Annotated in this window: 56 protein-coding genes (1 of these 56 running past the window's edge); 32 read left to right on the top strand and 24 right to left on the bottom strand. The window is 67.7% G+C overall.

Features of this window, described 5'->3' with window-relative positions; genetic code table 11:
• From M529_RS40605 to ribH, 9 genes are all read left to right on the top strand, one after another.
• A protein-coding gene (locus M529_RS40605) for an efflux RND transporter periplasmic adaptor subunit (protein ID WP_031295171.1) crosses the window boundary here: on the top strand, positions 1-159 show its 3' portion. The gene continues 1,014 nt to the left of window position 1, outside the view; only the last 159 of its 1,173 coding nucleotides appear in the window; the start codon falls outside the window, past its left edge; the stop codon is at positions 157-159.
• A 72-nt stretch (positions 160-231) separates the two neighbouring features.
• Positions 232-3,396: an efflux RND transporter permease subunit gene (locus M529_RS40600; protein WP_021318952.1), complete on the top strand. Its 3,165-nt coding sequence runs from the start codon at positions 232-234 to the stop codon at positions 3,394-3,396.
• Positions 3,397-3,488: 92 nt separating this feature from the next.
• Positions 3,489-4,754, top strand: a complete 1,266-nt coding sequence (locus tag M529_RS40595) for a DUF445 domain-containing protein (protein WP_021318951.1) — start codon at positions 3,489-3,491, stop codon at positions 4,752-4,754.
• Positions 4,755-4,933: 179 nt separating this feature from the next.
• Positions 4,934-5,623, top strand: coding sequence for an energy transducer TonB (locus M529_RS40590; RefSeq protein ID WP_040601046.1), 690 nt, complete (start codon positions 4,934-4,936; stop codon positions 5,621-5,623).
• Positions 5,624-5,697: 74 nt separating this feature from the next.
• Positions 5,698-6,228, top strand: coding sequence for a hypothetical protein (locus M529_RS40585; protein WP_021318949.1), 531 nt, complete (start codon positions 5,698-5,700; stop codon positions 6,226-6,228).
• Between the two features lie 11 nt (positions 6,229-6,239).
• A complete protein-coding gene (gene ribD / locus M529_RS40580) occupies positions 6,240-7,217 on the top strand; it encodes a bifunctional diaminohydroxyphosphoribosylaminopyrimidine deaminase/5-amino-6-(5-phosphoribosylamino)uracil reductase RibD (RefSeq protein ID WP_021318948.1) in 978 nt (325 codons plus the stop codon).
• Between the two features lie 132 nt (positions 7,218-7,349).
• Positions 7,350-7,961: a riboflavin synthase gene (locus M529_RS40575; protein ID WP_021318947.1), complete on the top strand. Its 612-nt coding sequence runs from the start codon at positions 7,350-7,352 to the stop codon at positions 7,959-7,961.
• Positions 7,962-8,029: 68 nt separating this feature from the next.
• The gene (ribB, locus tag M529_RS40570; RefSeq protein ID WP_021318946.1) at positions 8,030-9,319 is read left to right on the top strand and encodes a 3,4-dihydroxy-2-butanone-4-phosphate synthase; all 1,290 of its coding nucleotides are present in this window, start codon (positions 8,030-8,032) and stop codon (positions 9,317-9,319) included.
• Positions 9,320-9,434: 115 nt separating this feature from the next.
• Complete coding sequence (ribH, locus tag M529_RS40565) at positions 9,435-9,857, top strand: 6,7-dimethyl-8-ribityllumazine synthase (protein ID WP_021318945.1); 423 nt, start codon at positions 9,435-9,437, stop codon at positions 9,855-9,857.
• A 28-nt stretch (positions 9,858-9,885) separates the two neighbouring features.
• On the opposite strand, the gene M529_RS40560 is transcribed toward ribH, so the two are convergent.
• On the bottom strand, positions 9,886-10,815 hold the full coding sequence (locus tag M529_RS40560) for a LysR family transcriptional regulator (RefSeq protein ID WP_021318944.1): 930 nt from the start codon (positions 10,813-10,815) through the stop codon (positions 9,886-9,888).
• 114 nt (positions 10,816-10,929) lie between these two features.
• Between M529_RS40560 and M529_RS40555 the strand changes: the two genes are divergently transcribed.
• The 4 genes from M529_RS40555 to M529_RS40540 all read left to right on the top strand — a co-directional run bounded on the left by M529_RS40555 (position 10,930) and on the right by M529_RS40540 (position 13,322).
• Positions 10,930-11,628: a pirin family protein gene (locus M529_RS40555; RefSeq protein WP_021318943.1), complete on the top strand. Its 699-nt coding sequence runs from the start codon at positions 10,930-10,932 to the stop codon at positions 11,626-11,628.
• A 128-nt stretch (positions 11,629-11,756) separates the two neighbouring features.
• Positions 11,757-12,008 carry a hypothetical protein gene (locus tag M529_RS40550; protein ID WP_021318942.1) on the top strand — a complete coding sequence of 84 codons (252 nt, stop codon included), beginning with the start codon at positions 11,757-11,759 and terminating at the stop codon, positions 12,006-12,008.
• Between the two features lie 24 nt (positions 12,009-12,032).
• The gene (locus M529_RS40545; RefSeq protein ID WP_021318941.1) at positions 12,033-12,929 is read left to right on the top strand and encodes a pirin family protein; all 897 of its coding nucleotides are present in this window, start codon (positions 12,033-12,035) and stop codon (positions 12,927-12,929) included.
• A gap of 12 nt (positions 12,930-12,941) precedes the next feature.
• Positions 12,942-13,322, top strand: a complete 381-nt coding sequence (locus M529_RS40540) for an OsmC family protein (protein WP_021318940.1) — start codon at positions 12,942-12,944, stop codon at positions 13,320-13,322.
• A 114-nt stretch (positions 13,323-13,436) separates the two neighbouring features.
• Here the strand turns inward: M529_RS40540 and M529_RS40535 are convergent, their stop codons facing one another.
• The 3 genes from M529_RS40535 to M529_RS0124900 all read right to left on the bottom strand — a co-directional run bounded on the left by M529_RS40535 (position 13,437) and on the right by M529_RS0124900 (position 15,890).
• Positions 13,437-13,904 (bottom strand): low molecular weight protein-tyrosine-phosphatase, encoded by a 468-nt coding sequence (locus M529_RS40535; protein WP_021318939.1) that lies wholly within the window; start codon positions 13,902-13,904, stop codon positions 13,437-13,439.
• Positions 13,901-15,349, bottom strand: coding sequence for an ATP-binding protein (locus M529_RS40530; RefSeq protein ID WP_021318938.1), 1,449 nt, complete (start codon positions 15,347-15,349; stop codon positions 13,901-13,903). The genes M529_RS40535 and M529_RS40530 overlap by 4 nt, the downstream gene beginning before the upstream one ends.
• A 250-nt stretch (positions 15,350-15,599) precedes the next feature.
• Entirely contained in the window at positions 15,600-15,890 is a 291-nt protein-coding gene (locus M529_RS0124900; protein WP_051184072.1) for a hypothetical protein, read from the bottom strand.
• Positions 15,891-16,256: 366 nt separating this feature from the next.
• Here M529_RS0124900 and M529_RS49370 point away from each other — a divergent pair, with 366 nt between their 5' ends.
• Positions 16,257-16,640, top strand: a complete 384-nt coding sequence (locus M529_RS49370; RefSeq protein ID WP_152522633.1) for a hypothetical protein — start codon at positions 16,257-16,259, stop codon at positions 16,638-16,640.
• Positions 16,641-16,785: 145 nt separating this feature from the next.
• On the opposite strand, the gene M529_RS49365 is transcribed toward M529_RS49370, so the two are convergent.
• Positions 16,786-17,115: a hypothetical protein gene (locus M529_RS49365; protein WP_152522632.1), complete on the bottom strand. Its 330-nt coding sequence runs from the start codon at positions 17,113-17,115 to the stop codon at positions 16,786-16,788.
• Between the two features lie 992 nt (positions 17,116-18,107).
• Between M529_RS49365 and purH the strand changes: the two genes are divergently transcribed.
• From purH to M529_RS40485, 6 genes are all read left to right on the top strand, one after another.
• Positions 18,108-19,697 (top strand): bifunctional phosphoribosylaminoimidazolecarboxamide formyltransferase/IMP cyclohydrolase, encoded by a 1,590-nt coding sequence (gene purH / locus M529_RS40510; RefSeq protein WP_021318933.1) that lies wholly within the window; start codon positions 18,108-18,110, stop codon positions 19,695-19,697.
• 71 nt (positions 19,698-19,768) lie between these two features.
• A complete protein-coding gene (locus M529_RS40505; RefSeq protein WP_021318932.1) occupies positions 19,769-20,140 on the top strand; it encodes a UrcA family protein in 372 nt (123 codons plus the stop codon).
• Positions 20,141-20,325: 185 nt separating this feature from the next.
• A complete protein-coding gene (locus M529_RS40500) occupies positions 20,326-20,658 on the top strand; it encodes a UrcA family protein (RefSeq protein WP_021318931.1) in 333 nt (110 codons plus the stop codon).
• Between the two features lie 185 nt (positions 20,659-20,843).
• On the top strand, positions 20,844-22,370 hold the full coding sequence (locus tag M529_RS40495) for an NAD(P)/FAD-dependent oxidoreductase (protein WP_021318930.1): 1,527 nt from the start codon (positions 20,844-20,846) through the stop codon (positions 22,368-22,370).
• A gap of 4 nt (positions 22,371-22,374) precedes the next feature.
• Positions 22,375-22,800, top strand: a complete 426-nt coding sequence (locus tag M529_RS40490) for a GtrA family protein (protein WP_031295168.1) — start codon at positions 22,375-22,377, stop codon at positions 22,798-22,800.
• A gap of 28 nt (positions 22,801-22,828) precedes the next feature.
• On the top strand, positions 22,829-24,616 hold the full coding sequence (locus tag M529_RS40485) for a hypothetical protein (RefSeq protein WP_021318928.1): 1,788 nt from the start codon (positions 22,829-22,831) through the stop codon (positions 24,614-24,616).
• Here the strand turns inward: M529_RS40485 and msrB are convergent.
• Genes msrB through M529_RS40470 form a run of 3 tightly spaced genes read right to left on the bottom strand, consistent with a single transcriptional unit; the run spans position 24,574 to position 27,223 of the window.
• Positions 24,574-25,050, bottom strand: a complete 477-nt coding sequence (gene msrB, locus M529_RS40480) for a peptide-methionine (R)-S-oxide reductase MsrB (protein ID WP_021318927.1) — start codon at positions 25,048-25,050, stop codon at positions 24,574-24,576. The two genes, M529_RS40485 and msrB, sit on opposite strands and share 43 nt — an antisense overlap.
• 20 nt (positions 25,051-25,070) lie before the next feature.
• Positions 25,071-26,261 (bottom strand): ABC transporter permease, encoded by a 1,191-nt coding sequence (locus M529_RS40475; protein WP_031295166.1) that lies wholly within the window; start codon positions 26,259-26,261, stop codon positions 25,071-25,073.
• The gene (locus M529_RS40470) at positions 26,258-27,223 is read right to left on the bottom strand and encodes an ABC transporter ATP-binding protein (protein WP_031295165.1); all 966 of its coding nucleotides are present in this window, start codon (positions 27,221-27,223) and stop codon (positions 26,258-26,260) included. The genes M529_RS40475 and M529_RS40470 overlap by 4 nt, the downstream gene beginning before the upstream one ends.
• A gap of 43 nt (positions 27,224-27,266) precedes the next feature.
• On the opposite strand from M529_RS40470, the gene queG reads away from it, so the two are divergent.
• Positions 27,267-28,292 (top strand): tRNA epoxyqueuosine(34) reductase QueG, encoded by a 1,026-nt coding sequence (gene queG / locus M529_RS40465; protein WP_021318924.1) that lies wholly within the window; start codon positions 27,267-27,269, stop codon positions 28,290-28,292.
• 4 nt (positions 28,293-28,296) lie between these two features.
• Here queG and M529_RS40460 read toward each other — a convergent pair whose 3' ends face one another.
• Complete coding sequence (locus M529_RS40460; protein WP_021318923.1) at positions 28,297-28,680, bottom strand: hypothetical protein; 384 nt, start codon at positions 28,678-28,680, stop codon at positions 28,297-28,299.
• Positions 28,677-29,345, bottom strand: a complete 669-nt coding sequence (locus tag M529_RS40455; protein WP_021318922.1) for an EI24 domain-containing protein — start codon at positions 29,343-29,345, stop codon at positions 28,677-28,679. Before M529_RS40455 ends, M529_RS40460 begins: the two co-directional genes overlap by 4 nt.
• A 137-nt stretch (positions 29,346-29,482) precedes the next feature.
• Here M529_RS40455 and M529_RS40450 point away from each other — a divergent pair, with 137 nt between their 5' ends.
• Entirely contained in the window at positions 29,483-30,484 is a 1,002-nt protein-coding gene (locus M529_RS40450) for an adenosine kinase (RefSeq protein ID WP_021318921.1), read from the top strand.
• Between the two features lie 49 nt (positions 30,485-30,533).
• Here the strand turns inward: M529_RS40450 and M529_RS40445 are convergent, their stop codons facing one another.
• From M529_RS40445 to tsaD, 3 genes are read right to left on the bottom strand one after another with little or no spacing between them, the layout of a single operon-like run.
• The gene (locus M529_RS40445) at positions 30,534-32,060 is read right to left on the bottom strand and encodes a lipopolysaccharide biosynthesis protein (RefSeq protein ID WP_152522631.1); all 1,527 of its coding nucleotides are present in this window, start codon (positions 32,058-32,060) and stop codon (positions 30,534-30,536) included.
• A gap of 47 nt (positions 32,061-32,107) precedes the next feature.
• On the bottom strand, positions 32,108-33,079 hold the full coding sequence (locus M529_RS40440) for an NAD(P)H-dependent glycerol-3-phosphate dehydrogenase (RefSeq protein WP_021318919.1): 972 nt from the start codon (positions 33,077-33,079) through the stop codon (positions 32,108-32,110).
• 13 nt (positions 33,080-33,092) lie between these two features.
• Positions 33,093-34,127, bottom strand: a complete 1,035-nt coding sequence (tsaD, locus tag M529_RS40435; RefSeq protein WP_021318918.1) for a tRNA (adenosine(37)-N6)-threonylcarbamoyltransferase complex transferase subunit TsaD — start codon at positions 34,125-34,127, stop codon at positions 33,093-33,095.
• 45 nt (positions 34,128-34,172) lie between these two features.
• Here tsaD and hemC point away from each other — a divergent pair, with 45 nt between their 5' ends.
• The 4 genes from hemC (at position 34,173) to M529_RS40415 (ending at position 37,517) form a co-directional block, all read left to right on the top strand.
• Positions 34,173-35,102, top strand: a complete 930-nt coding sequence (hemC, locus tag M529_RS40430; RefSeq protein ID WP_021318917.1) for a hydroxymethylbilane synthase — start codon at positions 34,173-34,175, stop codon at positions 35,100-35,102.
• Positions 35,099-35,800, top strand: coding sequence for a uroporphyrinogen-III synthase (locus tag M529_RS40425; protein ID WP_021318916.1), 702 nt, complete (start codon positions 35,099-35,101; stop codon positions 35,798-35,800). The genes hemC and M529_RS40425 overlap by 4 nt, the downstream gene beginning before the upstream one ends.
• The gene (locus M529_RS40420) at positions 35,790-36,656 is read left to right on the top strand and encodes a hypothetical protein (protein WP_051184073.1); all 867 of its coding nucleotides are present in this window, start codon (positions 35,790-35,792) and stop codon (positions 36,654-36,656) included. Before M529_RS40425 ends, M529_RS40420 begins: the two co-directional genes overlap by 11 nt.
• Positions 36,657-36,764: 108 nt before the next feature.
• Positions 36,765-37,517, top strand: a complete 753-nt coding sequence (locus M529_RS40415) for an esterase/lipase family protein (RefSeq protein ID WP_021318914.1) — start codon at positions 36,765-36,767, stop codon at positions 37,515-37,517.
• A 37-nt stretch (positions 37,518-37,554) separates the two neighbouring features.
• Here M529_RS40415 and gltX read toward each other — a convergent pair whose 3' ends face one another.
• A complete protein-coding gene (gltX, locus tag M529_RS40410) occupies positions 37,555-38,886 on the bottom strand; it encodes a glutamate--tRNA ligase (protein ID WP_021318913.1) in 1,332 nt (443 codons plus the stop codon).
• On the bottom strand, positions 38,883-40,538 hold the full coding sequence (locus M529_RS40405; protein WP_021318912.1) for an NAD+ synthase: 1,656 nt from the start codon (positions 40,536-40,538) through the stop codon (positions 38,883-38,885). The genes gltX and M529_RS40405 overlap by 4 nt, the downstream gene beginning before the upstream one ends.
• A gap of 121 nt (positions 40,539-40,659) precedes the next feature.
• On the opposite strand from M529_RS40405, the gene M529_RS40400 reads away from it, so the two are divergent.
• A complete protein-coding gene (locus M529_RS40400; protein ID WP_021318911.1) occupies positions 40,660-41,595 on the top strand; it encodes a ribose-phosphate pyrophosphokinase in 936 nt (311 codons plus the stop codon).
• Positions 41,596-41,631: 36 nt separating this feature from the next.
• Here M529_RS40400 and M529_RS40395 read toward each other — a convergent pair whose 3' ends face one another.
• Positions 41,632-41,994, bottom strand: coding sequence for a UBP-type zinc finger domain-containing protein (locus M529_RS40395; RefSeq protein ID WP_021318910.1), 363 nt, complete (start codon positions 41,992-41,994; stop codon positions 41,632-41,634).
• Between the two features lie 100 nt (positions 41,995-42,094).
• Here M529_RS40395 and M529_RS40390 point away from each other — a divergent pair, with 100 nt between their 5' ends.
• Both M529_RS40390 and M529_RS40385 read left to right on the top strand, forming a co-directional pair.
• The gene (locus M529_RS40390; protein ID WP_031295163.1) at positions 42,095-43,471 is read left to right on the top strand and encodes an FAD-containing oxidoreductase; all 1,377 of its coding nucleotides are present in this window, start codon (positions 42,095-42,097) and stop codon (positions 43,469-43,471) included.
• Between the two features lies 1 nt (position 43,472).
• A complete protein-coding gene (locus tag M529_RS40385) occupies positions 43,473-45,137 on the top strand; it encodes an FAD-dependent oxidoreductase (protein WP_031295162.1) in 1,665 nt (554 codons plus the stop codon).
• An 18-nt stretch (positions 45,138-45,155) separates the two neighbouring features.
• Here the strand turns inward: M529_RS40385 and M529_RS40380 are convergent, their stop codons facing one another.
• The 5 genes from M529_RS40380 to M529_RS40360 all read right to left on the bottom strand — a co-directional run bounded on the left by M529_RS40380 (position 45,156) and on the right by M529_RS40360 (position 49,678).
• Positions 45,156-46,922 carry an SLC13 family permease gene (locus M529_RS40380; protein ID WP_021318907.1) on the bottom strand — a complete coding sequence of 589 codons (1,767 nt, stop codon included), beginning with the start codon at positions 46,920-46,922 and terminating at the stop codon, positions 45,156-45,158.
• 22 nt (positions 46,923-46,944) lie between these two features.
• Positions 46,945-47,379 carry a YidH family protein gene (locus M529_RS40375; RefSeq protein ID WP_031295161.1) on the bottom strand — a complete coding sequence of 145 codons (435 nt, stop codon included), beginning with the start codon at positions 47,377-47,379 and terminating at the stop codon, positions 46,945-46,947.
• Positions 47,380-47,471: 92 nt separating this feature from the next.
• Positions 47,472-48,476, bottom strand: coding sequence for an aldo/keto reductase (locus M529_RS40370; protein ID WP_021318905.1), 1,005 nt, complete (start codon positions 48,474-48,476; stop codon positions 47,472-47,474).
• A 30-nt stretch (positions 48,477-48,506) separates the two neighbouring features.
• Positions 48,507-48,803 carry a putative quinol monooxygenase gene (locus tag M529_RS40365; protein WP_021318904.1) on the bottom strand — a complete coding sequence of 99 codons (297 nt, stop codon included), beginning with the start codon at positions 48,801-48,803 and terminating at the stop codon, positions 48,507-48,509.
• Positions 48,804-48,871: 68 nt separating this feature from the next.
• The gene (locus M529_RS40360; protein WP_021318903.1) at positions 48,872-49,678 is read right to left on the bottom strand and encodes a type 1 glutamine amidotransferase domain-containing protein; all 807 of its coding nucleotides are present in this window, start codon (positions 49,676-49,678) and stop codon (positions 48,872-48,874) included.
• Positions 49,679-49,795: 117 nt separating this feature from the next.
• Between M529_RS40360 and M529_RS40355 the strand changes: the two genes are divergently transcribed.
• Positions 49,796-50,695: a LysR family transcriptional regulator gene (locus M529_RS40355; protein ID WP_021318902.1), complete on the top strand. Its 900-nt coding sequence runs from the start codon at positions 49,796-49,798 to the stop codon at positions 50,693-50,695.
• 25 nt (positions 50,696-50,720) lie between these two features.
• Here the strand turns inward: M529_RS40355 and M529_RS40350 are convergent, their stop codons facing one another.
• Together M529_RS40350 and M529_RS40345 are read right to left on the bottom strand one after the other, a co-directional pair.
• The gene (locus M529_RS40350; protein ID WP_021318901.1) at positions 50,721-52,097 is read right to left on the bottom strand and encodes a cytochrome P450; all 1,377 of its coding nucleotides are present in this window, start codon (positions 52,095-52,097) and stop codon (positions 50,721-50,723) included.
• The gene (locus M529_RS40345) at positions 52,094-53,218 is read right to left on the bottom strand and encodes a hypothetical protein (protein ID WP_031295160.1); all 1,125 of its coding nucleotides are present in this window, start codon (positions 53,216-53,218) and stop codon (positions 52,094-52,096) included. The genes M529_RS40350 and M529_RS40345 overlap by 4 nt, the downstream gene beginning before the upstream one ends.
• A 22-nt stretch (positions 53,219-53,240) precedes the next feature.
• Between M529_RS40345 and M529_RS40340 the strand changes: the two genes are divergently transcribed.
• The gene (locus tag M529_RS40340) at positions 53,241-53,534 is read left to right on the top strand and encodes a hypothetical protein (RefSeq protein WP_021318899.1); all 294 of its coding nucleotides are present in this window, start codon (positions 53,241-53,243) and stop codon (positions 53,532-53,534) included.
• On the top strand, positions 53,531-54,355 hold the full coding sequence (kdsA, locus tag M529_RS40335; RefSeq protein ID WP_021318898.1) for a 3-deoxy-8-phosphooctulonate synthase: 825 nt from the start codon (positions 53,531-53,533) through the stop codon (positions 54,353-54,355). Before M529_RS40340 ends, kdsA begins: the two co-directional genes overlap by 4 nt.
• Positions 54,356-54,481: 126 nt before the next feature.
• On the opposite strand, the gene M529_RS40330 is transcribed toward kdsA, so the two are convergent.
• A partial coding sequence (locus M529_RS40330) for a glutamate-5-semialdehyde dehydrogenase (RefSeq protein WP_021318897.1) occupies positions 54,482-55,661 on the bottom strand: 1,180 nt, incomplete at its 5' end.

Here is a 55,661-nt window from a genome sequence, read left to right as displayed (position 1 = left end):
AACCAGGTCGAGCGCCGCGACGTGAAGGTCGGCCAGGTGTCTGATGCCGGTGTGTCGGTGCTGTCCGGCATCACGGGCCAGGAACGCATCGTGGCTTCGGCCGGCGCCTTCCTGACCCCTGGGCAGAAGGTCAAGCCGGAAGTGCAGAAGACGAAATAAGGGGACTGGCGGCGCCTGTCGCGTCGCCGTCCGTCCACAGGCCGGCGGGGAAGGCCGGCAGGGAAGGCCGCCATGAATTTTCGCAACATCTCCGCCTGGGCCATCCGTAACCCGATGTCGCCGATCGTGCTGTTCGCAGCCCTGCTGCTGGCAGGACTGGTCAGCTTCAGCCGGATGGACATCAACCAGAATCCGGACGTCAGCTTCCCGATGGTCAGCGTCACCGTGCTGCAACCGGGCGCCGCGCCCACCGAGCTGGAAACGCAGGTGACGCAGCGGGTCGAGGCGGCGGTGCGCGGCATCAGCGGCGTCGACGAGATCACGTCCTTCGCGTCGGAGGGGCAGTCGCTCACCAACGTCCAGTTCCAGATCGGCCTCCCCGTCGATCGCGCAGTGAACGACGTCAAGAATGCGGTCGACCAGATCCGCAGCGACCTGCCCGAAGGCATATTGGAACCGCAGGTGTCGCGCATCGACGTCGACGGCGGCCCCATCGCCTATTTCAGCGCCGAAGCGACGGACATGACGCTGGAGGAGCTGTCATGGTATGTCGACAACACGGTGGCCAAGCGGCTGCTGGGCGTTCCAGGCATGGCGGCGGTCAAGCGCGACGGCGGCGTCAGCCGAGAGATCCGCGTCATCTTGGACCCTGCCAAGCTGCAGTCCCACGGCATCACCGCGGCCCAGGTCAATGCGCAGCTGAACCAGGTGAACCTGAACGCCGCGGGCGGCCGCACCGAGATCGCCGGCGCCGAGCAGGCGATCCGGGTGCTGGGCAACGCCCGCGACGCCTATACGCTGGGGCAGACGCAGATCGCCATTTCCGGCGGCCGGACGGTCAAGCTGGCCGACATCGCCGACGTGCGCGACATGTATGCCGAGCAGCGCTCACTCGCCCTGATGAACGGGCGGCAGGTGACCAGCTTCAGCCTGGAGAAGGCCAAGGGATCGTCCGACGTCACCGTCTATGACGATGCGATGAAGGTGCTGGACAAGCTGAAGCAGGAGAACCCCAAGGTCCAGTTCAAGCAGCTCTACAGCAGCGTCGACTATACCCGCGACCAGTATCATTCGGCCATGCAGGCGATGATCGAGGGTGCAGTGCTGGCGGTCGTCATCGTCTTCCTGTTCCTGCGCGACTGGCGCGCGACGATGATCTCCGCCCTCGCCATTCCGCTGTCGGCGATCCCCGCCTTCTGGTTCATGGACATGATGGGCTTCACGCTCAACGGCATCTCGCTGCTGGCGCTGAGCCTGGTGGCGGGCGTGCTGGTCGACGACGCGATCGTGGAGATCGAGAACATCGTCCGCCACATGCGCATGGGCAAGACCGCCTATCAGGCGTCGATCGACGCGGCGGACGAGATTGGCCTCGCCGTGCTGGCGACCACCATGGCGATCGTCGCGGTGTTCCTGCCGGTCGCGCTGATGCCGGGCCTTGCCGGCCAGTTCTTCATCCAGTTCGGCATGACCGTGGTCGTGTCCGTGCTGATGAGCCTTGCCGTCGCGCGCCTGATCACGCCGATGGTCGCGGCCTATTTCCTCAAGGCCCATGGCGAGGAAAGCCATGGCGAAGGCTGGCTGATGGACGTCTATATGGCGGTGCTGCACTGGTCGCTCGACCAGCGGCGCGCGATCGCCCGCCGCGCGCGGGGCGGAGCCGCGCGCTTCACCGCATGGCTGTTCGACCATCGGGTCTGGACCCTGGGTTTCGGCTTCCTGGCCTTTGCTGCGACCATCCTGGCCTTCGCGACCCTGCCCATGACCTTCCAGCCGACCATCAACACCGACTTCAGCCAGGTGAAGATCGAGACGGTGCCGGGCAGCACGCTGGAGCAGACCACCGCCATCACCCGTCGCGTCGCCGACATGCTGACGGCCGACAAGGACGTGGTCGACGCCGCCTTTGCGGATATCGAGACGACCGGCGCGAACATCTTCCTGACGCTCAAGAAGGACCGCCCGATCTCTTCGGTCGACTGGGAGCGCAAGGTCGCGCCCGAGTTCCACGACATCGCGGACGCGCGCGTCAACTTCCAGTCGCAGTCGGGCGGCGGCTTCGGGCGTGACATCGTGCTGATGTTCGGCAGCGACGATCCCGCGCTGCTGGAGGAGACCGCGAACAAGATCGTGGCCGAGATGAGCGGCATCCAGCTGATCCGCGCCCCGCGCGTGCAGGGCGACATGCAGCGGCCGGAGATCATCGTGAAGCCGCGCCTTGACCTCGCCGCCAGCATGGGCGTCACCACCGCCGCGCTGAGCCAGGCGATCCGCATCGCGACGATCGGCGACATCGACCAGAACAGCGCCAAATTCTCGCTGTCCGACCGTCAGATCCCGATCCGGGTCGCGGTGCGGGAAGACAGCCGGCGTGACATCGGCCTGATCGAGAACATGCCGGTGCCGACCGTCAACGGCGGGTCGGTCCCGCTGAAGGTCGTCGCCGACATCGAATTCGGCGCCGGCCCGACCCAGATCCGCCGCTACAACCAGATTCGCCGCATCGTCGTGGGGGCGGACCTGGCGCCGGGCATCGTCACCAGCCAGGCGATGCAGGCGATCAATGCGCTGCCGACGATGAAGGCGGTGCTCGACGGCAAGGTCCAGGGCGTGCAGAAGCTGAATATCGGCGACAGCAAGTGGCAGGCGGAAATGCTGCAGAACTTCCTGATCGCCGTCATCTCCGGCATCATGCTGGTGCTGGCGGTGCTGATGCTGCTCTACAAGCGGGTGATGCCGCCCTTCGTCAACCTGGGGTCGCTGCTGCTGGCGCCGCTGGGCGGCGCTCTGGCGCTGCACATCGCGGGGCAGCCGCTGTCGATGCCGGTGTTCATCGGCCTGCTCATGCTGCTCGGCATCGTCGCCAAGAACTCGATCCTGGTCATTGACTTCGCGCTGGAGGAGATGGAGAAGGGCGTGCCGAAGTTCGAGGCGATCGTCGATGCCGGTCACAAGCGCGCCCAGCCGATCGTGATGACCACCGTCGCGATGGTGGCGGGCATGGTGCCCACCGCGCTTTCCCTGTCGGGCGACGGCGCGTGGCGCGCACCGATGGGCATCACCGTGATCGGCGGCCTGATCCTGTCGACCATCCTGACGCTGGTCATCGTGCCCGCAACCTTCAGCCTGGCGCTGGGCCTTGAGCAGGCAATCGGCCCGCGGATCGGCCGGCGCCTGCTGACCTACCGCAAGGGCGACGACGCCGCGCATGCGGGACAGGCGCAGCCGGCGGAGTGACGGTGCCAAAGCCCCTCCCCCTTGCGGGAGGGGTGGGCGCCGTGAAATCGCGCTTTGCCTGAACGAAACGGCCGCGTAACCGTTGGAGCGTCATGACGCTCGCGCCCCTGTCCCCGATCGCCGCCGAACGGCCCGCGCACCCGGCGCGGCGCATGCGGCTGGTGGCGACGGGAATGCTTGTCGCGATGGCCGCGCTGTTCCTCGGGGCGCGGGCGACGGCGCATCTTCATCCCGCCATCGGTTTCGTCCAGGCCTTTGCCGAGGCGGCGATGGTCGGCGGCCTGGCCGACTGGTTCGCGGTCACGGCGCTGTTCCGTCATCCGCTTGGCCTTCCCATCCCGCACACGGCGATCATTCCGCGCAACAAGGACCGGATCGGTGATACGCTCGCCCTGTTCCTGCGCGACAATTTCCTGATTCCGGCGGTCGTGGCGCGGCGGATGCGCGGCGTGGACATGGCGGCGGCGGCCGGGCGCTTCCTCGCCAGCCCGTCGGACGGCGACGGACGGTTGCGCGAGGGCGCGTCGCGCCTTGTCGCCGACCTGCTGGAGGCGCTGGACCAGGAACGGCTGGGTGGCATGGTCAAGGGTGCGATCGGCCAGCGGCTACGCGCCATCGCGGTCGGCCCGCTGATCGGCCAGGCCTTGGAGGCGGCGATGCGCGACGGGCGGCATGCGCCCGTGATGGACGGCATCATCCTGTGGGCGGACCGGACGCTGGAAGCGAACGATCACCTGATCCGCGACATGGTGCACCAGCGCGCGGGCAAAATCCTGCGCTGGACCGGGCTGGACGAGAATCTGGCCAATGCGATCATCGACGGACTGCGCCGGCTGCTGGCTGAAATGGCGGCCGATCCGGGCCACAGCCTGCGCCTGAAGGCCGAGGAGGGCATGGCGAAGCTGGCGAGCGACCTGCAGTTCGACCTGGAGATGCAGGCGAAGGCCGCGAAAGTGCGCGACGAAATCCTCGACAATCCGGCGATGCAGCGCTGGATCGACGGCCTGTGGGAGCAGGCGCGGGGCGGCCTGCTGCGCGCGGTGCGCGACCCCGGCAAGGCGATGGCGGGCCGGCTGGGTGAGGCGCTGCGCCAGCTGGGCGGCACGCTGCAGGAAGATGCGCGGCTGCGCGTGGTGATCAACCGCTTCGTGCGCCGCGCGGCGGTGGGCGCCACCGCCAGCTATGGCGATTCGATCGTCCGGCTGGTCAGCGACACGGTGCGGGGATGGGACGCGGGGACCGTCACCAGCCGCCTGGAACATGCCGTGGGCCGCGACCTGCAATATATCCGGATCAACGGGACGCTGGTCGGCGGACTCGTTGGCCTGGCGCTGCACGCGGTCGACACCCTGCTCTGATCCTGCCGAGAGGCGGCTTGCGACCCGCAACCCGTAGAGCGAGGCGGTCAATAGATTCGATGTCGCAGGACCGCAATGAATGTTGCAACATATCATAAATGTTGTACCATTACATTGCCGGGAAAGAACCCGGCGGGAAGAGGATGATCCAACAAGCTGGGAGTGAACCTATGCGACGGATGGAAATGCTGACGGCGGGCGGCGGGCAGGCTTCGGGCTATGGTGCACGCCGACGCTCGCCAGTCGGACTGGGCGGCGCGATCGCGGTGCATGCGGTGGTGGCCGGGGTATTCCTGCTCACGCCGCGGGAAATGATCACGCCCTATGTGCCGCAGATATTGATCGGGAGGCAAATACCCCTTGATCCTCCGCCGCCGCCGGAGCCCCAGAAGCAGGAGGCGGTGAAGGAGAAACTCCAGCAAAAGGCGGAAGAGCGTCCGACGGCGGCCGATCCGATCGTCCCGATCAAGCCGTTCAACCCGGACGATCTGATGGGATCCACCAAGCCCGGTTTTATCGACGGCGCCGGGGCCGGGACGATCGTCACGCCGCCCCCCGCCGACCCGCCGCGGGAGCCGGTACTGGTAGATGCCAGCATCGCGCCGGGAGCCGTGGCGGGATTCCAGCCGGATTATCCCGGCTCGATGATTCGGCAGGGTCTGGAAGGCAGCGTCACGGTGCGGGTCACCATCGGCACCGACGGACGGGTGACGGACATCGAGAAGGTTTCCGCCACCGACGAGGCCTTCTGGATCGCCACCCAGCGCCATGCGCTGCGCAAATGGCGGTTTCGTCCGGCGACGCGCGACGGGGTGCCGGTGAGCGCGACCAAGGTGCTGACGGTGCGGTTCACGCTGACGGACAAATGATGCGATGCCCGCCCTTCTCCTTTCCCGGAGAGGGGCGGGCATGACGGCGACCAGTCCTTCGCAGGAGGCAAGGCATGTCCGATTTTGCATCCCGGCGCGGCCTGCCCTATATCGGCGGCATGGCGATCTTTCCCCGTCCCGTTTCTCCCAAGAGCGCGCTTGGCGACTTCTGGAGCTATTTCCGGCAGCAGCGGCAGCATAAATGGCCGATTCTGGGCCTGTCCGTCGCGCTGACCTGGGTGATCATCTGGGCTTTCGTGATCGACGCGAACACGAACACCATGCCGACGCGCAACAAGATCATCTATGTCGAAAGCTGGGACGCGAACCGGTCCGACGCGGCGATCATCCTCCAGCAGAAGATCGACTTCGCCAAGCGCGAAGCGGCGCTGATCCAGCAGCAGAAGAAGATGCAGGGTTTCGCCGACGCCTTCGGCATCGAATGGCGCGAAGAGGAAAAGCGCAACACGGCGCAGCGCAAGGAAGCGGTGAAGGCGATCGACGCGATACTTGACCAGCGGCTGGCGAAGGCGGAAGCGGCGGAGAAGGCGTCGCCGCAGGCAAGCGCCGCCGCCACCGCCAAGGCCGGGACTGCGCAGCCCTGAGCCCGCCGCCGATGCTCGCCGACGACCGCCGGTACATGGCGGCCGCCATCGCGCTGTCGGAACGCGGACGCGGCCTTTCCACGCCCAATCCCAATGTCGGTTGCCTGATCGTGAAGGACGGCCGTGTCGTCGGCCGCGGCTGGACGCAGAAGGGCGGGCGGCCCCATGCGGAGGCGCAGGCGCTGGAGCAGGCGTTGGACCGGGCGCGGGGCGCCACCGCCTATGTGACGCTGGAACCCTGTTTCCACCTTTCCCCGCGCGGACCACGCTGCGCCGACCTGATGGCGCGGGCAGGGGTGGAGCGCGTGGTGATCGCGCTGCGCGATCCCGATCCCCGCACCGACGGACAGGGCGCGGCGTGGCTGCGGGAACAGGGAATCGTGGTCGAGATGGGCCTGATGGCGGCCGAGGCGGCGCGGGCCATGCGCGGCTTCGTGCTGCGACAGACGCTGGGCCGGCCGTCCGTGACCCTGAAGCTCGGCCTGTCGATCGACGGGCGGATCGCGCTGGCGGATGGGCGCAGCCGCTGGATCACCGGGCCGCACGCACGGGCGCATGCGCATATGGAACGGGCGCGGCATGACGCGATCCTGGTCGGTGGGGGCACGTCGCGGGCGGATGCGCCGCGACTCGACGTGCGCTTGCCGGGGCTTGAGGACCGTTCGCCCCGCCGGCTGCTGCTGAGCCGGGGCGACGCGCCCCAGGGTTGGGAGCGGATCGGCGCGCCGGAGGAGATCGCGGCGCTCGAACGGGTGGACCATCTGCTGGTCGAAGGCGGCGCGGGCGCGTCGGCGGCTTTCCTGCGCGCGGATCTGGTGGACCGGCTGCTGCTTTATCGGGCGCCGATTTTGATCGGCGACGGGCTGGCCGGGATTGGCGACATCGGGTTAAGCGACCTTGGCCAGGCGCATGGCCGCTGGCGGATAATGGATGCGCGGGCGCTGGGCGTCGATCGGCTGGAGGTTTACGAGCGGGTCCGGAACGCCTAGATCACGCGCCACGCTTGCCCGTTCGGGCTGAGCGAAGTCGAAGCCCAGGACTGAGCGTAGCGAAGTGACCTCCCTTCGGTCGGTCGAGCCCTTCGACTTCGCTCAGGGCGGATGGAGGTAGGAAACAGAACCATGTTCACCGGCATCATCACCGACATCGGCACGATCCGCAGCCATGAGCCGCGGGGCGACCTGCGGCTTGTGATCGGCTGCGGTTACGACATGGGCACAGTGGCGATCGGCGCGTCGATCGCCTGTTCCGGTGCCTGCCTGACCGTGGTGGAGAAGGGCGAGGACTGGTTCGCGGTCGACCTGTCGGCCGAGACGGTTGCGCGAACCGCGCCGGGCCTGTGGGACGAAGGCGGGCGTCTGAACCTGGAACGCGCGCTCAAGGTCGGCGACGAACTGGGGGGCCATATCGTCACCGGCCATGTCGATGGCATCGGCACGGTGGTCGGCGTCTGCCCCGAAGGCGATTCGCACAAGGTGGGCTTCGCGGTGGACGCCGCCCTGGCTCCGATGATCGCGCCGAAGGGCAGCATCACCGTGGACGGCGTATCGCTGACGGTAAACGAGGTACGCGATGTCGAGGGCGGCGCGCATTTTTCCGTCAACCTGATCCCGCACACCTGGGAAGTGACGACGCTGGGGCGGCTGGTCGAGGGCGCGAGCGTAAACCTGGAGATCGACGTGCTGGCCCGCTACCTGGACCGGATGCAGAGCCTTCGCGGCCGCGCGATGTGATTTTATCTTGAATAAATCACACTACAATGTGATATGGCGTTCCTCCCATGGCGGGAAGGAGTCACCCCATGTCGTCCGCGCTTCTCGATACCGTCCGCAGCCTCGTCACTGAAGGCGGGATGTCCCGATCCGGCCTGGCGCGCGCCGCCGGCCTGCACGCCAATTCGCTGCGCCGGCTGGGCGAGGCCGACTGGAACCCGACCGCGGACACGCTGGGCAAGCTGGAAGCCTATCTGCTGAAGCGCGAGGGCGGCACCGCGCTCGCCAGTCCCGAGGAGATCATCAACGAAGCGCGCAACGGCCGCATGTTCATCCTGGTCGATGACGAGGATCGCGAGAATGAGGGCGACCTCGTCATCCCCGCGCAGATGGCGACGCCCGACGCGATCAACTTCATGGCGACCCACGGCCGCGGGCTCATCTGCCTGGCGTTGACGAAGGACCGGGTCGACCATCTGGGCCTGGAACTCATGAGCCGCAACAACGGCACAAGGCACGAAACAGCCTTCACCGTGTCGATCGAGGCGCGCGACGGCGTGACCACCGGCATTTCCGCGGCTGATCGCGCCCGCACCATCTCCGTCGCGATCGACGGATCGAAGGGACGCACCGACATCGTCACGCCGGGCCACGTCTTCCCGCTGGTGGCGAAAGATGGCGGCGTGCTGGTGCGCGCCGGCCATACCGAGGCGGCGGTGGACGTGGCGCGGCTCGCCGGGCTCAACCCGTCCGGCGTCATCTGCGAGGTGATGAAGGATGACGGGACGATGGCGCGGCTGGACGACCTCATCCCCTTCGCGCAGAAGCACCGGATGAAGATCGGCACGATCCGCGACCTCATCGCCTATCGCCGCCGCCACGACCATATGGTCGAGCGGCGCGCGGAGACGGTCTTCGCCAGCAAATGGGGCGGCGAATGGAAGGTGATCAGCTTCTACAACCGCGCGACCCGCACCGAGCAGATGGTGCTGCAAAAGGGCCATGTGGTGCCCGACCAACCGACCCTGGTGCGGATGCACCAGCTGTCGCTGATGGACGATATCTATGGCGCGGAGGGCAAGCGCAGCGACCTTCTGGCGCGCTCGATGGAGATCATCGGACGCGAAGGGTCGGGCCTTATCGTGCTGCTGACCGGGAACGACGATGACAATTTTCTTTCCAAGTCGATCATGCGGTATGCGGCCAAGGGTGCAGTCCCCAGCGACATGGACGAGCTGCGCAACTATGGCGTGGGCGCGCAGCTGCTCGCGGAGTTGGGCGTGCACGACATGATCCTGCTGACCAACAGCCATCACAGCCTGATCGCGCTGGACGGATACGATCTGGCCGTCGTCGGCCAGCGCCCCATCGAAATCTGAGCATGGTTTGATCAGATCGAACAGAAAATGCTCTATTTGTCTTTGTTTTCCGCGATTTCCGACTCGTCAGATGTTCCATCTGACTTGAAATCGCCCTGAAGAGGACCACCGGCCCATGGCGAAATTCCTGATCGTCGAAGCGCGCTTCTACGAGCATCTGAACGACCTGCTGATCGAAGGTGCCGTCGCGGCGCTGGAGGAGGCGGGGCACCGGCACGAGGTGGTGACGGTGCCGGGCGCGCTGGAGATCCCCGGGGCGATCGCGCTGGCGGCGGAGAGCGGGCGCTATGACGGCTTCGTCGCGATCGGCGTGGTGATCCGTGGCGAGACCTATCATTTCGAGGTGGTCTCGAACGAGAGCGCGCGCGGCCTGATGGCGCTCAGCATGGACGGTATCGCGATCGGCAACGGCATATTGACGGTGGAGAACGAGGCGCAGGCGCTGGTCCGTGCCCGCAAGGACCAGAAGGACAAGGGCGGCGAAGCGGCCAAGGCCGCCATCGCCATGCTCGCATTGCGTGACCGGTTCGGGGCATAGGTAGCGAGACCGGCGGGTCGGCGGCGTCTCAGATGTCGCCCATCCCTTCGAACGCGCGGTCCTCTTCCCCCAGCCTGACGAACTGGTCGAGCAGCCAGGAGGCGGCCGGGCCCGGCGGCGTGTCGCGGCGCCAGATGCCGGCGAAGCGGTAGATGCCGCCCGGATGGTCCGGCATGGCCAGCCGTACCAGCGTGCCGGCGACCAGGTCCGGCTCGATCATCGGCAGCGGCATATTGCCCCAGCCGATCCCCTCGCGCAGCAGCGCATGCTTGGCGCCCAGGTCCGCCAGGCGCCAGGTCTTGGGGCTGAGCACCGAATAATCCTGTCCCTCGGTGAAGCGAGACCGGTCCGTCAGGACGAGCTGGATATGCTCGCGTCCGGCGCCCGGCGCGATCCGCTCCATCCGGCCGAGCGGATGGTCGGGCGCGGCGACCGGCACCATCGGCACCATGCCCGCGGCGATGCACTCCACGCCTTCGACCCCGGCCGCCAGCGGGCCGGATATGCCGACGATCGCCTGTCGATCCAGCACCATCGCGGTGATCGCGCCCAGCGCCTCCATGTGCAGCCGCAGCTGCACCGTCGGGAATTCGCGAGCGAAGGCGCGCAGTACCTTGCCCAGTCTCTCGGACGGCAGCATCACGTCGACGGCCAGGTCGACCTCCGCCTCCAGCCCGTCGAGCAGGCCCTTCACCTTGGCGCGCAGATCCTCGATCCCGTGCGAGATGGTCCGCGCTTCCGCCAGGAGCGCGCGGCCCGCGACGGTAAGCTGCGGCCGGCGCGTCCCTTCGCGCTCGAACAGGGAGAGGCCGAGCTGCGCCTCCAGATTGGCGATGCCGTAGCTGATGACGGAGACAGCGCGGCCCAGCCGCCGTCCGGCCGCGGCGAAGCTGCCGGTGTCGACGATCGCGAGGAAGATGCGCAGCTGGTCGAATGTCGGGGTGCCCGGATTGGCCACTATTCCATTTCCTCGAACATAATGATGCAATTTATCCCTCTGATCAGGAAAGTGTGCAAGGCCTAAATGGGTGTCCGACGGAGCGGCAGCGGCCGCACCGACAGGAGACCCAAGATGATCGAACTTCGTCCTTTCGACAGCCTCGGCGGCGCCAACCACGGCTGGCTCGACGCCAAGCATCATTTCTCGTTCGCCGGCTATCATGATCCCGCCCGCATGCACTGGGGCAATCTGCGCGTCTGGAACGACGACACCATCGCCCCGCAGACCGGCTTCCCGCCGCACCCCCATCGCGACATGGAGATCATCACCTATGTCCGCGAAGGCGCGATCACCCACCAGGACAGCCTGGGCAACAAGGGCCGCACCGAGGCGGGCGACGTGCAGGTGATGAGCGCCGGCACTGGCATCCGCCATTCGGAATATAATCTGGAGGACGTGACCACGCGCATCTTCCAGATCTGGATCCTCCCGACCCGCGACGGCGAAGCGCCGAGCTGGGGTGCGCGCCCCTTCCCGAAGGGCGAGCGGTCCGGCCGGTTCGTCACCCTCGCCTCCGGCTACGACAACGACAATGACGCGCTGCCGATCCGCACCGACGCGCGGGTGGTCGGCGCGACGCTGAGGGCCGGGGAAAGCGCCGAATATCCGATCGGAAAGGATCGCAAGGCCTATCTGGTCCCGGCGACCGGGGCGGTGCAGATCGACGATGTCCGGGTCAATGCGCGCGACGGCGCGGCGATCAGCGACATGGACGTGATCCGCATCACGGCCATCGAGGACAGCGAGATCGTATTGGTCGATGCAGCCTGATTCGGGGGGCGGGGATCACCCTCGCCCCCTTTTTCGGAAAAATCGAACACAGTGGACGAGATTATCCGTCTGACCGCAACCCCTGTCCTGGTGTAGGAGCCAGGCACGCTTTTTGAAGGAGCCTTCCCATGCTGAACATCGCAACCCCGCGCCTCAGCCCCGCCGAATGGCAGGACGTGAAGGCGACCCTCAACGCCGTGGCCGATATCCGTTGCGGCACGCGCCCCGCCGAACAGCTGCCCGAACGCTATCGCCCGGTCCGCGCCTTCCTCTGCGAGACCGGCCGGACCCGGCGGATCGCCGAAGCGCATGTGCCGGACCTTGCGGAGCAGGGCTTTTCTCGGGCACAGATCGAGGCGCTGGCGCTGCTGGGCGCCTGATCCCCGATCCGAAGGAGCCGTCCCATGTCCGTCCGTTCGTCCGACATCGAGGGCGTCGACCTCGTCATCCTGCCGGCGGTCCGCGACCTGGGCGAAGGTTTCCAGGTCCGCCGCGCCCTGCCCGTGGCGCAGCGGCGCATGGTCGGCCCCTTCATCTTCTTCGACCAGATGGGCGAGGCGGTGTTCCGCAGCGGCGAGGGGCTGGACGTGCGCCCACACCCGCATATCGGCCTCGCCACCGTCACCTATCTGCTGGAGGGGGAAATCCTGCACCGCGACTCGGTGGGATCGGTGCAGGCGATCCGCCCCGGTGAGGTGAACTGGATGACCGCAGGCAGCGGCATCGTCCATTCCGAGCGCACATCGCCCGAGGTCCGCGCCACGGGCGGCACGCTGTTCGGCCTGCAGACCTGGGTGGCGCTGCCGACCCAGGCGGAGGAGATCGACCCCAGCTTCGCCCATCACAAGGCGCAGGACATCCCCAAGGCGGAGGATGGCGGCGTCAGCATCTCGGTGATCGCGGGCAGCTCCGACGGGCTGGTGTCGCCGGTGAAGACCTTTTCCGACATGGTCTATGCCGACATCGCCATGCGCGACGGCGCGCGCTACCAGCTGAAGGCCGAGCATGTCGAGCGCGCCATCTATGTCGTCGCCGGCGCGGTCGAGGTGATCGGCCAGACCGGGGGCTTTGCGACCAACGAACTGGTGGTGTTCAAGCCCGGCGCGGAGATCGTGCTGCAGGCCAAGGGAGACACCCGGCTGATGCTGCTGGGCGGCGAGCCGATGCCCGAGGCGCGGCATATCTACTGGAACTTCGTCTCCTCCTCGCCCGAGCGGATCGAGCAGGCCAAGGCCGACTGGCAGGCCCAGCGCTTCGCCCGTGTGCCCGAGGAAAGCGAGTTCATCCCCCTTCCGGCCTGAGGAGCGGCGACCATGGCCCGTGGCACCGCCCATATCGGCAAGGACCGCTATCGCACGCAGATCGAGGTGGGCGGCCACGTCCTCGCCGCCGACGAGCCCGCCGCGCTGGGCGGGCAGGGTGCGGGGCCGGCGCCCTATGACCTGCTGCTGGCGAGCCTTGGCGCCTGCACCGCGATCACGCTGCGGATGTACGCGGACCGCAAGGAGTGGCCGCTCGAATCGCTCGACGTCGCGCTGCGCCTGACCGGCAAGGAGGAGCGCCGGATCGAGCGGACGCTGACCATCGTCGGGCTCGACGAGGCGCAGAAGGCGCGGCTGGCCGAGGTCGCCGAGCGCACGCCGGTCACACTGACCCTGAAGCAGGGCCTGCCGATCGACACGAAGCTGGGTTGAGCGATATTGCCGCCCCCATTCGCCCTGAGCCTGTCGAAGGGTTTGTCCTTCTTTTAAGGAATTTGTCCTTCTTTTAAGGAAGAAGAGGGCTTCGACAGGCTCAGCCCGAACGGGTTATTTATCATTCAGCAGCGCCCGCACGATCGCGCGCGCGGCCGTGGTCACATCGTTCCAGGTCACGTCGAAGCCGGTCTCCTCGCCATAATAGGGGTCGGCGACGCTGGTCCCCTCGCGGCCCGGCACGAGGTCCATGAGCAGGGAAAGCTCCGCCGTGCCGTCCGCCGGGCGGAGGCGGCGCAGATGGGCGAGGTTGCGGTCGTCCAGCGCGAAGACATAAGTGAACCGCCGGAAGTCGTCCGCGCGCACCTGCCGGCCGCGATAATGAGCGATGTCGACGCCGTTGCGCAGCGCCACGGCCTGCGCGCGCGGGTCGGGCGGGCAGTCGACATGCCAGTCGCCGGTGCCGGCCGAATCCACGCGGATGTCGAGCCCGGCCCTCGCCGCCTCCGCCCGCAGCGCCGCTTCGGCCAGCGGGGACCGGCAGATATTGCCGAGGCAGACGAAGAGGACCGAGGCGCTCACCCTTCCGCCGCCGCCGTGGAGAGGCCGAGGCCCGGCACGCCGATCGAGCGCTTGCCGGAAAAGTCGGTGCGGGCGACGATCACGCCCTGCCGTTCCATATAGTCGATCAGGCGCCGCACCCGGCCCGGCGAGCTGGTGCCGTAGGCGCGCGCCAGCGCATGGTCGTCGGGACAGGGCAGGCCCTGCATCGCCGCCCGGGCGATCAGCAGGAAGGGGGCGAGCATGTCCTCCGCCAGCCCCTGGCCGACGCGCAGCGCATCGGCCCAGCGCGGATCGTCGGCATCGGCCATGCCGGCGAGCGCCATGGCGAAGCGCTTGCGGAAGGCGGGCAGGTCGAGCGGCGCGGCCTTCAGCCCCTTCATCCGGCAGCGTATGCCGAAATCCTGGTAGAGCGCGGAGGCCGCGGGCAGCGCTTCGCCGAGGTCCGCCACCATGTCCTCCAGCACCGCCACCGTCACCGGCTCGCTCTCGCCGAAGTCGAGCTGGGGCGCCTCGGGCTTGGCCAGCGGGGCGGCGGCGAGCTGCTGCAGCACCGTTTCGGCCGGGACGGGCGCCGGTTCGGGGCGCGGCGGCGGAGGGGGCGTGTCGTCCTGCGCCGGGGCGAAGAGCAGTTCCTGGAACTCCTCGCCCGCCGTCGTCGGGGGCGGCATCAGCTTGTGCGTGCCGCCGCGCGTGCTGGTCTTGACCGCGCCGATCCGCACCGCGACCGGGCGGCGGCAGATGGCGGGGCCGAGCGCCAGGAAGCGGCCGCGTTCCAGGTCGCGGATCTGCTCGGCCTGCCGCCGTTCCATGCCCAGCAGGTCGGCGGCGCGCGCCATGTCGATGTCGAGGAAGGTGCGACCCATGAGGAAGTTCGAGGCTTCGGCCGCGACATTCTTGGCGAGCTTCGCGAGGCGCTGCGTCGCGATGACGCCGGCGAGGCCGCGCTTGCGCCCCCGGCACATGAGGTTGGTCATGGCGGCGAGCGAGAGGCGGCGCGCCTCGTCCGACACGTCGCCGGCCGCGACGGGGGCGAACATCTGCGCTTCGTCCACCACCACCAGCGCGGGATACCAATGGTCGCGGGGCGCATCGAACAGGGTGGAAAGGAAGGTCGCGGCGCATTTCATCTGCGCCTCCAGCTCCAGCGATTCGAGGCTCAGCACCACCGAGGCGCGATGTTCGCGGATGCGCATCGCCATGCGAACGATGTCGCGCTCCGCATAGTCGCCCGCGTCGATCACCACATGGCCATATTCGTCCGCCAGCGTGACGAAGTCGCCCTCCGGGTCGATCACCACCTGCTGTACCAGCGGGGCGCTCTCCTCCAGCAGGCGGCGCAGCAGATGTGACTTGCCCGATCCCGAATTGCCCTGGACGAGCAGGCGGGTGGCGAGCAACTCCTCCACGTCGACCAGCACGGGGTTGCCCGTGCCGTCGGTTCCTATGCTGATGCTGGCGGTCACGGGGGGCTTTTGGCCGAAGGGGCGGGGGGAGCGCAAGGGGCGTGCGGTGGCCGACGACGGGCCACGTCCGGGGGCGGGCCGAAGTTCACACCGTCGTCGGGTGAAAAGGGGTCGATCGGGCCAATAGTACCGCCAAAGCCACGGCGAAGCGACGGCGACGCGACAGTCGGGTCACGGCAAGGCCGCGCCGACGCGACAGCAAGGTCACGCCAGGGTAACGGCGACGCGACAGGGACGCGCCACACCTGCGTCATGCCGGCGGCGGCGCGGGAACGGGATCGCCGCCGAAGGGATCGGCCATGCGGCGAGCATGCAGCGCCAGCGCCCGGTCCCACGCCTGGTCGAAGGGCGTGCCCGCGAGGCGCCGGCGCAGGCGATGCGCGCTGGTGCGCGACATTCCCGCGATGCCGGCGGCGCGGGCGACGCAGCCGGTCTGGACGAGGGCTCTCAGGAATAGGCGTTGCCTGGCGGGGCTCCAGTGCGCGCGGTCGGCGGGGACGGGCGGCAAGGGTGGCGATGCGGGAGTGGGGTGCTGTTCCATCCGACAGGATAGATCAAAGAATGTTCAAGTAGGAAAGAGGGTTTTGGCAGAGCGGTGGAGCAAGCGCGTCAAGCGTCATCGTTACCGCGCCAGTGAGGATTGCGCTCTCAACCTGGTGATGCGGGAGAGGTCAGGAGATGGGTTCCGCCTTCGCTGGGATGACGACGTGGGTGGGAAGCGGACTGGCGGCTCCCGGATAGATATACCGGAAAAGCAGACATTGCAGATTGCCTCCGCGACCGGCATCACCGTGATATGCAATGCCGCTTTGTCCAACTACTCCCCGCTGTTCTACTCGTGGCGCAGGCGTGCGATAAACGGCCTGAGCGCCTAACAGACAATGCTATCCAAGAGTTGCGAGAGGGCATGCCAGGCATCACCGAGCAATGTCTTGAGCAGATCAAATACGGCGGTATCGAAGCCATGCCGTTGGGCACGGACAAATGCTTCGAAATGGGACGAGAACAACGCTGGAAAGGGTTATGGCGGAGAGAGTTCGAGAATTCCCGCTTTTGCCCCTCGCCTGCAACCTTCTGCTCCCACCAAACTGCTGGCGAACGCATTTGGCTTTCGGGCAAAGTGCTAAGTTCGTCGGGTAATGGTGAAGGCATTTTCGCAGTTGAGTTTGTGGGGCGACGCACGGCTCGCAAAGGAAGTTACGGACACTTGGGTGCGTTTGACCACGAGATAATTGCCGACAAGATCATAACCCTACGCCCGGTTGTGGAGACTTCAAATTCAAGCCGATAAGTCGGCTAATGGGTCGCGTCCTGCCGGTCAGCTTTCCCGCCCAGGAGCGGACCGACCGCTAACGGGAAGGTTTGGCGTCGATCGGCCCAGTGAACGGCGATCAAGGGTGCTTAGGAGACTGTCGGCTTTGCGGCGCTCTAAGCGGTTAGCTGCCGCTCTTTCGATAATATTGCCAGCGCTTGAAAGTTTGGAACAGACCACCCGAAATAAGAAGAACCGACAGCATAAAGGTTCCGCTGAAGGCAGATGCAATGCCCATTGCGATGATGTTTTCGATCGACATATCCGATCTGCCGCCAGTCGGCTTTGGCACCCACATCATCGTCATGAAGAGCAACAGCGTCACGCAAAATAGCGCTGCGCCAACACCTAAGCGTCGCTTCGGCTCAGCAATTCGCATACGGTGATCCACTCGAAAAATGACAACGAGCGTTGGAATCAGGAATGCTAGAAAAACATAATCCTTGGGAGTCATACGTCACTCTATCGTGCAAAATCAGCGTCCGCTAGTGAGCCGGGTGCTCCCAAAACTGAAGTCCGCAACTGATCGACACCTCCCCAGCGGTCTAAGTCGGCGCAATCGGAGGGCAACGAGTTAGTATGAAACTTGCCAAGCCCTCCACAGTTAGCTCGGGATCAAAAACGACCTCTTCGCTGCCGGGCTCACCCGCCATAAGCGGACGCCTGCCCACACGGCGAATTGCCTCCAACATAACGTCATCCATATCGTCATCACAGACGCCAAGCTGATAGCAAATCTGGGTAGCAGGCGTGATCGCTCTTCGAACGCCTTGGTCAGTCCGTAGGAGCAAAATTATAATCTCAATGAGATCGCCTAATTCATCCGACAGCATAGCTCTGCATTGCCACAGGAGCGACCAGCCGCAAAGAGGAATGGCAGCTCCTAGATCGAGCCAGAGGATCAAGGAACGGCGAAAAATGGTCGTTATTTGCCATTTCTTGTCCGTCATCCCGGGCTTGACCCGGGATCCCGCTTTCTTTTCGGCCGCGCCGTGGGAAAGGGCAGTGGGTCCCCGGATCAAGCCGGTCCTGAGCCTGGTCGAAGGGTCCGGGGTGACGGTTACCTCCATATCCGCTTTCGGTCGGCTACCATCATCCCTCGCACCCCTTCCAAAATAGGATTTTCTCTGGTTTATCCTGACCGATGAACCAGCGCTCGATCCCCGTCCCCGCAACCCGGACACGCCCTTCCCCTGTCGCGTACCTGTCGCTTCGGTGTCGCGTCGCTGTGCCCCAACTGTCGCGTTCGTGTGACCTACCTGTAGCGTCGCTGTCGCGTCGCAGTGGCTTTTCCGTGACTTTTCGGCCTTATCCGGCCCGTTTTGCCCGACGACATTGTGAACTTCGCCCCTGTCGCGTCGACGTTGCCCGGAAGGACTGTATTTTTCCGCCACCGGGCACTAAGGGACCGGCGCAAAGCCGCCCCGCCATCAGAAAGCCCATCCCATGACCGACCTTCCCATCAAGCGCGCCCTGCTGTCCGTGTCGGACAAGACCGGCCTCGTCGAGCTGGGACAGGCGCTGGGCAGCCATGGCGTGGAGCTGGTGTCGACCGGCGGCACCGCGAAGACGCTGCGCGAGGCGGGGCTTGCCGTGAAGGACATTTCCGACCTCACCGGCTTCCCCGAGATGATGGACGGCCGCGTCAAGACGCTGCACCCCAAGGTCCATGGCGGCCTGCTCGCCGTGCGCAACAATCCCGAGCATGTCGCCTCGATGGAGGAGCATGAAATCGGCGCGATCGACCTTGTCGTCGTCAACCTCTATCCCTTCGCCGCCACGGTGGCCAAAGGCGCAGGGCGCGAGGAGATCATCGAGAATATCGACATCGGCGGCCCCTCCATGGTCCGTTCCGCCGCGAAGAACCATGAAAGCGTCGCGATCGTCACCGATCCGGCCGACTATGCCCGGCTGATCGCCGAGATGGTGGAGAAGGGCGGCGCGACCAGTTACGACTTCCGCCGGATGCTGGCGGCGAAAGCCTATGCGGCGACGGCGGCCTATGATTCGATGATCGCCAGCTGGTTCGCCTTCGCCGATCAGGGCACGATGTTCCCCGAAAGCCTCACCGTCTCCACCCGCCTCGCGACCACGCTACGCTATGGCGAGAACCCGCACCAGTCCGCCGCCCTCTATCTGCCGGCCGGCCCCGCGGCCAACGGCATCGCCCAGGCCCGCCAGGTGCAGGGCAAGGAGCTGAGCTACAACAATTACAACGATGCCGACGCCGCGCTGGAGCTGGTCAGCGAATTCCGCGACGGCCCGCCGACCGTCGTCATCGTCAAGCATGCCAATCCCTGCGGCGTCGCCAGCGCCGACAATCTGATCGACGCCTACAAGGCCGCGCTCGCCTGCGACAGCGTGTCGGCCTTCGGCGGCATCATCGCGGTCAATCGCCCGCTCGACGGCCCGACCGCCGAAGCGATCAGCGGCATCTTCACAGAGGTCGTCGCCGCCCCCGACGCCGACGAGGAGGCAAAGGCGATCTTCGCGAAGAAGAAGAACCTCCGCCTGCTGCTGACCGGCGGCCTGCCCGACCCGGCACGCCCCGGCCTGCAGCTCAAGAGCATCGCCGGCGGCATTCTGGTCCAGGGCCGCGACAATGGCCGCATCGACCTCGACGCCCTCAAGGTCGTGACGAAGCGCGCGCCCAGCGAGCAGGAGCTGAACGACTGCCTGTTCGCCTGGACCGTCGCCAAGCATGTGAAGTCGAACGCCATCGTCTATGCGAAGGGCGGTAGCACGGCGGGGATCGGTGCGGGCCAGATGAACCGCCTCGAATCCGCGCGCATCGCCGCGTGGAAGGCGAAGGACGCGGCGGAAAAGGCCGGCTGGGCCGAGCCGCGCACGCTGGGATCGGCGGTCGCCTCCGATGCCTTCTTCCCCTTCGCCGACGGGCTGCTGGCGGCGGTGGAGGCCGGCGCGACGGCGGTGATCCAGCCGGGCGGATCGATCCGCGACGAGGAAGTGATCGCCGCGGCGGACGAGGCGGGCCTTGCGATGGTTTTCACGGGAATGCGCCATTTCCGGCACTGAGGATCGGACCTTTTTGCGGCCGTGCCCGTTATTGCGGGCAGGAGCGGTCACGCTGGAAAAGGAAAAAGAAGATGCTCAGAAAAACCCTCATCGCAGCCGGCGCCGCCGCGCTGCTCCTGCCCGTCGCCGCGACGGCCCAGACCTCGCGCTATGTCGGCTATGACGAACTGTCGCTGGGCGACCGCGAAGGCCTGATGGTGACCGGCGAGAATGCCGGCGACCTGCGGATCCGGGCCGTGCGCGTCGGCGACCTCGACCTGCGCGCCGACCGCGACGTGCGCGTCGCCGATGCCCGCCTGCGCAACGCCGCGGCGAAGGTGTGCGGCGTCGGCCGGATGAACGGCAGCGTCATTCCCGAACAGGGCAGCCAATGCTTCCGCGACGCCTTCGGCAAGGCGCGCGTCGCGCTCAATACGCTGATCTCGGAACAGCGCATGGGCTGACCGGGGCCGGGGCGCTCCGTCCGGGGCGCCCGCCACCGGGCCAGTTGATACGGACTGGCCGTTTCCTGCGAAAATCCACGCATTTCCCCCTTTTCAAACCTGCCTGAGAAGCCTAAATCGCATGCTGACCCAGGACCCAAGCAGGCCGTGGGCAGAACAAAAGAAGAGTTTGCAGGAGAAGAAGGATGACCCGAAAGACGCTGGTGGCGCTGGCCGCCACGATGGCCCTTGCGCTGCCCACGATGGCGAGCGCCGGCAGCAACAACCTCGATGTGGTGGTGGATGGCCGGACGGGCGCGGAAACGCGTTCGGTCGCGGTGTCGCTGGCGGACCTCAATCTCGCCAGCGCCAACGGCATGCGCCGCGCCGACTACCGCCTGATCCGCGCGTCCAAGCAGGTGTGCGGCTATGTCAGCGGTTCGATCCTGCCGGTCACCAACGACTATCGCGTCTGCTATGACGACGCGATCGGCGGCGCGCGCAGCGACCTCAACGAACTGGCGCAGCGCCAGGGCTGACTCAAGGCTGGCAGGCCACGAGTTCCCCTCCACGAAGGGGACTGCAGGGGGCCGTTCCGCGCAAGCGGGGCGGCCCTTTGTCATGCGGGGCTTCTCCCGGCATCCTTACCGCACGTTAACCACTCCTTAGAGGATTTCCTTCACTCCCGGCACGACGAAGGATCATCCCCGGGGGACACCATATTATGCCGCGTGCCGACCAGAGCGTGGACGTCGCCATCATCGGGGCCGGCCCCGCCGGCCTCACCGCCGCCTATCTGCTGACCAAGAAGGGTTATTCGGTCGCGGTGATCGAGAAGGATCCCGTCTATGTCGGCGGGATCAGCCGCACGGTGGAAATCGACGGCTTCCGCTTCGACATTGGCGGCCACCGCTTCTTCTCGAAGTCGAAGGAGGTGGTCGACCTCTGGAACGAGATCCTGCCCGACGACTTCATCCAGCGGCCGCGGATGAGCCGCATCTATTATGAGGGCAAGTTTTACAGCTACCCGTTGCGCGCCTTCGAAGCGCTACGCAACCTGGGCGTCTGGCGCTCGACCTTGTGCATGGCCAGCTTCGCCAAGGCGAAGGCGTTTCCCAACCGCAACGTCCGGTCCTTCCAGGACTGGACCGTCAACGCCTTCGGCCACAAGCTGTTCTCGATCTTCTTCAAGACCTATACGGAAAAGGTCTGGGGCATGCCCTGCGACGAGATGTCGGCCGACTGGGCGGCGCAGCGGATCAAGGGCCTGTCGCTCTGGGGCGCCGTGGTCGATGGGCTCAAGCGCAGCCTCGGCCTCAACAAGCGTCCCAATGACGGCATGGCGACCAAGACCCTGCTGGAAAGCTTCCGCTATCCCCGCCTCGGCCCCGGCATGATGTGGGAAGCCGCGCGCGACTTCGTCGTCGCCGGCGGCAACCGCGTGCTGATGGCCCACGCCTTCAAGCGGCTGGAGCAGGATCAGGCCACCGGCCGCTGGCGCTTGGTCGCGGAGGGTCCGGAAGGCGACGTGGTGCTCAATGCCGCCCATGTCGTCAGCTCGGCGCCGATGCGCGAGCTTGCCGGGCGCATCCATCCGCTGCCGGCGACGCTGCCGCAGGCGATGGACCTCAAATATCGCGACTTCCTGACCGTCGCGCTGATGGTGAAGGGGGACGACATCTTCCCCGACAACTGGATCTACATCCATGATTCCAAGGTGCAGGTGGGCCGCATCCAGAATTTCCGCAGCTGGTCGCCCGAAATGGTGCCCGATCCCTCGCTTGCCTGCGTTGGCCTCGAATATTTCTGCTTCGAAGGCGACGGGCTGTGGGCGGCGGACGATGCCGAGCTGATCGCGCTGGCGACGAAGGAGATGGCGATCCTGGGCCTGTGCGATCCTGCCGCGGTTGTCGGCGGCGCGGTGGTCCGGCAGGAAAAGGCCTATCCCGTCTATGACGACGATTATGCCGCCAATGTCCTCGCCATGCGCGCCGAACTGGCCGAGCGCTATCCGACCCTGCATCTGGTCGGCCGCAACGGCATGCACCGCTACAACAACCAGGATCATGCGATGATGACGGCGATGCTGACCGTCCGCAACATCGAGGCGGGCGAGCGGCTCTATGACATCTGGGCAGTGAACGAGGACGCCGAATATCACGAGTCAGGCGAGGAAGGGCAGGACAAGGAAGGCGAGCAGGCCGCGCTGGCCAGCATGCGCCTCGTCCCTTCCCGGCTCAAGGCTGCCTGAACCGATGAGCCGTACGATGGCCGGCATCGCTGCCCGTGGCATGGCGCTGGCTGCACGGCTGATGCTGGCCCGCTATCTTGCAGCCAGCCTGGCGGCACTGTGCGTCGACATGGGGCTGTTCCTGGCGCTGGCCCGGGCGGGACTGGCGCCTGGCTGGGCGGCGATGCTGGGTTATGGCGCGGGTATCGGCATGCACTGGCTGCTATCGGTCCGCTTCGTCTTTTCCGCCGCCACGGCCGGCCGTCCGCTGCGCCTCCTCCGCCTCCAGTTTCTGCTGAGCGCGCTGCTGGGCCTCGCCATCACGGGCTGGCTCGTCTCCCTCCTGACCGCGATGGGCATGGCGCCCGCCGGTGCCAAGGGCGCCGCGGTGCTGGCCAGCTTCATCGCCGTCTATCTGGTACGCAAACATGTCGTCTTTGGCTTGCGCTAGCCCTTCCTTCGCGCGATCCCGCCCGGTCATGCTGCCCGGGACGGCCGTGCTGCTGATGTGGCTGGCCTGCTGCGCGGTGATGCTGTGGCTGTTCCGCGCCAATCTTCCCGTCCTGGGCTTTCAGGATCCGGACGATGCGATGCGGCTTCAGCAGGTCCGCGACTGGCTGGCCGGACAGGCATGGTTCGACGTCAGCCAGCACCGCGTCAACCCGCCGATGGGCGGTCCGATGCACTGGTCGCGCATCGTCGACATGCCGGTCGCCGCGCTGACGCTGCTCGCAACGCCGCTGGTCGGCAGGGCGGGCGCCGAGATCATCGCCTGCTCGCTCGTGCCGCTCCTGCTGCTCGGTGGCCTGACCGCGGCTCTCCACGGCGCGGCGCGGCGGATCGGCGGTCAGGGGGTCGCCTTGCTCAGCGTCATGCTGCTGCTGACCGCGCCGTCCATCCTCGTCCAGTTCACGCCGTTGCGCATCGACCATCATGGCTGGCAGATCGCGATGGCCACGCTGGCGCTGCTGGGCATCATGGATTTCGATCCACGCCGGGGGGGCGCGATCGCGGGCGGCGCGCTCGCCGTCTGGCTCCAGATCTCGAGCGAGGGCCTGCCCTATGTCGCGCTCGTCGCCGGCACGCTGTCGCTCTGGCAATGGCTCCGTCCTGCGGAGACCCAGCGCCTGACCGCCTTTGCGCTTACGTTGGGCGGCCTCGCCCTGCCGCTGCTGCTGGCGACGCGCGGATGGTCGGCCGCCTTCCAGACGCATTGCGACGCCCTTTCGGCCGCCTATGTCTGGCCGCTGGCGGCCTTCGCCATCGTGGCGCCGGTCGCTCATGCGGCGCTGGGCGCCGGCACCGCGCGCCGCCGCTTCCTCGTCGCGGCCATCGCCGGCTGTTCCACGCTGGCAGTGCTTGCCTTCACTGGCGGCCCCTGCCTCTCCGGCGATCCGTTCCAGTCGCTCGGTCCCGTCGCCTATCATGACTGGTATCTCCAGATCATGGAGGGCCGCCCGATCTGGGAACAGGACTGGGCGCGCGCGGGCTCGGTCATCCTGCCGCCGGTCGTCGGCCTTGCCGGCACGCTGCTGGCGGCATGGGCTGCACGCAGGGACGATGCGGCTCTCTCTCGCTGGCTGGTGCTCGCGCTACTGCTGCTCGGCGCGACCGCTGTCGCGATCATGGTGCTGCGCGCCCTTTCCGTGGCGCATGTACTGGCCCTGCCGGGCAGCGCCTGGATCATCCTGCGGCTGTTTCACCGCGCGCAGGCTTCGTCGCGAGCCATCGTCCGCGTGCTGGGCTCGACCGCGCTGGTGCTGCTGACCCCCGCAGGCCTTTGCGCCCTGTGGATCGCCGCCACCTCGTCGTCGGAAGCAAGCGAAGGAACCGCGACCGGCGCCTGCAAGGCCGGTGCAGCGCTCACGCCGCTGGTCGGCTTGCCGCGCGGAACGGTGTTCGCCCCCATCGACATCGGCCCCACCATTCTGATCCGCACCGGCGATTCGGTGATCGCGACCGGCCATCATCGTAATGCCGCGGGCATCACCGCGGTCGTTCGCGGCTTCATGGCCTCGCCCGATCAGGCGCGCGGCATCGTTGCGGGCCTGAATGGCGGCAAGGGCGCCGACTATGTCGTGACCTGCACCGAACTCAACGAGATGAAGGGCTATGCCCGCGTCGCCCCGCATGGCCTGGCCGCTGCGCTGAAGCAGGGGAAGGTGCCCGCCTGGCTGCGTCCGCTCCCCGGCGAGGGGCCGCTGCACACCTACCGCGTAACGCTTCAGGCGGGCGTGAAGGCCAGCGCCACGCCGTTCATGCAATAGCGCTTGCCGGTGGGCTTTGGCCCATCATCGAACACATGGCCCAGATGTCCGCCGCACCGTGCGCAATGCACTTCCGTGCGCGGATAGCCCAGATCGAAGTCACGCGAGGTACCGACCGCGCGCGGCAGCGGCGCCCAGAAGCTGGGCCATCCGGTACCGCTGTCGAACTTGGTCTTGGCGTCGAACAGCTTCTGCGCGCATCCCGCGCAGGAAAAGATGCCGGCGCGATGCTCCTTGTTCAGCGGGCTGCTATAGGGATATTCGGTCGCCTGCTGGCGCAGCACCTTATAGGCCCAGGGACTGAGCTTGGCGCGCCATTCGGCATCGCTGAGGGTGAAGGGATAGGCGGCTTCCGCCCGCCCCGAATCGAACTGCCACAGCATCAGCGCCACCGTACCTGCCGCTGCGCCACCGATGAAATGCCGACGGTTCATGGCTGGCAAACCTACCCCGCTCAGCCTGTCGCGCTCCTGAACAATTGCTTCCACCAGCCGCCGCCCGATTTCAGCACGTGACGGCGGAACAGCAGCACGCCGACCCGGATGATCAATGCGACCCACGCCGCCTGCCAGACGATCGCCAGCAGATGCGGCCACAGCCGCGCGTCCTGCGCCGCCCGCGCGAGCATCGCGAAGGGGGAGGAGAAGGGAAAGACCGCCGCTGCCACCTCCGGGGGCGACCCCATATGATCCACGGCATAGGTGGCGAAGAAGAAGATCAGCATCTGCCCGATGGTGACCGGCATGTTGAGCGTCTGCACCTCCCGCACCGTGGAGGCCTGCGCGCCGATGCCCAGGAACAGCGAGCCGAGCAGCGTATAGGCCATGGCGAAATAGAGCGTACCCAGCAGCAGGAAGACGGGCCAGCCGACGGCCGGCACCGGCAGGCTCACGCCAGGTGCCTTCAGCGCGGCGAACACGGCAAAGGCGGTACATCCCCAGAAGAGGATGCCGACGAAGCTCATCGCCAGCATCGCCATCAGCTTGCCGAGGAAGATCGCGTCGATCGGCACGGCCGCCGCCAGTATCTCGATGATCTTGTTGGTCTTCTCTTCGACCAGATTGGACAGGATCATGCCTGCCAGCAGGATCGTGAGGAAGAAGATCACGATCTGCGCGATCCGGCCGATGGCGAGCTGCCCCTGCGCCTGCGCGCCCAGGCTCTTGGCGACCTCCTTCCGCTCGACCCGTACCATATGCAGCGCCTTTTCAGCGAGCGCAGCGCTGGCAATCAGGCTTATATCGCCTTCCAGCTTGTCGATGTCGCCTGGCTTGCCGGTCAGCACCGGATGTTGCGGCGATCCCGAGACGATAGCGGCCACGCCCGATCCTGGGCGGGCCAGCAACATCTCCGGCGCGGGCGACAGCGGCACCCGCTGCAGGCGCGGTAGCGACTGCGCGCCGACCCGCTCGGTCAGGCGCGCGTGGGCGCGCTCCATCCGCGCGGCGTCCGCCGCATTCATCGCCACGCCGACGACGGGCCGCAGGTCGGTCGTCGCGATCCGCTCACCCAGACCGCCCAGCGCCATGCCGATCAGGATCGGCAGCAGCGGTCCCAGCAGGAACAGGATGAAGGTGCGGGACAGCACCACGGCGGTGAAGTCCCGCCGCGCGATGACATAGGCGGCCCGCAGCATCTCCCTCATGCGCCCTGCTCCCCTGCCTGCTGTTCCTCCATCTGCCGCGCCGCCGCCGCACCCGCGATCGCGACGAAGGCGTCGTGCAGGCCCGGCCGCTCGATCGACAGGCTCTCGATTCCCGCCTGCCCGTCGAGCAGGGCGCGCAACAGCGGCTCGATCCCCCCTTCGGGCAGCGCGAAATGCCAGGCGCCCTCCTGCGCGACCGTGTCCTCGGGCAGCGCGCGACGCCAAGCGCCGTCGCTGCTCCGCGTACGCAACCGGACCTGTGGGCGCAGCCGGTCGCGGGCCTCGCTCACCGACCCCTCGAAGCGGATGCGGCCGCCCGCGACGATGGCGATGCGCTCGCACAGCCGCTCGGCATGGGCGATGACATGGGTGGAGAACAGTACCGTCACGCCTTTGCGCGCCTGCTCGCGGATCAGCGCCTCCAACTTCTCCTGGTTAATCGCGTCGAGACCCGAAAAGGGCTCGTCGAGAACGATCAGCCGCGGTTCGTGGACGATGGTGCCGAAGAGCTGGACGGTCTGCGCCATGCCCTTGGAAAGCTGCCGAATGGGTTTCTCGGCCGAGGCGCCCATGCCGTGGCCCTCCAGCATCGTCCTGGCCCGCTCGCGCCCGACCCGGAGCGGCAGCCCGCGCAGCGCACCCATGAAGGCGATCGCCTCGAACGCCTTCATCGAAGGATAGAGCCCGCGTTCCTCGGGCAGATAACCGATGGCGCGCGCTTGCCGCAGCGGCACGGGATCGCCCAGCAGGCTGCGATGCCCTTCGTCCGGGTCGACGATGCCCAGCAGGGTGCGCAGGAGCGTGGTCTTGCCCGCGCCATTGGGGCCGAGCACGCCGTAAATGGCGCCCGCGGGCACGGCGATGTCGATGCCGTCAACCGCGCGAAAGCTGCCGAACGTCTTGACAAGCCCATGCCCCTCGACGGCATAGGCGGGTGCGGGGGCCGGGGTGTCGCCGATCATCCGTCCCTGATAGTCTGGCGCCGTGCCCGTGCAAATCGAAACATTGGAACAGCGCCTGAAGGCGGAAGCGGCGCGGCTGGGCTTCGCCGCCTGCGCCATAGCGCGCGCCGACGCGGCGCCGCTGGCCGAGGCGCGGCTGCGCGACTGGCTGGCGGCGGGCCATCATGGCGACATGCTGTGGATGGAGGAGCGCGCGGCGCAGCGCGGATCGCCGCAAGGGCTGTGGCCCGACGTGCGGAGCGTCGTGATGCTGGGCATGAGCTATGCCCCGTCGCGCGACCCGCTGGCGCTGGCGGGCGCAGGCGACCGGGGCCGCATCTCGGTCTATGCGCAGGGCCGCGACTATCATGACGTGGTGAAGAAGGGGCTGAAGGCGCTCGCCCGCTGGCTGGTGGAGCAGCAGCCGGGCAGCCTCAAGGTCTTCGTCGACACCGCGCCGGTGATGGAAAAACCGCTGGCGCAGGCGGCGGGCCTGGGCTGGCAGGGCAAGCACAGCAACCTCGTCAGCCGCGCGCATGGCAGCTGGCTGTTCCTGGGGGCGATCTACAGCGAAATCGCGCTGGAGCCGGATGCGGCGGAGGAGGATCATTGCGGCAGCTGCACCGCCTGCCAGTCCGCCTGCCCGACCGACGCCTTCCCCAGTCCCTATGTCGTCGATGCACGGCGCTGCATCTCTTATCTCACGATCGAGCATAAGGGACCGATCCCTGAGGCGCTGCGGGCGGGGATCGGCAACCGCATCTATGGCTGCGACGACTGCCTGGCAATATGCCCGTGGAACAAGTTCGCCGATGCGGCGGCCGCCAATCGCGCCTTCCTCGGCCGGGCGGAGCTGGCAGCGCCGGCGCTGGCGGACCTGCTGGACCTCGACGACGCCGCGTTCCGCGAAATCTTCTCCGGCTCGCCGATCAAGCGCATCGGCCGCGACCGCATGGTCCGCAACGCCGCCATCGCAGCGGGCAACAGCGGCGACCCCCGGCTGCTCGATCGGCTGCGGCCGTTGCTGGGCGATATCGATCCCGCGGTAGCGGACGCCGCGCGATGGGCGATCGGGCGGCTCTCGCCCTGAGCCTCTACTTGGCCTGCAATGCGGCGACGCAGCTCGCCGGATCGACATCCGTTCCGTTCGGCTGGCGGGCATCGACATGGGTGACCACCGGTTCCTTGCCGCGCGCCGGGGCATAGAGATAGGCGTCGAGCACGCAGCGCCCATTGGCGAACTGAAGCTTGCGCACCGTGCTTTCGCGAATGTCGAGGCGCGGCGCGCCGAACATCCGGCTGAGCTGCTTCGCGTCCATGCCGTTGATCGGCCCCGGCTTCGTGAAGGCGCTGGGCGGTGGGCCGGGCGGCGCGGGCGCCGGCGCATAACCGGTCGCGGGCGGCACGACGGTCGCGGCGCTACAGGCGGCGAGCGACAACGCAAGCGTGCAGACGGCGGCGAGGCGCAGGGCGTTCATGCGGTGGTCCTTCGGGCGCCGTGCAGCATGTGCACCGCCATAGCCGCGCTCCAGATCGGCGCAAGCAGGTTGACCAACGGGATCAGGAACAGAAGCGCCGAGACGAGGCCCATGAGCCACCGGCTGCCACGCGGGATGGGCGGCAGGGCGGGATGGCGCGGCTCCACCATGTCGGCCATGTCGCGGCCCAGCAGATAGGCGTTGAGCGCCAGGAACAGCGTGATCGTCCCGACGCCCGTCACCAGCAGCAGGACATAGGCGGGCAGCGCCAGCAGGTTCCAGCCGATCGTGCGGCCCACGGAGGCGAGGGCGAAACGCAGGCTGCGCGCCATGCCCATCGGCCGCGCGGCGGCGGCAGCCTCCGGATAGCGGTCCCGCTCGACCGCCATCACGATGTCATCGGCGAAAAGGCTCATGGTCGCCATGGCGGTGGCGCGGAACAGCAGCCAGCCTGCTGCGACGACCGCCAGCACGGCGGCCACCGCCTCCGCAAAACCGCCGCCGCCCCAGCCGAAATGCAGCCGTACCGCGTGAAAAGCCCACCACAAGCCCGTCCCCAACAGGGCGAAGATCAGAAGGGTCAGCGCCAACGTCTTGAGCAGCAGGCGCAGTGCGGCCGAATGGAAGATCGTCGGAAAGGCGCGGAAGGCGGCAGTCAGGACCATGGGCCAGCTATCCAGCCAAAGCCCGATCCGGTCAATCGTCCCAGCCGCCTCCCCATCTCCGGTTGCGCCCGGTCCCGGCCACCGATAGACACAGCGCAATTTGTGCCATTCCTTCCTCCAGAGACCAAGGATCCTGCTTGACCGTTTCCGCACCCACGCTCGATGTCGTCGCGATCGGCAATGCCATCGTCGATGTCCTCGCCCGCAGCGACGACGCCTTCCTCGCCCAGCATGCGCTGACCAAGGGGGGCATGCAGTTGATCGATGCCGAAATGGCCGAAACACTCTATGCCGACATGGCGGCCGCGCGGGAGATCAGCGGCGGGTCGGCCGCCAACACGCTGGCAGGCCTCGCCGCGCTCGGCAAGAGCTGCGGCTTCATAGGCCAAGTGTGCGACGACCAGCTCGGCAAGGTCTTCGCCCATGACATTCAGGCGATGGGCATCCGCTTCGATACGCCGGCCATGACCGGCGAGGTGCCGACAGCGCGCTGCCTGATCCTGGTCACGCCCGACGCGCAGCGAACGATGAACACCTTCCTCGGTGCGTCCCAGTTCCTGCCCGAGGCGGCGCTCGACCTCGACCTGATCCGCTCGGCGGGCATTCTCTATCTGGAAGGCTATCTCTGGGATCCCGAGCAGCCGCGCGCGGCGATGCGCGCGGCGATCGAGGCGGCGCGAGGCGCGGGCCGCAAGGTCGCCTTCACCCTGTCCGACAATTTCGTGATCGACCGGCACCGTGCCGACTTCATCGACCTGATCGACTCAGGCATGATCGACATCCTCTTCTCCAATGAGGGCGAGATCCAGTCGCTCGCGCAGATCGACGACTTCGACCAGGCCGTCGCGTCCATCGCCGCACAGGTTCCGGTGCTGGTGTCGACCCGCAGCGAGAAGGGTGCGATCGCGGTGGTCGATGGTCAGCGCTACGAGGCGCCGGCTGCGCCGGTAGCGCAGATCGTGGACACGACCGGTGCGGGCGACCTGTTCGCGGCCGGCTTCCTGGCGGCGCATATCGACGGCATGGCCGTGGACGATTGTCTGCGCCTGGGCGCGGCAGCGGCTGCCGAGGTCATCTCCCACTGGGGCGCCCGGCCCGAGGAGGATTTGAACCTCATTCGGGCAAAACTGTTCGCCTGAACCGCAAAGGTCGTGCTCCGCTGCCGAAGCGGGGCACACGGCCCGGCCTTCAGGCCGCAGCCTTGTCGCGACGGAACAGCGTTCGATCCTCGGAGCCGAACCCCCAGCGCCAGATGACGATGCCATAGGCGCCCAGGATCGCGGCGACGCCAAAGACCAGCTCCACCCATTCGAAACGCGGCGGCAACGCCACGAAGCCCATGCCCACGACGCTCGCCGCGGCGGCGGCGCTCAGCAGCGGCCAGCGCCAGGCGTTGACCGGCGCGCCCAGCAGCCGCGCCAGCAGCCGCGCCTTCACCAGCGCACCGACGCCCAGCGCAAGGCAGAGAGCCAGCGCGGGCGCCGCGGCCACGGCCATGGCGGGCATGCCGAGGCGCTTCGCCGCCAGGATCAGCAGGAAGCTCAGCACCGCCTGCAGGGCGATCATGAACAGCGAGATCATCAGGTTCCGGTGGCGCGCGATATAGACGAGCGCCGATTCGCTCACCACTGCGGTGGCCGCCACCACCTCGGCCAGCAGCAGGAAGGCGAGAGCGCCGGTTCCACTCACGAAATGCGGGCCGACCAGGCCCATCACCGCCTCGCCGGGAATGCCCAGCGCCAGCGCGATGCCCGCCTGGGCGGCGATGATCCAGAAGCCGACCTGACTGACCTGCCGGGCGATGGCGACCAGATTGCCCTCCGCAAGGTTGCGGGTGATGACGGGGCCCAGGATCGGCTCGAAGCTGGTCTTGAGCTTCTGCGGCAGGGAGGCGACCTGCTGCGCGACATAGTAGATGCCGACCGCCGCCGGGCTGACGAACAGGCCGAGGATGGCGAGATCCAGCCGGCGCGACCCCCATTCCACGCCGTCCGCCGCTGCCAGCGGCAGGTTTCGTCGCGCGAGGCGCCAGAGCCGCCCCGCATCGGGACGCCAGCCATAGGGAATGCCGTAATGACGGGTCATGGGGATGATGGAGGCGACCATCGCCGCGATCATCGAGGCGACATAGGAGAGGATGAGGCCGTCGCGGGTCGAATAGAAGGCGAAGGCGAAGGCGCCGATGCTGATCGCCCATGGCTCGATGATCGACCGCGCGCGTACCGTGGCGCCGATGTCGAAGCGATAGGCGCAGGCCGCCAGCGCCACGTCGGACAGCGCGACCGCAATGGCCGTCAGCGCCAGCAGCCGGTCCAGCCCGTTGATGCCGCTGTTGGGGAACATCGCCTGGGGGAAGGCGACGAGCAGCCCGCTCGCGACCAGCGAAGCGGCGAGCGTGACCACCATCGCGTCCGTCACGACATGGCTGTGCGGCCGCTCGGTCTGGGTCAGTGCGCCGGCCAGCCCGCGCTTGAGGCCCAGTGTCGCGAGCTGCGCGGCGAATTCGACCACCAGCACCGCATAGGCGAAGCGGCCCAGCGCGTCGGCGCCGTACCAGCGCCCCGCGATGAACAGGAAGGGCAGGCGCGCGGCCAGCCGTAGCAGGAAACCGAAGATGTTGGTGCGCCCGCCCCTGGCCAGCGCCGCAATGTCATCCTGCTGATCCGGAGGGGATACCTCGGCCGCCAAAGACTTATGATCCCCCTGTCGCGTCATGGTGTCGAAAGCGCAATGTAAGCAATATCGGCTGCGGGGGCGATGCTTTATTCGGGCCGCAGCGGTCGGGCGAGCAGTGCGTCGATCACCTGTGCCAGCGGCGCAACATCTTCCAGCAGCGCGCAGACCGCTTCCGTCACCGGCATTTCCACGCCCGCGGCCCTTGCCGCCGCCCGCAGCACGGGGGCGGTGAACGCGCCTTCCGCCACGGTGCGTCGGTTGGCGAGAAGCTCGGCCGCCGGACGGCCTTCGCCCAGCCCCTTGCCCAGCGAAAAATTGCGCGAGTTGGTTGAGGAGCAGGTGAGCACCAGGTCGCCCAGGCCCGACAGGCCGGCCAGCGTCTCCACCCGCGCCCCGCGCGCGAGGCCGAAGCGGGTCATCTCCGCAAAGCCCCGGCTGATGAGCGCCGCGCGCGCATTGAGGCCAAGCCCCGCGCCCTCGGTCACGCCGCAGGCGATGGCGAGCACATTCTTGACCGCGCCGCCGATCTCCGCGCCGATCACGTCGTCGGAGAGATAGGGCCGGAAGGCCGGCCGGGCGATGCGCTGTGCGATCCGCGCGGCAAGGTCGCCATCGGCGCAGGCCAGAGTGATCGCAGTGGGCAGGCCGCGCGCCACCTCCGCCGCGAAGGTGGGACCGGACAGGACGGCGATCGGCGAAGTCGGCTGCGCCTGCGCCGCGACTTCGGACATCAGCAGGGAGGTGCCGGCCTCGATGCCCTTGGAACAGAGGACCAGCGGCACGCCCGCCGGCGCCTGCGCGACGACGCTGCGCAGATGCTGGGCGGGGCTGACGACCAGCAGCATCTCGCGGTCGGCCATGTCCGCCATCGCATCGGTGGAGACGATGCTGGCGGACAGCGGGACTCCGGGCAGATAGAGCGGGTTCACATGGTCGCGATTGATCGCATCCACCACGTCGGGCTCGCGCGCCCACAGGCGCACCTCCTGCCCGTCGGCGGCAAGCAATTGCGCCAGCGCCGTGCCCCAGGCCCCCGCGCCGATGACGCCCGCCTTCATGCCCTCACGCCCTTCATGCCTTGACTCCGGCGCCGCGCGCCTTCTCGGCATCGGGATCGAGCGGCCAGCGGGGACGGGCAGGGATGGAAAGATCGTCGACCATGCCGGCAGCATAGCGCTCCGCCCCGGCCCAGGCGATCATCGCCGCATTGTCGGTACACAGCCACAGCGGCGGCGCGACGAACGGCAAATCGCGTTCCGCCGCCAGCGCGGTCAGCGCCCCGCGCACGGCCTGGTTCGCAGCGACACCGCCCGCCACGACCAGCGCGGTCACGCCCGCGCTCGCCCCCAGCGCCCGGCGGGTGCGGTCGACCAGACAGTCGATCACGGCCTGCTGGAAGCTGGCGGCGATATCCTCGGTCGCATATTGGCCGGACTGCGCCGCGCGCATCACCGCGCTCTTGAGGCCGGCGAAGGAGAAATGCGGCTCGTCCGATCCGACAAGCGGGCGCGGCAGCGGCACGGCCTTGGGATCGCCCTTGGCCGCCGCTTTCTCCACGGCAGGACCGCCGGGAAAGCCGAGGCCGAGCAGCTTCGCCGTCTTGTCGAAGGCCTCGCCCGCCGCGTCGTCGATCGTGGTGGCGAGCCGGGCATAGTCGCCCGGACCCCTGACGTGGAGCAGCTGGCAATGGCCACCCGACACCAGCAGCAGCAGATAGGGAAAGCGCAACGACGGGTCGGCGAGCCGGGGGGAAAGCGCATGGCCCTCCAGATGGTTGACCGCCACCAGCGGCTTGCCCGCCGCATGGGCGAGCGCCTTGCCGGTGACGAGGCCGACCATCACGCCGCCGATCAGGCCCGGCCCGGCGGTCGCGGCGATCACGTCGACATCGTCCAGGGTCATGTCCGCATCGGCCAGCGCCGCCTCGATCAACGGGCTCAGCGCCTCGACATGCGCGCGCGCGGCGATCTCCGGCACGACGCCGCCATAGGGGCGGTGCGCTTCCTCCTGCGTCGCGAGCCGATGGGCGAGGATTCTGCCCTCCGCCGTCACCAGCGCCGCCGCGGTCTCGTCGCAGCTCGATTCCAGGCCGAGGATGATGGTCATTGCCGCTTCCATCTAATGCCCCCGGCCATTAGAGCAAGGCCGCATATGACTGCCCTTTCCCGACCGCTTCGCCTCGGTACCCGTGGCTCGCCGCTCGCGCTCGCCCAGGCCCATATGACCGCGCAGGCGCTGCGCGCGCGCCATGGCTGGCCTCTGGAGGCCATCGAGACCGTGATCGTCCAGACCAGCGGCGACCGCATCCAGGATCGTGCCCTCGCCGAGATCGGCGGCAAGGCGCTCTGGACCAAGGAGCTGGACCGGGCGCTGGCAAGCGGGGAGATCGACATCGCCGTGCACTCCATGAAGGATGTGGAGACGCTGCGCCCGGAAACCATCCGTATCGCCGCCATGCTGCCGCGCGCGGACGTGCGCGACCGGCTGGTAGGGGCGGAAAGCCTGGCGGCGCTGCCGCCTGAACCACTGGTCGGAACCAGCTCGCCGCGCCGCGCGGCGATGGTGCGCCGGCAGCGACCGGACGCGACCATCACAGTGTTCCGCGGCAATGTCGCCACGCGCCTCGCCAAGCTGGAGGCGGGAGAGGTGCACGCCACATTGCTGGCGGCTGCGGGGCTGGACCGGCTGGGACAGGAGAACATCGGCACCGCGATGCCGGTGGATATGATGCTGCCCGCCCCTTCGCAGGGGGCGGTCGGCATCGAGACGCTGGCCGCCAATCAGACGGTGCTGTCGCTGCTGCAGGCGATCAACGATGCCGATACGTTCGATTGCGTGACGCTGGAACGTGCGGTGCTCAAAGGGCTTGGCGGCACCTGCCATTCGCCGATCGGCGCGCTGGGCGTGCTCGCGCATGATGACACCGTCCGCCTGCGCGCAGAGATACTGAGCAGCGATGGCCGGGAATGCGTGGCCGACGAGCGGCTGATCGCGCGCGGCGATACATGTGCGGCGGAGGCGATGGGCCGTGCCCTGCTGGATCGCGCGAGCCCGGCACTGCGGGCGCTGTTCGAGGCATGAAGCCGCTCGTGATCCTGCGGCCCGAACCCGGCGCCGGCAGGACCGCGGCGCGCGCTGAAGCTCTCGGGCTTTCCCCGCTGCGCGTCCCCCTGTTCGAAGCCGAACCCCTGCCCTGGCAGGCGCCGCCGGCGGGCCAGTTCGACGCGCTGCTCGTCACCAGCGCGCAGACAGCGCGACTGGCCAACCTTCGCGCCTATCGCGCCCTTCCCGCCTATGCCGTGGGTGAAGCGACGGCCGACGCGCTCCGCCAGGCAGGCTTTCCGCGCGTCACGGCCGGGGATGGCGACGGCAGCGCGATCGCTGCGCGGATCGTCGGCGACGGCCATGACAGGGTGTTGCACCTTGCGGGCGAGAGCGTCGCACCGATCGAGGGCAGACCACTGCGCATCATGCGTATCCCGGTCTATCGGATGCGTCCCACGGGTGCTGCCGCGCTGGAGGAAAGCTTGCCGGACGTCGCCGTGCTGCTGGTCCATTCGCCCCGCGCCGGCGCACGCCTCGCGACCCTGGTGCCCGAAGCGGCGCGCATGGGGAAGCATATCGTTGCCATCAGCCCGGCCGCGCTTGCCGCCTGCGGCGGCGGCTGGGCAAGCGCCGTGAGCGCCGAACGCCCCGCCGACGACAGGATGCTGGCCCTCGCCGCGCGATTGTGCGAAGGACTGTCGCCCTATGGAGGACACGCCACCGATGCGCGATGAGGACGGAGCCGCGACCCCGCCCGCTATAGCCGCTCCTGCGCCGCGCCGCGGCCTTTGGCTGACGCTGCTCCTTCTTCTCGCCGCCTTCGCCGTGGGCGTCCTCATCACCCTCTGGGCCCTGCCGCTGATCGAGCGCCGCTGGGGCGACGCGGCGACACAGCCCGTCGCCGCCGTGCCCGCCGCTGACCTGGGTGCCGCGCCGATGCGCCCGCTCAGCCACGACGCCGCGCAGATGCTGGACGGGCGTGTCGTGCAGCTCGAAGAGCGGCTGAACCGCATCACGGTCGAAGCGCAGGCCGCCTCCGGCAATGCTGCCCGTGCCGAAGGTCTGCTGGTGGCCTTCGCCGCCCGCCGCGCGCTCGATAGCGGCGCCCCGCTCGGCTATATCGAAGGCCAGCTGCGGCTGCGCTTCGGCCAGGCCCAGCCGCGCGCCGTCGCCACCATCATCAACGCCGCGCGGGAACCGATCACGCTCACCGATCTGCGCGGCGGATTGCAGGACATCGCCGATCAGGTGACGACGCCGCCGCCCGATGCGAGCTGGTGGCAGGCGCTGCGGCACGAGGCGCGCGAGCTTGTCACCATCCGCCGCGCCTCCACGCCTTCGCCGCGCCCGCAGATCGCGCTGGATCGTGCGCTGCGCTACATCGACGCGGGCCGCGTCGGATCGGCCCTGGTCGAGGTGGAACAGATGCCCAATCGGGCCGTTGCCGACCGGTGGCTGCAATATGCCCGCCGCTATATGGAGGCGCGCCGCGCGCTCGACCTCATAGAGACCGCGGCGATCCTGGAGCCACGGGCGCTTCGCACGTCCGAAGGCGCACCAGTGGCGCAGACCTCGCCGCTGGCGCCCTGACCCCCAAATCCGCGACGATCCGTTCGCCGCGCAAGATGAAACCGATGGACGCCGGACGCGTTCGTCACGAGAATGTCATCTTTTCCGTTTCGGACAGGATATATTTTCGTGCCTCCCTACGCAGACGCCATCGCCACCCTCTGGAAGACCCGTCTTGCCAGCGGCCCGCGCGCGGCGATCCTGCCCTCCTGGCAGCATCTTCTGGGCAATGCCTCGGTACCGTTCGACCTGGCCCGCACGAAGGCGCAGGCTGCGGCGCTGGCCGGGCAGATCCGGGGCGACGGCCGCCATGTCCTGCTGATCCCCGGCCTGCTCGCGTCCGAACAGCGCATGGAGCCGCTGCGCGGCGTTCTGGGCCTGGCCGGGTTCCAGGCGCATGGCTGGGGCATGGGGCGCAATTTCGGGCCGAAGCCTGATAGCCTGGAGAAGATCGACCAGCGGGTGGACGCCATCCGGCGCGAGACCGGCAAACCGGTCACGCTGGTCGGCTGGAGCCTGGGTGGCCTGTTCGCGCGCGAATATGCGAAGTTCGCGCCGGTCAAGGTGGCCGGCGTCGTGACGATGGGTACGCCCTTCTCCGGCAATCCCCGCGCCAACCACGCCTGGCGCATCTACCAGCTGGTATCGGGCTTCCCCGTCGACGAGCCCCCTTTTCCCTGCACGCGCGAGGAAAAGCCGCCGGTTCCGACAATCGCCCTGTGGTCGCAACGTGACGGGGTGATCCTGCCCGAATGCGCCCGCGGTCGCGCTGGCGAGCGCGACCATGCGATGGAGGTCGACTGCACCCATATGGGCTTCGCCGCTGCGCCAGAGGGTATCCTGGCAGTCGGCCGCGCGCTGGAGATGATACGGGTAAATTGAGGCTGGCGTGCTCCTGCTCTCGCAGGAGCACATGCCGTCAATCCGCAGCCAGGCGCCTCAATGCCTCTTCCCGCCCGATCAGCGGCAGGAGCTGACCCATGTCGGGGCCGTGATCCAATCCGGTGAGCGCCCGACGCAAGGGCAGGAACAGCGCCTTGCCCTTGCGGCCGGTCTGTGCCTTTAGCGCTTCGGTGAGAGAGCGCCACACGCCTTCGTCAAAGGGCAGAGCAGCCAGCCGTTCGCGCGCTGCTGCTAGGAAGTCCTGATCTTCCGCCTCCGGCCCGGATGCATCCACCGGCCCGGTGACGATCCGCCACCAGTCCGCCGCCTGCGCCACCGTCTCCAGATTGGGCCGGATCACGTCCCAGGCAACCGCATCCATCCCCTCGGGCAAGCGATCCGCCACGGCTGCATAGGGTAGGAGATGGACGATCTTCTGGTTGAGGCCTGCCAGTTCGCCCTCGTCGAAGCGCGCAGGCGCGCGGCCGAAATGGGCGAAGTCGAAGCTTTCGACCAGCGGTTGCGGATCGGCAAAGGGCTCGACCGGCAGGCTGCTGCCCAGCCGCGCCAGCAGCGACAGCACCGCCATCGGCTCCAGCCCCAGCTCGCGGAAATGCGCGACGCCCAGCGACCCCAGCCGCTTCGACAGCTTGCCCTCGCTGCCGGTCAGCAGCGCCTCGTGCGCGAAGGCGGGAAGCGGCGCGCCGAGCGCGGCGAACATCTGGATCTGCACCGCCGTGTTGGACACATGGTCCTCGCCGCGCAGGATGTGCGTCACGCCCATGTCGATGTCGTCGATCACGGAGGGCAGCATGTAGAGCCAGGTTCCGTCCGCCCGGCGGATCACCGGATCGGACAGCAGCTTCGGATCGAAACGCTGGTCGCCGCGGATCAGGTCGGTCCAGGCGATGGGGCTGTCATGGTCGAGCCGGAAACGCCAGTGCGGCCGCCGCCCTTCCGCCTCACAGGCCGCGATCTGCTCCGCCGTCAGCGACAGCGCGGCGCGGTCATAGACCGGAGGCAGGCCGCGTCCCAGCAGCACCTTGCGGCGCAGTTCCAGCTCCTGCTGCGTCTCATAGGCGGGATAGACATGCCCCGACGCCCTCAGCGCCTCGAACCGTTCCTCGTAAAGCGCGAACCGTTCCGACTGCCGCGCCTCCCCGTCCCAGTTCAGGCCCAGCCAGCCGAGGTCGGCGCGAATGCCCTCCTCATATTCCGGCCGCGACCGTTCCAGGTCGGTATCGTCCAGCCGCAGCAGGAACCGGCCGCCGCTCTTGCGCGCCCACAGCCAGTTGTGCAGCGCCGCGCGGATGTTGCCGACATGCAGCTGGCCGGTCGGCGACGGCGCGAAGCGGGTGACGACGGTCATAGGCTGCGAAAGGCGCTGGTGATCGGATAGCGCCGGTCGCGCCCGAAATTGCGGGTGCCGAGCTTGACGCCCGGCGGCGACTGGCGGCGCTTGTATTCGGCGACGTAGAGCAGCCGCTCGATCCGCGCGACGGTCTCCCGCTCGAAGCCGCGCGCAACGAGTTGTTCCACCGACAGTTCCTCCTCGACAAGGCCGTAGAGGATGGGGTCCAGCACCTCATAGGGCGGCAGGCTGTCCTCGTCCTTCTGGTTCTCGCGCAGCTCGGCCGTGGGCGGCTTGGTGATGACCCGCTCGGGCATCACGGGGCCGGCTGGGCCGAGGCCCAGCGCGGGCCTGTGCGCATTGCGCCAGCGCGACAGGTCGAACACCGTGGTCTTGTAGGCGTCCTTCAGCACCGAATAGCCGCCCGCCATGTCGCCATAGATGGTGGCATAGCCCACCGACATCTCGCTCTTGTTGCCGGTGGTCAGCAGCATGTGGCCGAACTTGTTGGACAGCGCCATCAGCGTGACGCCGCGGATGCGGGACTGGAGATTCTCTTCGGTCAGGTCGCGGGGATGGCCCGCGAACGTGTCCGCCAGCATCGCATCGAACGCGCCGACCGCCGGCTCGATCGGGATCGTGTCGTATCGCACCCCCAGCAGCCGCGCGCATTCCACCGCATCGTCCAGGCTCTCCTGGCCGGTGAAGCGCGACGGCATCATCACGCACCACACCCGCTCCGGCCCCAGCGCATCGACGGCAACGGCCGCCGACAACGCCGAATCGAGCCCGCCCGACAGGCCCAGCACCACGCCGGGAAACCGGTTGCGGTTCACATAGTCGCGCAGCCCCAGCACCATCGCGTGATAGATGTCGGCGGGCCGCTCGTCCGGCACGTCGCAGGCGCCGGGCAGGCAGGTCCAGCGCCCCTCCCGCTTCTCCCACTGCGTCAGCACCAGCGCCTCCTCCCATTCGGGCAGGCGGTGGGCGAGCGACAGGTCGGCGTTCATCACGAAGGACGCGCCGTCGAACACCAGTTCGTCCTGGCCGCCAACCCGGTTCAGATAGGCGATCGGCAGGCCCGTCTCGCGTACCCGCGTGCCGGCGACGGCATTGATGCGGCGGTCGTCCTTGTCGATCTCATAGGGGCTGCCATTGGGGCTGATCAGGATTTCCGCCCCTTCCGCCTTCAGATGGGCGGTGACGAAGGGAAACCAGATGTCCTCGCAGATCGGCACGCCGATCCTGATGCCGCGGAAGTCGATCGGCGCGGGCAGCGGCCCCGGCGCGAACAGCCGCTTCTCGTCGAAGGTGCCGTAATTGGGGAGTTCGCGCTTCTGCCTGATCTGGGTGACCGCGCCGCCCTCCAGCAGGGCGACGACGTTGAACAGCACGCCCTGCGCCGCGACCACCGTCCCCACCAGCATGGCCGGGCCGCCATCCGCCGTCGCCTGGGCCAGCCTGTCCAGCTCGCGATTGGCGCGATCGACCAGGGCCGGCTTCAGAACCAGGTCCTCGGGCGGGTAGCCGATCAGCTGCAGTTCGGGATAGACGATCAGGTCGGCGCCCCCCGCGCGCGCGCGCCATTCCAGCATGGCATCGGCATTGGCGGCCAGATCGCCCACCGACTGCGTCATCTGGGCAAGGGCGATCGTGATTTTCTCGGTCATGGCGGCGCCCCTAAAGCATTTTATGATGTCGCGCAAAAGCGCCTTTCCACCGGGGGCTTGCACCGCTAAAGGGGCCGCGTCTCCGTCACCGTCATCAATTCGTCACGAGGGGTTTTTGGCCATGAAGCTCATGACCGGCAATTCCAACAAGCCGCTGGCCGCCGCCATCGCCGACTATATCGAAATCCCCCTCACCGACGCCAGCGTCCGCCGCTTCGCCGATGAGGAGGTGTTCGTCGAGATCCACGAGAATGTGCGTGGCGAAGACGTGTTCGTGATCCAGTCGACCAGCTACCCCACCAACGACAACCTGATGGAACTGCTGATCATGATCGATGCGCTGAAGCGCGCGTCGGCCAAGCGGATCACGGCGGTGCTCCCCTATTTCGGCTATGCCCGGCAGGACCGCAAGCCCGGCCCGCGTACCCCGATCAGCGCCAAGCTGGTGGCGAACCTCATCACCACGGCCGGCGCCAACCGCGTCCTCTCGGTCGACCTGCACGCCGGCCAGATCCAGGGCTTCTTCGACATCCCGACGGACAATCTCTTCGGCGCGCCGGTGATGTCGGCCGACATCCAGGCCCGTTTCGGCGACCGCAACCTGATGGTCGTCTCGCCCGACGTCGGCGGCGTGGTGCGCGCCCGCGCGCTCGCCAAGCGGCTCGACAATGCGCCGCTCGCCATCGTCGACAAGCGCCGCGAGCGCGCCGGCGAATCGGAAGTGATGAACATCATCGGCGACGTGAAGGGCCGCTTCTGCGTGCTGATCGACGACATCGTCGATTCGGCGGGCACGCTCTGCAACGCCGCGGGCGCGCTCAAGGCGGCGGGGGCCGAGGAAGTCGTCGCCTATGTGAGCCACGGCGTGCTGTCGGGCGGCGCGGTGGCGCGGGTCGAGGCGTCCGAGCTCAAGGAACTGGTCATCACCGACTCGATCCAGGGCACCGATGCGGTCTGCAACGCCGGCCACATCCGCCACCTCCCCATCGCCCCGCTGCTGGGCGAGGCGATCAAGCGAATCGCGGACGAAAGCTCGGTCTCCAGCCTGTTCGATTGATCGTCCGGTCGGCGGAGCGCCTCCCGAACGGCGCTATCAGACCTTCGGCGACAGCCCCCGGATGGCCGCCTCGATCAGCCGGCCGAAGGGATCGATGAACTTGGGTATCGGTCCACGCTGCGGCGTCGTGTCGCCGGCGAAATCGATCTCGACCTCGTCGACATAGCACCAGCCCCAGCCTTCGGGCGGGTCATAGCCCTCGATGATCGGATGGCCCGTCTCATGAAAATGGGCGGTCGCATGGCGATTGGGGGAATCGTCGCAGCACCCCACATGACCGCAGGTGCGGCACAGGCGCAGGTGCACCCACCAGCTGCCGCTCGCCAGGCATTCGGCGCAGCCCAGGCTCTGGGGAATGACATCGTTGACGCTGGCGGCATGATCGCAGCCTTCGGCCATGCTTTGCTCCTTCGCGCTGTCGCGCTCTTGCCCTAGCATGGCCGCGTCGCATCGCGAACGATTCGATGAGCTGCCAAACACGTCCCGGGATGCACGCGCCATGAGCCAGACCTTCGATGCGATCATCATCGGCGCCGGACAGGCGGGGCCGCCCCTTGCCGGGCGCCTGACCGCGGCGGGCTGGAAGGTCGCCCTTGTCGAGCGCAAGCTGATCGGCGGCACTTGCGTCAACACGGGCTGCATGCCGACCAAGGCCCTGGTGGCCAGCGCCTATGCAGCGCATCTGGCGCGACGGCAGGACCTGGGCGTGATCGTGGGCGACGTTAGGGTCGACATGAAGGCCGTGGCCGCGCGCGCCCGGAAGGTCGCGGACGACGCGCGCGAACGCAACGAGCAATGGCTCGGGAAGATGAAGGGCCTCACCCTGCTGCGCGGCCATGCGCGGCTGACCGGCCCGTCGCAGGTGGAAGTGGACGGGGTCGCGCTGACGGCGCCGCACATCTTCCTCAACGTCGGCGGGCGGGCGAGCGTGCCCGACATGCCGGGTGTCGGCGATGTGCCCCATCTCGACAATACCGACATGGTGGCGCTCGACAGCCTGCCCGACCATCTGGTGGTCGTGGGCGGCAGCTATATCGGCCTTGAATTTGCGCAGATGTATGCGCGCTTCGGTGCGAAGGTCACGATCGTCGAGCGAGGGGAGCGGCTGATCGCGCGCGAGGATCCGGAGATTTCCGATGCGATCCGTGCCTTTGTCGAGGCGGAGGGCATCACCGTCCGGACGGACGCCGACTGTATCGGGTTCAAGCCGCATCCTTCGGGCGTCATCGTCACGGTCGCCTGCCGAAACGGCGAACCGGAAGTCGTGGGCAGCCATGTCCTCCTGGCGGTCGGACGCCGGCCCAATACCGATGATCTAGGCCTCGATGCCGCAGGCGTCGCGACCGACGAGCGTGGCTATATCAAGGTGGACGACCGGCTCGCGACCAGCGTGCCCGGCATCTGGGCTCTGGGCGACTGCAACGGCCGCGGCGCGTTCACCCATACCGCCTATAATGATTTCGAGATCGTCGCGGCGAACCTGCTCGACGGCGCCGACCGCCGGCTCGGCCAGCGCATCCCGGGCTATGCGCTCTACACCGATCCTCCACTCGGCCGCGCCGGCATGACGGAAACGGAGGCGCGGGCGAAGGGACATGACGTCCTCGTTTCGTCCCGGCCCATGTCCCGCGTCGGCCGCGCCGTGGAGAAGGGGGAAACGCTCGGCCTGATGAAGGTGGTCGCCGATCGTGCAACGCGGCATATCCTGGGCGCGGCGATCCTGGGGACGAGCGGGGACGAGGCGATCCACGGCATTCTCGACGCCATGTCCGCCGGGGAGCCGGTCGATACGTTGCGCTGGGCCGTGCCGGTGCATCCGACGGTGTCGGAATTGATACCGACTTTATTGCTCGGGCTGGACCAGGGGAGTGCGTGAGATGAGCGTGATAGAGGAACGCGCGGCGCAGCTCTTCCCGAGACTGGACAAGGCGCAGATCGAAATCGCGTCCCGGTTCGCCAGCGGGCCCGCACGCCGCTTCGAGCCGGGGCAGACGCTGTATTCGATCGGAGCGTCGGGCGAGCCGGCCTGGCTGGTGCTGGAAGGCTGTATCGAGGCGGTCCGCCGCGACGGGCTTGCCGGGGAGGCGCTGATCCACCGGCACGGTCCGGGCGAGCTCAGCGGCGAGGTCAACCAGCTGGCGGGCCGGCCGTCGATGGCGAGCGGGCGGGCCGGCGAGCATGGCTGTCTCGCGCTGCCCTTCGATGCCCCGCACCTGCGGGCGCTGATGGTCGGCGCGGCCGAACTGGGCGAGACGATCATGCGGGCGCTGATCCTGCGGCGCGTCGGCCTCATCGAAGCTGGCGCCGGCTCGATCCTGATCGGGCAGCCGGGATCGGCGGACCTCGTGCGCATCCAGAACTTCCTGGCCCGCAGCGGCTATCCCCATCTCGTGATGGATGCCGATGCGCAGGGGGAGGGACATGATCTGGTGGTGCAGCTGGGCCTCGGCCGCGCCGACCTGCCGGTCATGGTCTGCCCCAACGGCACCTTGCTGAAACGGCCGACGCAAGCGGAGATGGCGGCCTGCCTTGGCATGGTGCCGGAAATTTCGCCCGACAGGCTTTACGACGTCGCGATCGTGGGTGCCGGTCCTGCGGGACTGGCGGCGGCCGTCTATGCCGCGTCGGAGGGCCTCTCGGTCCTCGTGCTGGACGAGCGGGCCTTCGGCGGACAGGCGGGCGCGTCGATGCGGATCGAGAACTATCTCGGCTTTCCCACTGGCATCACGGGGCAGGCGCTGGCCGGCCGTGCCTTCAATCAGGCGCTCAAGTTCGGCGCGGAGATCGCGATCCCCAACTGCGTCTCCCACCTCGAATGCGGCTCGGACGACGTGCATCGGCTCGTGCTGGCGGGGGATCATGGCGCCCTCGCCCGCACGGTCATCATCGCCTCGGGCGCGCGCTATCGCAGGCCGGACATTCCCGGCATCGAGGCGTTCGACAATGTCGGCATCTCCTACTGGGCCTCCCCGATCGAGGCGAAGCTGGTGCAGGGGCAGGTCGTCGGCCTCGTCGGCGGCGGCAATTCGGCGGGGCAGGCCGCAGTCTATCTGGCTCCCTTCGTGGAGCGGCTGCATCTGATCGCGCGCCGCCCGCTGGAAGCGACCATGTCGCAATATCTGATCGAGCGCATCGCCAGCCAGCCCAATATCGACGTGCATGTCGGCAAGGAGATCGCCTCGCTCGAAGGACCGGGCGACGGCATGATCGACGCGGCGAACTTCCGGTGCCGCACGCAGGGCACTATCGTGCGCCAGCCTCTGCGGCACTTGTTCCTGTTCATCGGGGCCGATCCCAACGCAGCGTGGACACGGGGCTGCGTCGCGACCGATGCCGGGGGCTTCATCCTGACGGGGCGCGACATTCCCGAAGGCGTTCGGGACCCGGCCAATCCCCCGCAGCTGCTGGAAACCAGCATGCCGCGCGTCTTCGCGATCGGCGATGTGCGCGCCGGCTCGACGAAGCGGGTTGCCGCCGCCGTCGGGGAAGGCGCAGCCGTCGTCGCACAGATTCATCAGGCGCTACAGGCGATTCGCGGCTAGGCCCATTGGGGGGCGTGCTCACAGCGGCCAGATCCACAGGATCAATGGCGTTCCAATCAGGATCACGAGAAGGGACAGTGGCGCCCCCAGCCGCGCATAGTCGCTGAAGCGGTAGCCGCCTGGCCCAAGGACCAGCGTGTTGCACTGATGGCCGATCGGCGTCAGGAAATCGCTCCCCGCGCCGACCGCCGTGGCGATCAGAAAGGCGTCCGGACGATAGCCCAGGTCATGGGCGAATACGGCGGCGATCGGCGCCATCACCAGGACGGTGGCGGCGTTGTTCAGAAAGGGCGTGACGGCCATGGCGGTGGTGAGGATCAGCGCCACCGCGCCCCAGGGGGGAAGCATCGCCGCCGCATGGGCAAGCTGGGTCGCCAATATGCCCGATGCCCCGGTGCTTTGCAGCGCCTCACTGACCGGGATCAGCGCTCCCAGCATGATGAGGATGGGCCATTCGACCACGTCATAGGCTTCGCGGACCGGCAATGCTCCGGTGATGACGACCAGGCTCGCGGCGGCGAAGAAGGCGATCGCCACAGGGACCAGGCCGGTCGCGGTGGCGATCATGGCCAGGCCGAGGATGACCACCGCCAGCCAGCCGCGCTTCGCCGAACCGAGCCTGATCGACCGCTGCGCCAAGGGCAACGCGCCGAGCTGCGCCAGATGATCGGGGAGCCGGTCGATCGGCCCCTGCAGCACCAGCACGTCTCCGGCGCGCAGGACGATCTGGCCCGGCTTGTTGGTCAGGCGCTCGCCGGCGCGGGCCACCGCGATCAGGTTGATGCCCAGCCGCTCGCGCATGAGCAGCCGGCCTGCGGTCCGGCCGATCAGGGCGGAATCGGTCGTCACCACCGCTTCGATCACGCCGATCTCGTCGCCATCGCGCTCCCCGCTTTCCTCCTGCCCCACGAGCGCTAGCTGATCGCGGGCGACCACGCGTTCCAGCGCCTCCGGCGGCCCGCCCAGGATGAGGATGTCGCCTTCCTCCAGGTGAACCGTGGGGTGCACGTCGCCACGCATGTCGCCACGCAGCAGCCCGGTCAGCGTTACCTGCCGTTCGTTGCGGTCCAGAAATTCCTCGACCGTCCTGCCGATCAGCGGCGACCCCTCGGTGATGGTCGCCTGGGTCACATAGTCGGAAATGTTCAGCGCCTCGCCCAGGGTCGGAACGCCCCGGCGGTTGCGCGGCAGGAGGGGGTAGCCGAAGCGGAGAAAGAGCAGCCCGACGATGAACAGGCCGAAGCCGGTCGGGAAATAATCGAACATGCGGAACGGCTCGCCCGTCATCTCTTCCCGCACGCGGCTGACGATGATGTTGGGGGACGTGCCCACCATGGTCATCAGCCCGCCCAGCAGCGAGGCGAAGGACATGGGCATCAGGAAAACGGATGGGCTCGCCTCATTCTTCTTCGCCATCTGCAGGGCGGCCGGCATCAGCATCGCAAGCGCACCCACATTCTTGATGAGCGCCGAAGCAAGGCCCACGGAAGCGGTCAGCAGGAGCAGCTGCGACGGAATGCGGCGGATGCGCCGCGCGGTGACGCCGAGCGCGAGCTCGATCACGCCCGATCGCTGCACCGCCGCGGAAAGCACCAGCGCGGACCCGACGATGATGACGATGTCGTCGGAAAAGCCCTTGAACGCGTCGGCGGGCTTGACGATGCCGATGAGCACCGCCGCCAGGAGCGCGATCACCGCGGTCACGTCATAGCGAAAGCGTCCCCACAGGAAGAGGCCCATCATCCCGACCAGCGTGATCACGGACAACCATTGGGAAAGGCTCATGCGTGGCACCCCGGATCGACGATCATTGTACCCATACTCCGACCAGAGCAGAAAAGCTCACCAGCAGCAGGAAACCGTTTACGCCGATCAGCAGCCATGAGGGGAGGCGCGGCGTATCGGGTCGGGGCGGCGCGACCGGGATCATCTGACGCCACACCGCCGCCAGGAAGCAAAAGCCGCTGAACAGGATGAGCACGGTGCCGGCCGCCATGGCCAGCGGCCTGGGGACGACATCCTCCAGCAAGGCCCGGGCGCCGACGCCGGACGCCAATGCGGCAAGGCCGGTCCTCACCCAGGCGGCATAGGTTCTCTCGGCGGCAAGCACGGTACGATCCGCCGCCAGTTCCGTCCTGCGATCGGCGCTGTCGGCCTGCTGCTCAGCGCTGCTGGCGAGATCGGCAGCGCTGCTGGCCAGTCCCTTCTGCGCTTCCATCGCTGCCTGCTCGCCCTGCTGCATGGAGGCCAAACGCCCGTGCCGCGAAGAAGTGGCACACCATCTTCACTTGGGGTACCGGTCGCCCGGGATCTCCCTCCGGCGACCGGCGAGACTCACGCCGGCAGGGGCGCCGCCGCGTCGACCAGCCCGGCCGCACGCAGTTCGCGCCAGAAATCGGCCGGGATGACCTCGGCCAGCGCGGCCGTGTCCTCGGCGATCCGCGCAGGACGGCTGGCGCCGGGGATAACGGCGGCGACGGCCGGGTTGGCGAGCGCGAATTGCAGGCCCGCGGCCTTCATGCTGATGCCGTGCCGGTCGGCGATCGCCTTGATCGCAGCGACCCGAGCCAGGATTTCCGGCGTGGCGGGCGCATATTCGAAATTGGGCCCGCCCACCAGAGCGCCCGAGCTATAGGGCCCGCCGACCACGATCCCCAGCCCCCGCTCGGCCACCTTGGGCATCAGCCGCTGCAGCGCCCGGCTATGGTCGAGCAAGGTATAGCGCCCCGCCAGCAGCGAGCCGTCGGGGCGGGGACCGTCGAGATCGAGCAGCAATTCGACCGCCTCGACCCGGTTCACGCCCAGGCCCCAGGCCTTGATCACGCCCTCGTCACGCAGCCGGTCGAGCGTCTTGAACGCGCCGGTGCGCGCCTCCTCGAACCTTGCCAGCCACTCGTCGCCATAGAAATCCTGCGCGACGTCATGGACCCACACGATGTCGATATGGTCGGTCTGCAGGCGCTTCAGGCTGTCCTCGATCGATCGCAGCGTCGCGTCGGCCGAATAGTCGTTGATCACCTTGTTGGGGCGGCCGTTGGCGAACACGTCGCCCTTCTCGCCATTGTCGCGCGGTGCCTGCTCGATCTCGTCCAGCACGATGCGGCCGACCTTGGTGCTGACGACATAACCGTCGCGCGGCTTCGACTTGAGCGCTTCGCCCATGCGGATTTCGGCAAGGCCGGCGCCATAGAAGGGGGCGTTGTCGAAATAGCGGATGCCGTCGTTCCAGGCGGCCTCGACCGTCGCCAGCGCTTCCTCCTCGGGAATCGCGCGGAACATGTTGCCCAGCGGCGCGGCGCCGAAGCCCAGGCGGGAGGGGAGGATATCCTTGAGAGCCATGATGAGGTTCCTTGTGGCCGGGATTGGGGGTCAGGCCACGCCGAGCGGGCGAAGCGTGAAGGCGCTGCGCTCGGCGAGGTCGTTGATGGCAGCAAGATAGGTCTGGAAATGGCTGCTCGCACGATGGGCGGCAACCGCCTCGGCATTTTCATAGAGTTCGTCGAGCACGAACCGCTCGGGCTCGGCCTCGTCAGTCCAGAGGTCATAGCGCAGATTGCCGGGCTCGGCGCGCGAAGGAGCGAGCATCGAGTCGAGCAGATCGCGTAGCGCTTCGGCCTTGCCGGACCGGGCGGTGAGGATCGCGACGATCTTGATGGGGGTGGTCATGGCGGTAACTCCAGGCTGACGGGATGAGGCGGACCGCCTGCGCAGCGCTCCGCCGGTCATTCGAGTTCTCACGCGGTCTGCCGGGCTTCGAGCGCCGCGACCAGCGCCTTGGCGATGGGGTGGTCCGAACGCGGATTCTGCCCCGTGATGAGCTCGCGGTCGACAACCACATGGGGTTCGAAGTCGACCGCGCTGGTCTCGACCACCCCGCCCGCGGCGGTCAGCGCCTGCGGCATGTCGAAATACATCTTCGCATGCAGGATGTGATCCTCGACCACCTTCTCCTCGGTCGCCGAGAAGATCGTCATGCGATAGCCCTTGTAGGTCCAGTCCTGTGCCCATTCGCGCGCTTTGGCCTCGTCGCCGGCGATCAACGCGGCGCGGAAGGCACGGGGATCGTCCGTCGCCGCAGCAAGGGCGATCGGGCCGTGGCAGAGCAGCGCGGTGGGCTTTTCGGCTTCATGGAAGTGGCGCAGGATCTCGCCGACCTCGCCGTCCTGCATCAGGTCGACGACCGGCGCCTGGCCGCCGGGGAAGAAGACGCCGACATAATGGTCGAGCCCCTCGTCGATGACCGAGCGCAGCGTGCGCGGTGCGTTCATCGCCGGGCCGTTGTCATAATAATCGCGGGCGGCCTTGTAGGCAGCCTCGTCATTGTCGAAATGGGCGGCCGCATCCGAAGCGGGGTCGATGGTCGGCTTGTTGCCGTTCGGCGTGGCGAGCACGACTTCATAGCCGGCCGCTTCCAGCGCCATCGCCGGCACCACGGTCTCGTTCAGATACTGGCCGGTCGCACCCCATTTGTTGCCGCGGACCTCGATCCGGGTGGCGTTGGAGCCGATCACAAGCACTTTGCCCATGCTCTGGTTGGTCATGGAAACCTCCTGTCGTCTGGTGGCGTCCGCGTTCCGGACGAACAGGAGATGCGCCTTTCGATCTCATTGCAGAAGTTTATTTCTTGGATTTTAGATATCATCATGAAAATATAACTGGTGCGCTATGACCTCAACCTGCTGCCGATCTTCATCGCCTTGATGGAGGAGCGCAGCGTCACGCGAGCGGCCGAGCGGCTCGGCATGACCCAGCCCGCACTTTCCAACGCGCTGGCGCGATTGCGCCTGATGCTGAAGGATCAGTTGTTCATCCGCGAACGCTACGGCATCCAGCCGACACCGATCGCGCTTGAGCTCGCGCCCGGCATCGCCGACGCGCTGGCCAGCCTCGACGATGCCGTGCTGGGACAGCAGGACTTCGATCCCGCCAGCGCCCAGCGGCTCTTCACCATCGCACCCAACGGCTATGTCGAATTCGTCATCGTGCCGGCGCTGGTCGCAAGGCTGGCCGAAGTCGCGCCCGGCATCAGGCTGCGCCTGACCCCTTATGGCAACGACCTCGCCGAAACCGGCGTCGTCTCGGGCACCACCGCGATGGTGCTTGGCCGCATCACCGACCCGCCCGACAATCTCGTGGTCCAGCATCTGATGGACGAAAGCCTGCAATGCGTGGTGCGCACGGGCCACCCGCTCATCGGCGACAGCATCAGCCGCGACCAGTTCGAGGCGATGAAGCATGTCAATGTCGTGCCGCCGGGCCGCCTGCGCGCCGGGCTGTTCCAGGCGCTCGCGCAGCGGAGCCTGAAGCGAGAGGTGGCGCTGTCGGTCACCAATTTCTTCGCAGTCGCGGAGATGGTGGCGGCCACCGACTATATCGCGACGCTGCCGCGGCTCATCTGCCGCCGGCTTGCCATCGATCCGCGGGTGAAGGTGCTGCCGCCGCCGGCGGACCTGGGCACCTTCCCGGTCGAGATGGCCTGGCATGTGCGCTATCGCCACGACCCGGCACACCGATGGCTGCGCCGGGTCGTGGCGGATACGATCGCGGCCGTGTCCTAGCCCGCGAAAGCAGGCTTCCGGTCGGCTATCGCTTCGCCAGCACCAGCCGCAGCCCGTGCTTGGGACGGATCGTCAGCCGGCTGATCGGCTCGGGCTTGTCGTCGGCGGGGCTGATGATGTGGAAATGGCGCACCATCGCCGCGACGACGATCATGGCCTCCTGCTGGGCGAAGCCGGCGCCGATGCAGATGCGCGGCCCCTTGCCGAAGGGCAGATAGGCGCGCTTCACCATCTCCTGGTTCTCCGGCTTCTCGAACCGGTCGGGATCGAAGGCATGGGGACAGGCCCAGTTGTCGCGATTGCGCTGGACCAGCCAGGGCGCGACCACCAGCATCGCGCCCTTTTCCAGATGCTTGTCGCGCATCTGCACCGGACAGATCACCTCGCGCGGCAGGAAGGGGACGGGCGGGTAGAGGCGCAGCGTTTCCCGCACGACATTGCGCACCAGCGTCATCTCGCGCACCGCGGCGCCGGTGAAGGGCGCGTCGCCCGCCAGCCGTTCCACCTCCTCGCGCAGCCGCTCCTGGATCTGCTGGCACTCGCCCAGCAGGTACAGCGCCCAGGTCATCAGGCTGGCCGACGTCTCGTGCCCCGCCAGGAAGATGATCGACACCTGCTCCATCACCTGGTGGAAGGTGAAGGGTTCGCCGGTGACGGGATGCTTCGCCTCGAACAGCGATTGCAGGATGTCGTGATGGGCGATCGTGCCGTCGCGATGGAACTGGTCGTAGCGGTCGCGCACGATCGGTTCGAACACCTTGTGAATCTCCCGCGCGCGCTTGTGCGAGCGGGCCATGAAGCCGAAGCTCGGCAGCTTGTACATGCGCAGCATGGACGCGGACTGCGCCTGCCGCTGGAAGCGGCTGAACGCCTTGTGGATGGTCAGCGACCCCGCCGGGTCGAGCGACACCGAGAAGAGCGTGCGGAAGATGATGTCGGCCGCGACATGGGTCATCAGCGGGTCGATGTCGATCGGTCCGCCGCCCTTTTCCGCGTTGATCGCGTCGAAACGGGCGATCAGGTCGTCGGCCGCCTCCACCATCATCGGCAGCGTCTTGGCGAGCGCGGTATGCTGGAAGGCGGGGTTGACCATCGCCCGCTGCTCTTCCCAGTCGTCGCCGTTCGCGGTGAACACGCTGTTGCCGATCAGCGGCGCGAGCGAGGTCACCATCTCCTCATGCTTGGGGAATTCCTTGGCCTGGCCCATGATCCGCTCGACCAGTTCCAGCTCGTTGGCGATGTACATGTGCTGGCCGGGCGTTTTGATCTCGCCCATCTTCATCGTGTAGCTCTTCTCGAACAGCACATGGATCCAGCTGTCCCAGGCGGTGATGAAGCGGGTGATGAAGCCGCGCTTGTTGCGCGGCGGCTGGGGATAGGGCGGGGTGAACAGTTCGGTCACGATATCGTCCTGAACAAGGCGACGGCTTCGTCGATGGTCCGCCGGCCGGCGGTGAGGCTCAGATAGTCGAGCGGGGACAGAACGTCACCCACCCGCAGATAGTCGAAGTGGATCTCATATTTGCTGCCCCAGCCGCTGTGATAGGTGGCCGGGTCGTAGAAGCGGTGGAAGCGCGGCGAAAGCAGGGTGAGCCGAGGCCTGCTCTCCCGGGCCACGATCGCCATCGGGTCGATCAGGTGAAACACCGCCCCGTCGGGCGGCGACCCGATGTCGATCCAGCGGAAATCCTGCGCCGCCACGCCGCGCAGATCCTCGTGGAACCAGCGCGCATCGGCGCGGCAGCCGATCAGCGGGATACAATGGCCCAGCGTCACCAGCGCGAAATTCTCCGGCATCTTCCCCTGCCGCAGCGCAAGGATTCGGTTCATGACCGACGCCGCCAGGATGGAGCCGTTGGAATGGGCGACGAACAGGATCTCGTCATAAGGCTCGTCCAACGTCGCCGCGATCCGCGCGGCGAACTGGTCGATGCGGGCGGAAAACTCCGCATCATAGCCCTTCGCCGCCAACTGGTGGTTGAAATGGAAAAAGCGCAGCAGCCAGGGGACGATCAGCTTGTTGAGCGGCCGGCCCGAAAGCAGGATGCCCGCCGCCAGCCCGACCGGCAGCGCAACATACCAGGGTAGAAGCAGGCAGAGAGCGCCCCCAACCAGCAGCATCCCGATCAGCGGGAACAGCAAGGCCAAGGCGGGCGGATAGAGCAGGGTGATCAGCGTCCCGCGCTTCAGCCGCCGGATCGTCGGAATGTCCAGGAAGCGCAGGAAGCCGGCATAGGTGAAGAGCGAGCGCCAGGCGAGCTGGAGCGGATTGCGGATCCAGCTCCGCCCGACCAGGTCCTCCCAGCGCAGGAACTCGTAATCGGTCTCGACCCCGGCGCTCTCATTCTCCACGATCCAGCGCGCCGCCGATCCGGGCGCGCTCCGGCGCGGCGAGACGGTCACGGTCTCGCCCGAAAGCGCGCCATAGCGCTCGGCCTGTTCGCGATACAGCTGGTGATAGAAGCGGACCCCCCGGGGATCATATCCGCCGAGGTAGAACAGTTTACGCTTGAATTTTTCCACGACCCCCGCCCTATTCGCGCGCATGAACGAGCCCGTCCGCGACTACTGCTACTTTCTGGACCATAGAAAGTATAACCGCAACATCGGCTGCCGCCGGCACGACAATGCCTATGGCATCAATGGCGGCGGCAGCGAGCGGGACCGCTGGCGCGCGGACATGGCGCTCTATCGCCACATGCGGGACAATGGCGATCCGATGGCGCTGCTTTCCGTGCTCGCCTGCCTCGCGCTCGGCTGGTTCTGCTGGAACTATCATCCGGGCAAGGGGCTGTGGCGCGGCCAGCTGCTGCGCCGCTTCGTCAAGGCGCCCAAATGAGCACGCGCCATGTCACCGTGGGGCGGGTCACGATCGGCAACGACCTGCCCTTCGTCCTGATTTCCGGCCCCTGCCAGATCGAGAGCCGCGATCATGCGCTGCGGATGGCGGAGGCGCTGGCGGGCATGGCCGCGCGGGCGGGCGTGCCCTTCGTCTACAAATCCTCCTTCGACAAGGCGAACCGGACCTCGGTCTCGGGGCGGCGTGGCGTCGGGATCGACGCGGGGCTGGCGATCCTGGCGGAGGTGAAGGCGACGTTCGGCTGCCCCGTGCTGACCGACGTGCACGAGGCGGGACAGGTGGAGGCGGTGGCGCAGGCGGTCGACATCCTCCAGATCCCCGCCTTCCTCTGCCGCCAGACCGACCTGTTGCTGGCGGCGGGGCGGACAGGCGCGGTGGTCAACGTCAAGAAGGGGCAGTTCCTCGCCCCTTGGGACATGGCGGCCGTGGCGCAGAAGGTCGCCTCCACGGGCAATGAGCGCATCCTGCTGACCGAACGCGGCGCGAGCTTCGGCTACAACACGCTGGTCAGCGACATGCGCGCGCTGCCGACCATGGCGCAGACCGGCTATCCCGTGGTGTTCGACGCCACCCATTCGGTGCAGCAGCCCGGCGGCCTCGGCTCGGCCTCGGGCGGGCAGCGCGAGTTCGCCCCGCTGCTGGCACGCAGCGCGGTGGCGGCGGGCGTTGCCGCGATCTTCGCGGAGGCGCATGATGATCCGGACAATGCGCCCTCGGATGGCCCAGTGATGCTGCCCCTGCCATGGGTCGTGCCGATGCTGGAAACGCTCAAGCGCATTGACGCGGTGGTGAAGGGATAATCGGTTCGCGCGGAGACGCGAAGCAGAATGCCAAGCCGCTACCGTCAGGCCATCAGCGCGGATACGCGCGCGAAATTGCTGCCAGCCGCACCTTCTTCGCGTCTCCGCGCCGCCGCGTGAATCAAATCAGGGCCGCGCCTGCCCGGTCCCCCGCACGATCCACTTGTAGGTGGTCAGCCCTTCCAGTGCCACCGGGCCGCGCGCATGCAGGCGGCCGGTGGAGATGCCGATTTCCGCGCCCAGGCCGAATTCGCCGCCATCGGCAAACTGGGTGGAGGCGTTCCACATCACGATCGCACTGTCGACGGCGTTCAGGAATCGCTCGGCGACCTCGGCATCCTGGGTGATGACCGCGTCGGTATGATGGCTGGCATGGGCCGCGATATGGGCGATGGCGTCCTCGACCCCGTCCACCAGGCGGATGGAGACGATGGCGTCCAGATATTCGGTGTCCCAGTCGGCCTCGTCCGCTGCCTTGACCCGCGCGTCCATCGCCTGCACCGCCTCGTCGCCGCGCACCTCGCATTTCGCGTCGAGCAGCGCCTTCACCAGGGCGGGCGCGGCCGGATAGGCGCGGTCGATCAGCACCGTCTCGGTCGAGCCGCAGACGCCCGTGCGGCGCATCTTGGCGTTGACCACCAGCTTCTCCGCCATGGCGGGGTCGGCCGCGCCGTCGACATAGCTGTGGTTGATGCCGTCCAGATGGGCAAGCACGGGCACCCGCGCCTCCTCCTGCACCCGCGCCACCAGGCTCTTGCCGCCGCGCGGCACGATCAGGTCGACGAACTCGGACGCCTTCAGCAGCGCGCCCACCGCCGCGCGGTCGGTGGTGGGGACCAACTGCACCGCCTCGGCGGGCAGGCCGGCGGCGACGATCCCCTCCACCATCGCGGCGTGGATGGCGCGATTGCTCTCCCTCGCCTCGCTGCCGCCGCGCAGGATCACGGCATTGCCCGCGCGCAGGCACAGCGCCGCGGCATCGGCCGTCACATTGGGGCGGCTCTCATAGATGATGCCGATGACGCCCAGCGGCACGCGCACGCGCGACAGCTCCAGCCCGTTGGGTCGCACCTGCCGGTCGATGACACTGCCCAGCGGATTGTCGAGCGCCGCGACCTCCTCCACGCCCTGCGCGGTGGCGGCGACCCGGTCCTCGTCCAGGCGCAGACGGTCGAGCAGCGCGGGGGACAGGCCGTTGGCGGCAGCATTTTCCATGTCCCGCGCATTGGCGGCGATGATCGCCGGCGCCTGGTCCCGCAGCGCCTGCGCGGCGCGGCGCAGCGCATCCGCCTTCTGCGCGTCGCTC

It is taken from the genome of Sphingobium ummariense RL-3 (assembly GCF_000447205.1).
GTDB classification, from domain to species: Bacteria; Pseudomonadota; Alphaproteobacteria; order Sphingomonadales; family Sphingomonadaceae; genus Sphingobium; species Sphingobium ummariense.
Note: the sequence above shows the minus strand (reverse complement) of the source record. Positions and strands in the feature narration are given on the sequence as shown.

Excerpts from the sequence above, each read along its gene's own strand:
- M529_RS40600 (WP_021318952.1), top strand. The coding sequence starts at position 232 with ATGAATTTTCGCAACATCTCCGCCTGGGCCATCCGTAACCCGATGTCG.
- M529_RS40595 (WP_021318951.1), top strand. The coding sequence starts at position 3,489 with ATGACGCTCGCGCCCCTGTCCCCGATCGCCGCCGAACGGCCCGCGCAC.
- M529_RS40590 (WP_040601046.1), top strand. The coding sequence starts at position 4,934 with ATGGAAATGCTGACGGCGGGCGGCGGGCAGGCTTCGGGCTATGGTGCA.
- M529_RS40585 (WP_021318949.1), top strand. The coding sequence starts at position 5,698 with ATGTCCGATTTTGCATCCCGGCGCGGCCTGCCCTATATCGGCGGCATG.
- ribD (WP_021318948.1), top strand. The coding sequence starts at position 6,240 with ATGCTCGCCGACGACCGCCGGTACATGGCGGCCGCCATCGCGCTGTCG.
- M529_RS40575 (WP_021318947.1), top strand. The coding sequence starts at position 7,350 with ATGTTCACCGGCATCATCACCGACATCGGCACGATCCGCAGCCATGAG.
- ribB (WP_021318946.1), top strand. The coding sequence starts at position 8,030 with ATGTCGTCCGCGCTTCTCGATACCGTCCGCAGCCTCGTCACTGAAGGC.
- ribH (WP_021318945.1), top strand. The coding sequence starts at position 9,435 with ATGGCGAAATTCCTGATCGTCGAAGCGCGCTTCTACGAGCATCTGAAC.
- M529_RS40555 (WP_021318943.1), top strand. The coding sequence starts at position 10,930 with ATGATCGAACTTCGTCCTTTCGACAGCCTCGGCGGCGCCAACCACGGC.
- M529_RS40550 (WP_021318942.1), top strand. The coding sequence starts at position 11,757 with ATGCTGAACATCGCAACCCCGCGCCTCAGCCCCGCCGAATGGCAGGAC.
- M529_RS40545 (WP_021318941.1), top strand. The coding sequence starts at position 12,033 with ATGTCCGTCCGTTCGTCCGACATCGAGGGCGTCGACCTCGTCATCCTG.
- M529_RS40540 (WP_021318940.1), top strand. The coding sequence starts at position 12,942 with ATGGCCCGTGGCACCGCCCATATCGGCAAGGACCGCTATCGCACGCAG.
- M529_RS0124900 (WP_051184072.1), bottom strand. The coding sequence starts at position 15,890 with ATGGAACAGCACCCCACTCCCGCATCGCCACCCTTGCCGCCCGTCCCC.
- M529_RS49370 (WP_152522633.1), top strand. The coding sequence starts at position 16,257 with ATGCCAGGCATCACCGAGCAATGTCTTGAGCAGATCAAATACGGCGGT.
- M529_RS49365 (WP_152522632.1), bottom strand. The coding sequence starts at position 17,115 with ATGACTCCCAAGGATTATGTTTTTCTAGCATTCCTGATTCCAACGCTC.
- purH (WP_021318933.1), top strand. The coding sequence starts at position 18,108 with ATGACCGACCTTCCCATCAAGCGCGCCCTGCTGTCCGTGTCGGACAAG.
- M529_RS40505 (WP_021318932.1), top strand. The coding sequence starts at position 19,769 with ATGCTCAGAAAAACCCTCATCGCAGCCGGCGCCGCCGCGCTGCTCCTG.
- M529_RS40500 (WP_021318931.1), top strand. The coding sequence starts at position 20,326 with ATGACCCGAAAGACGCTGGTGGCGCTGGCCGCCACGATGGCCCTTGCG.
- M529_RS40495 (WP_021318930.1), top strand. The coding sequence starts at position 20,844 with ATGCCGCGTGCCGACCAGAGCGTGGACGTCGCCATCATCGGGGCCGGC.
- M529_RS40490 (WP_031295168.1), top strand. The coding sequence starts at position 22,375 with ATGAGCCGTACGATGGCCGGCATCGCTGCCCGTGGCATGGCGCTGGCT.
- M529_RS40485 (WP_021318928.1), top strand. The coding sequence starts at position 22,829 with ATGCTGCCCGGGACGGCCGTGCTGCTGATGTGGCTGGCCTGCTGCGCG.
- msrB (WP_021318927.1), bottom strand. The coding sequence starts at position 25,050 with ATGAACCGTCGGCATTTCATCGGTGGCGCAGCGGCAGGTACGGTGGCG.
- M529_RS40475 (WP_031295166.1), bottom strand. The coding sequence starts at position 26,261 with ATGAGGGAGATGCTGCGGGCCGCCTATGTCATCGCGCGGCGGGACTTC.
- M529_RS40470 (WP_031295165.1), bottom strand. The coding sequence starts at position 27,223 with ATGATCGGCGACACCCCGGCCCCCGCACCCGCCTATGCCGTCGAGGGG.
- M529_RS40460 (WP_021318923.1), bottom strand. The coding sequence starts at position 28,680 with ATGAACGCCCTGCGCCTCGCCGCCGTCTGCACGCTTGCGTTGTCGCTC.
- M529_RS40455 (WP_021318922.1), bottom strand. The coding sequence starts at position 29,345 with ATGGTCCTGACTGCCGCCTTCCGCGCCTTTCCGACGATCTTCCATTCG.
- M529_RS40445 (WP_152522631.1), bottom strand. The coding sequence starts at position 32,060 with ATGACGCGACAGGGGGATCATAAGTCTTTGGCGGCCGAGGTATCCCCT.
- M529_RS40440 (WP_021318919.1), bottom strand. The coding sequence starts at position 33,079 with ATGAAGGCGGGCGTCATCGGCGCGGGGGCCTGGGGCACGGCGCTGGCG.
- tsaD (WP_021318918.1), bottom strand. The coding sequence starts at position 34,127 with ATGACCATCATCCTCGGCCTGGAATCGAGCTGCGACGAGACCGCGGCG.
- hemC (WP_021318917.1), top strand. The coding sequence starts at position 34,173 with ATGACTGCCCTTTCCCGACCGCTTCGCCTCGGTACCCGTGGCTCGCCG.
- M529_RS40425 (WP_021318916.1), top strand. The coding sequence starts at position 35,099 with ATGAAGCCGCTCGTGATCCTGCGGCCCGAACCCGGCGCCGGCAGGACC.
- M529_RS40420 (WP_051184073.1), top strand. The coding sequence starts at position 35,790 with ATGCGCGATGAGGACGGAGCCGCGACCCCGCCCGCTATAGCCGCTCCT.
- gltX (WP_021318913.1), bottom strand. The coding sequence starts at position 38,886 with ATGACCGTCGTCACCCGCTTCGCGCCGTCGCCGACCGGCCAGCTGCAT.
- M529_RS40405 (WP_021318912.1), bottom strand. The coding sequence starts at position 40,538 with ATGACCGAGAAAATCACGATCGCCCTTGCCCAGATGACGCAGTCGGTG.
- M529_RS40400 (WP_021318911.1), top strand. The coding sequence starts at position 40,660 with ATGAAGCTCATGACCGGCAATTCCAACAAGCCGCTGGCCGCCGCCATC.
- M529_RS40395 (WP_021318910.1), bottom strand. The coding sequence starts at position 41,994 with ATGGCCGAAGGCTGCGATCATGCCGCCAGCGTCAACGATGTCATTCCC.
- M529_RS40390 (WP_031295163.1), top strand. The coding sequence starts at position 42,095 with ATGAGCCAGACCTTCGATGCGATCATCATCGGCGCCGGACAGGCGGGG.
- M529_RS40385 (WP_031295162.1), top strand. The coding sequence starts at position 43,473 with ATGAGCGTGATAGAGGAACGCGCGGCGCAGCTCTTCCCGAGACTGGAC.
- M529_RS40380 (WP_021318907.1), bottom strand. The coding sequence starts at position 46,922 with ATGAGCCTTTCCCAATGGTTGTCCGTGATCACGCTGGTCGGGATGATG.
- M529_RS40375 (WP_031295161.1), bottom strand. The coding sequence starts at position 47,379 with ATGCAGCAGGGCGAGCAGGCAGCGATGGAAGCGCAGAAGGGACTGGCC.
- M529_RS40370 (WP_021318905.1), bottom strand. The coding sequence starts at position 48,476 with ATGGCTCTCAAGGATATCCTCCCCTCCCGCCTGGGCTTCGGCGCCGCG.
- M529_RS40365 (WP_021318904.1), bottom strand. The coding sequence starts at position 48,803 with ATGACCACCCCCATCAAGATCGTCGCGATCCTCACCGCCCGGTCCGGC.
- M529_RS40360 (WP_021318903.1), bottom strand. The coding sequence starts at position 49,678 with ATGACCAACCAGAGCATGGGCAAAGTGCTTGTGATCGGCTCCAACGCC.
- M529_RS40340 (WP_021318899.1), top strand. The coding sequence starts at position 53,241 with ATGAACGAGCCCGTCCGCGACTACTGCTACTTTCTGGACCATAGAAAG.
- kdsA (WP_021318898.1), top strand. The coding sequence starts at position 53,531 with ATGAGCACGCGCCATGTCACCGTGGGGCGGGTCACGATCGGCAACGAC.